The 55,649-nt window shown below is 71.3% G+C and carries 51 protein-coding genes and 3 pseudogenes (2 of these 54 cut by a window edge); 27 read left to right on the top strand and 27 right to left on the bottom strand.

Annotated elements, in window-relative coordinates:
- Window positions 1-748, top strand: partial view of a helix-turn-helix domain-containing protein gene (locus AB0M76_RS28525; protein WP_365955588.1) — the final stretch only. The gene continues 1,775 nt to the left of window position 1, outside the view; the window shows 748 of its 2,523 coding nt (coding positions 1,776-2,523); the start codon falls outside the window, past its left edge; the stop codon is at window positions 746-748.
- Here AB0M76_RS28525 and AB0M76_RS28520 read toward each other — a convergent pair.
- A complete protein-coding gene (locus tag AB0M76_RS28520) occupies window positions 735-2,879 on the bottom strand; it encodes a serine protease (RefSeq protein WP_365955587.1) in 2,145 nt (714 codons plus the stop codon). The genes AB0M76_RS28525 and AB0M76_RS28520 overlap by 14 nt on opposite strands.
- Window positions 2,880-3,139: 260 nt before the next feature.
- Here AB0M76_RS28520 and AB0M76_RS28515 point away from each other — a divergent pair, with 260 nt between their 5' ends.
- Window positions 3,140-3,469, top strand: coding sequence for a CU044_2847 family protein (locus tag AB0M76_RS28515; protein WP_365955586.1), 330 nt, complete (start codon window positions 3,140-3,142; stop codon window positions 3,467-3,469).
- 9 nt (window positions 3,470-3,478) lie between these two features.
- On the opposite strand, the gene AB0M76_RS28510 is transcribed toward AB0M76_RS28515, so the two are convergent.
- Entirely contained in the window at window positions 3,479-4,039 is a 561-nt protein-coding gene (locus AB0M76_RS28510; RefSeq protein WP_365955585.1) for a 2'-5' RNA ligase family protein, read from the bottom strand.
- Between the two features lie 11 nt (window positions 4,040-4,050).
- Window positions 4,051-6,915: a peroxidase family protein gene (locus AB0M76_RS28505; protein WP_365955584.1), complete on the bottom strand. Its 2,865-nt coding sequence runs from the start codon at window positions 6,913-6,915 to the stop codon at window positions 4,051-4,053.
- A gap of 352 nt (window positions 6,916-7,267) precedes the next feature.
- On the opposite strand from AB0M76_RS28505, the gene AB0M76_RS28500 reads away from it, so the two are divergent.
- The 5 genes from AB0M76_RS28500 (at window position 7,268) to AB0M76_RS28480 (ending at window position 13,367) form a co-directional block, all read left to right on the top strand.
- Window positions 7,268-8,974, top strand: a complete 1,707-nt coding sequence (locus tag AB0M76_RS28500) for a thiamine pyrophosphate-binding protein (RefSeq protein WP_365955583.1) — start codon at window positions 7,268-7,270, stop codon at window positions 8,972-8,974.
- Window positions 8,975-9,023: 49 nt separating this feature from the next.
- Entirely contained in the window at window positions 9,024-10,400 is a 1,377-nt protein-coding gene (locus AB0M76_RS28495) for a hypothetical protein (protein WP_365955582.1), read from the top strand.
- Between the two features lie 76 nt (window positions 10,401-10,476).
- Window positions 10,477-11,067 (top strand): TetR/AcrR family transcriptional regulator, encoded by a 591-nt coding sequence (locus AB0M76_RS28490; protein WP_365955581.1) that lies wholly within the window; start codon window positions 10,477-10,479, stop codon window positions 11,065-11,067.
- Window positions 11,067-11,894 (top strand): alpha/beta hydrolase, encoded by an 828-nt coding sequence (locus tag AB0M76_RS28485; RefSeq protein ID WP_365955580.1) that lies wholly within the window; start codon window positions 11,067-11,069, stop codon window positions 11,892-11,894. Before AB0M76_RS28490 ends, AB0M76_RS28485 begins: the two co-directional genes overlap by 1 nt.
- 219 nt (window positions 11,895-12,113) lie before the next feature.
- Window positions 12,114-13,367: a ricin-type beta-trefoil lectin domain protein gene (locus AB0M76_RS28480; RefSeq protein ID WP_365955579.1), complete on the top strand. Its 1,254-nt coding sequence runs from the start codon at window positions 12,114-12,116 to the stop codon at window positions 13,365-13,367.
- An 80-nt stretch (window positions 13,368-13,447) separates the two neighbouring features.
- On the opposite strand, the gene AB0M76_RS28475 is transcribed toward AB0M76_RS28480, so the two are convergent.
- Window positions 13,448-14,494 carry a saccharopine dehydrogenase NADP-binding domain-containing protein gene (locus AB0M76_RS28475; RefSeq protein WP_365955578.1) on the bottom strand — a complete coding sequence of 349 codons (1,047 nt, stop codon included), beginning with the start codon at window positions 14,492-14,494 and terminating at the stop codon, window positions 13,448-13,450.
- Window positions 14,495-14,598: 104 nt separating this feature from the next.
- Here AB0M76_RS28475 and AB0M76_RS28470 point away from each other — a divergent pair, with 104 nt between their 5' ends.
- Window positions 14,599-15,558, top strand: coding sequence for a helix-turn-helix domain-containing protein (locus AB0M76_RS28470; RefSeq protein WP_365955577.1), 960 nt, complete (start codon window positions 14,599-14,601; stop codon window positions 15,556-15,558).
- Window positions 15,559-15,568: 10 nt separating this feature from the next.
- On the opposite strand, the gene AB0M76_RS28465 is transcribed toward AB0M76_RS28470, so the two are convergent.
- The 5 genes from AB0M76_RS28465 to argG all read right to left on the bottom strand — a co-directional run bounded on the left by AB0M76_RS28465 (window position 15,569) and on the right by argG (window position 22,886).
- Window positions 15,569-16,996 (bottom strand): extracellular solute-binding protein, encoded by a 1,428-nt coding sequence (locus tag AB0M76_RS28465; protein ID WP_365955576.1) that lies wholly within the window; start codon window positions 16,994-16,996, stop codon window positions 15,569-15,571.
- On the bottom strand, window positions 16,993-19,707 hold the full coding sequence (locus AB0M76_RS28460) for a substrate-binding domain-containing protein (protein ID WP_365955575.1): 2,715 nt from the start codon (window positions 19,705-19,707) through the stop codon (window positions 16,993-16,995). The genes AB0M76_RS28465 and AB0M76_RS28460 overlap by 4 nt, the downstream gene beginning before the upstream one ends.
- A 4-nt stretch (window positions 19,708-19,711) precedes the next feature.
- A complete protein-coding gene (locus AB0M76_RS28455; protein WP_365955574.1) occupies window positions 19,712-20,035 on the bottom strand; it encodes a hypothetical protein in 324 nt (107 codons plus the stop codon).
- 119 nt (window positions 20,036-20,154) lie between these two features.
- Window positions 20,155-21,330: an epoxide hydrolase gene (locus AB0M76_RS28450; protein ID WP_365955573.1), complete on the bottom strand. Its 1,176-nt coding sequence runs from the start codon at window positions 21,328-21,330 to the stop codon at window positions 20,155-20,157.
- A gap of 107 nt (window positions 21,331-21,437) precedes the next feature.
- Window positions 21,438-22,886 (bottom strand): argininosuccinate synthase, encoded by a 1,449-nt coding sequence (gene argG / locus AB0M76_RS28445; RefSeq protein WP_365955572.1) that lies wholly within the window; start codon window positions 22,884-22,886, stop codon window positions 21,438-21,440.
- A gap of 452 nt (window positions 22,887-23,338) precedes the next feature.
- Here argG and AB0M76_RS28440 point away from each other — a divergent pair, with 452 nt between their 5' ends.
- On the top strand, window positions 23,339-24,655 hold the full coding sequence (locus tag AB0M76_RS28440) for an FAD-binding oxidoreductase (RefSeq protein WP_365955571.1): 1,317 nt from the start codon (window positions 23,339-23,341) through the stop codon (window positions 24,653-24,655).
- Window positions 24,656-24,692: 37 nt separating this feature from the next.
- On the opposite strand, the gene AB0M76_RS28435 is transcribed toward AB0M76_RS28440, so the two are convergent.
- A complete protein-coding gene (locus tag AB0M76_RS28435; protein WP_365955570.1) occupies window positions 24,693-25,583 on the bottom strand; it encodes a TauD/TfdA family dioxygenase in 891 nt (296 codons plus the stop codon).
- 226 nt (window positions 25,584-25,809) lie between these two features.
- Here AB0M76_RS28435 and AB0M76_RS28430 point away from each other — a divergent pair, with 226 nt between their 5' ends.
- Window positions 25,810-26,541 (top strand): WHG domain-containing protein, encoded by a 732-nt coding sequence (locus tag AB0M76_RS28430; protein WP_365955569.1) that lies wholly within the window; start codon window positions 25,810-25,812, stop codon window positions 26,539-26,541.
- Window positions 26,542-26,601: 60 nt separating this feature from the next.
- Here AB0M76_RS28430 and AB0M76_RS28425 read toward each other — a convergent pair whose 3' ends face one another.
- The 3 genes from AB0M76_RS28425 to AB0M76_RS28415 all read right to left on the bottom strand — a co-directional run bounded on the left by AB0M76_RS28425 (window position 26,602) and on the right by AB0M76_RS28415 (window position 28,648).
- On the bottom strand, window positions 26,602-27,540 hold the full coding sequence (locus tag AB0M76_RS28425) for a DMT family transporter (RefSeq protein WP_365955568.1): 939 nt from the start codon (window positions 27,538-27,540) through the stop codon (window positions 26,602-26,604).
- Window positions 27,541-27,603: 63 nt separating this feature from the next.
- On the bottom strand, window positions 27,604-28,338 hold the full coding sequence (locus AB0M76_RS28420) for a winged helix-turn-helix domain-containing protein (protein ID WP_365955567.1): 735 nt from the start codon (window positions 28,336-28,338) through the stop codon (window positions 27,604-27,606).
- 40 nt (window positions 28,339-28,378) lie between these two features.
- Complete coding sequence (locus tag AB0M76_RS28415) at window positions 28,379-28,648, bottom strand: DUF1905 domain-containing protein (RefSeq protein ID WP_365955566.1); 270 nt, start codon at window positions 28,646-28,648, stop codon at window positions 28,379-28,381.
- 236 nt (window positions 28,649-28,884) lie between these two features.
- Here AB0M76_RS28415 and nadE point away from each other — a divergent pair, with 236 nt between their 5' ends.
- From nadE to AB0M76_RS28400, 3 genes are all read left to right on the top strand, one after another.
- Window positions 28,885-29,715: an ammonia-dependent NAD(+) synthetase gene (gene nadE, locus AB0M76_RS28410; protein ID WP_365955565.1), complete on the top strand. Its 831-nt coding sequence runs from the start codon at window positions 28,885-28,887 to the stop codon at window positions 29,713-29,715.
- 32 nt (window positions 29,716-29,747) lie between these two features.
- Window positions 29,748-29,972, top strand: coding sequence for a hypothetical protein (locus tag AB0M76_RS28405; protein WP_365955564.1), 225 nt, complete (start codon window positions 29,748-29,750; stop codon window positions 29,970-29,972).
- 142 nt (window positions 29,973-30,114) lie between these two features.
- Window positions 30,115-31,314 (top strand): serine hydrolase domain-containing protein, encoded by a 1,200-nt coding sequence (locus AB0M76_RS28400; protein WP_365955563.1) that lies wholly within the window; start codon window positions 30,115-30,117, stop codon window positions 31,312-31,314.
- 22 nt (window positions 31,315-31,336) lie between these two features.
- Here AB0M76_RS28400 and AB0M76_RS28395 read toward each other — a convergent pair.
- Window positions 31,337-31,741, bottom strand: a pseudogene (locus tag AB0M76_RS28395) (cytosine permease); the annotation flags it as partial.
- A 4-nt stretch (window positions 31,742-31,745) separates the two neighbouring features.
- On the opposite strand from AB0M76_RS28395, the pseudogene AB0M76_RS28390 reads away from it, so the two are divergent.
- The 4 genes and pseudogenes from AB0M76_RS28390 to AB0M76_RS28375 form a co-directional block, all read left to right on the top strand.
- A pseudogene (locus AB0M76_RS28390) lies at window positions 31,746-31,889 on the top strand (TetR family transcriptional regulator); the annotation flags it as partial.
- A gap of 381 nt (window positions 31,890-32,270) precedes the next feature.
- A complete protein-coding gene (locus tag AB0M76_RS28385) occupies window positions 32,271-32,990 on the top strand; it encodes a hypothetical protein (protein ID WP_365955625.1) in 720 nt (239 codons plus the stop codon).
- Window positions 32,987-33,187 (top strand): annotated as a pseudogene (locus tag AB0M76_RS28380) (oleate hydratase); the annotation flags it as partial. The gene AB0M76_RS28385 and the pseudogene AB0M76_RS28380, both read left to right, overlap by 4 nt.
- Before the next feature lie 151 nt (window positions 33,188-33,338).
- Window positions 33,339-33,821 carry a hypothetical protein gene (locus AB0M76_RS28375; protein WP_365955562.1) on the top strand — a complete coding sequence of 161 codons (483 nt, stop codon included), beginning with the start codon at window positions 33,339-33,341 and terminating at the stop codon, window positions 33,819-33,821.
- A gap of 45 nt (window positions 33,822-33,866) precedes the next feature.
- Here the strand turns inward: AB0M76_RS28375 and AB0M76_RS28370 are convergent, their stop codons facing one another.
- Window positions 33,867-34,127, bottom strand: coding sequence for a hypothetical protein (locus tag AB0M76_RS28370; RefSeq protein ID WP_365955561.1), 261 nt, complete (start codon window positions 34,125-34,127; stop codon window positions 33,867-33,869).
- Between the two features lie 111 nt (window positions 34,128-34,238).
- The gene (locus AB0M76_RS28365) at window positions 34,239-34,682 is read right to left on the bottom strand and encodes a MarR family transcriptional regulator (protein WP_365955560.1); all 444 of its coding nucleotides are present in this window, start codon (window positions 34,680-34,682) and stop codon (window positions 34,239-34,241) included.
- A 128-nt stretch (window positions 34,683-34,810) separates the two neighbouring features.
- Here AB0M76_RS28365 and AB0M76_RS28360 point away from each other — a divergent pair, with 128 nt between their 5' ends.
- Together AB0M76_RS28360 and AB0M76_RS28355 are read left to right on the top strand one after the other, a co-directional pair.
- Window positions 34,811-35,812 carry an MFS transporter gene (locus AB0M76_RS28360; protein WP_365955559.1) on the top strand — a complete coding sequence of 334 codons (1,002 nt, stop codon included), beginning with the start codon at window positions 34,811-34,813 and terminating at the stop codon, window positions 35,810-35,812.
- The gene (locus AB0M76_RS28355) at window positions 35,779-36,393 is read left to right on the top strand and encodes a hypothetical protein (protein WP_365955558.1); all 615 of its coding nucleotides are present in this window, start codon (window positions 35,779-35,781) and stop codon (window positions 36,391-36,393) included. The genes AB0M76_RS28360 and AB0M76_RS28355 overlap by 34 nt, the downstream gene beginning before the upstream one ends.
- A 98-nt stretch (window positions 36,394-36,491) precedes the next feature.
- On the opposite strand, the gene AB0M76_RS28350 is transcribed toward AB0M76_RS28355, so the two are convergent.
- Together AB0M76_RS28350 and AB0M76_RS28345 are read right to left on the bottom strand one after the other, a co-directional pair.
- Complete coding sequence (locus AB0M76_RS28350) at window positions 36,492-37,025, bottom strand: hypothetical protein (protein ID WP_365955557.1); 534 nt, start codon at window positions 37,023-37,025, stop codon at window positions 36,492-36,494.
- 102 nt (window positions 37,026-37,127) lie between these two features.
- Entirely contained in the window at window positions 37,128-37,685 is a 558-nt protein-coding gene (locus tag AB0M76_RS28345) for a DUF4232 domain-containing protein (protein WP_365955556.1), read from the bottom strand.
- A 184-nt stretch (window positions 37,686-37,869) separates the two neighbouring features.
- Here AB0M76_RS28345 and AB0M76_RS28340 point away from each other — a divergent pair, with 184 nt between their 5' ends.
- Window positions 37,870-38,199, top strand: a complete 330-nt coding sequence (locus AB0M76_RS28340) for a hypothetical protein (RefSeq protein WP_365955555.1) — start codon at window positions 37,870-37,872, stop codon at window positions 38,197-38,199.
- Window positions 38,200-38,219: 20 nt separating this feature from the next.
- On the opposite strand, the gene AB0M76_RS28335 is transcribed toward AB0M76_RS28340, so the two are convergent.
- On the bottom strand, window positions 38,220-41,915 hold the full coding sequence (locus tag AB0M76_RS28335; protein WP_365955554.1) for a CHAT domain-containing tetratricopeptide repeat protein: 3,696 nt from the start codon (window positions 41,913-41,915) through the stop codon (window positions 38,220-38,222).
- Between the two features lie 93 nt (window positions 41,916-42,008).
- Here AB0M76_RS28335 and AB0M76_RS28330 point away from each other — a divergent pair, with 93 nt between their 5' ends.
- Together AB0M76_RS28330 and AB0M76_RS28325 are read left to right on the top strand one after the other, a co-directional pair.
- Window positions 42,009-42,404, top strand: coding sequence for a hypothetical protein (locus AB0M76_RS28330; RefSeq protein ID WP_365955553.1), 396 nt, complete (start codon window positions 42,009-42,011; stop codon window positions 42,402-42,404).
- A gap of 2 nt (window positions 42,405-42,406) precedes the next feature.
- Window positions 42,407-43,354 carry a hypothetical protein gene (locus AB0M76_RS28325; protein ID WP_365955552.1) on the top strand — a complete coding sequence of 316 codons (948 nt, stop codon included), beginning with the start codon at window positions 42,407-42,409 and terminating at the stop codon, window positions 43,352-43,354.
- 16 nt (window positions 43,355-43,370) lie between these two features.
- Here the strand turns inward: AB0M76_RS28325 and AB0M76_RS28320 are convergent, their stop codons facing one another.
- From AB0M76_RS28320 to AB0M76_RS28310, 3 genes are all read right to left on the bottom strand, one after another.
- Window positions 43,371-44,387, bottom strand: coding sequence for a zinc-binding alcohol dehydrogenase family protein (locus tag AB0M76_RS28320; RefSeq protein ID WP_365955551.1), 1,017 nt, complete (start codon window positions 44,385-44,387; stop codon window positions 43,371-43,373).
- Window positions 44,388-44,483: 96 nt separating this feature from the next.
- Entirely contained in the window at window positions 44,484-45,461 is a 978-nt protein-coding gene (locus AB0M76_RS28315; protein ID WP_365955550.1) for a hypothetical protein, read from the bottom strand.
- Window positions 45,458-46,756: a flavin-dependent oxidoreductase gene (locus AB0M76_RS28310; RefSeq protein WP_365955549.1), complete on the bottom strand. Its 1,299-nt coding sequence runs from the start codon at window positions 46,754-46,756 to the stop codon at window positions 45,458-45,460. Before AB0M76_RS28310 ends, AB0M76_RS28315 begins: the two co-directional genes overlap by 4 nt.
- A gap of 374 nt (window positions 46,757-47,130) precedes the next feature.
- On the opposite strand from AB0M76_RS28310, the gene AB0M76_RS28305 reads away from it, so the two are divergent.
- The 3 genes from AB0M76_RS28305 to AB0M76_RS28295 all read left to right on the top strand — a co-directional run bounded on the left by AB0M76_RS28305 (window position 47,131) and on the right by AB0M76_RS28295 (window position 49,109).
- Window positions 47,131-47,721, top strand: a complete 591-nt coding sequence (locus AB0M76_RS28305) for a hypothetical protein (RefSeq protein ID WP_365955548.1) — start codon at window positions 47,131-47,133, stop codon at window positions 47,719-47,721.
- Window positions 47,722-47,850: 129 nt separating this feature from the next.
- Window positions 47,851-48,279, top strand: coding sequence for a tyrosinase family oxidase copper chaperone (locus AB0M76_RS28300; protein WP_365955547.1), 429 nt, complete (start codon window positions 47,851-47,853; stop codon window positions 48,277-48,279).
- Window positions 48,276-49,109, top strand: coding sequence for a tyrosinase family protein (locus AB0M76_RS28295; protein ID WP_365955546.1), 834 nt, complete (start codon window positions 48,276-48,278; stop codon window positions 49,107-49,109). The genes AB0M76_RS28300 and AB0M76_RS28295 overlap by 4 nt, the downstream gene beginning before the upstream one ends.
- Before the next feature lie 69 nt (window positions 49,110-49,178).
- On the opposite strand, the gene AB0M76_RS28290 is transcribed toward AB0M76_RS28295, so the two are convergent.
- Together AB0M76_RS28290 and AB0M76_RS28285 are read right to left on the bottom strand one after the other, a co-directional pair.
- Window positions 49,179-50,990 carry a protein kinase gene (locus tag AB0M76_RS28290; RefSeq protein ID WP_365955545.1) on the bottom strand — a complete coding sequence of 604 codons (1,812 nt, stop codon included), beginning with the start codon at window positions 50,988-50,990 and terminating at the stop codon, window positions 49,179-49,181.
- Between the two features lie 123 nt (window positions 50,991-51,113).
- On the bottom strand, window positions 51,114-51,749 hold the full coding sequence (locus AB0M76_RS28285; RefSeq protein WP_365955544.1) for a TetR family transcriptional regulator: 636 nt from the start codon (window positions 51,747-51,749) through the stop codon (window positions 51,114-51,116).
- A 109-nt stretch (window positions 51,750-51,858) separates the two neighbouring features.
- Here AB0M76_RS28285 and AB0M76_RS28280 point away from each other — a divergent pair, with 109 nt between their 5' ends.
- Window positions 51,859-52,035: a hypothetical protein gene (locus AB0M76_RS28280; protein ID WP_266670535.1), complete on the top strand. Its 177-nt coding sequence runs from the start codon at window positions 51,859-51,861 to the stop codon at window positions 52,033-52,035.
- A 2-nt stretch (window positions 52,036-52,037) separates the two neighbouring features.
- Entirely contained in the window at window positions 52,038-52,304 is a 267-nt protein-coding gene (locus AB0M76_RS28275; protein ID WP_365955543.1) for a DUF4190 domain-containing protein, read from the top strand.
- A 74-nt stretch (window positions 52,305-52,378) separates the two neighbouring features.
- On the opposite strand, the gene AB0M76_RS28270 is transcribed toward AB0M76_RS28275, so the two are convergent.
- From AB0M76_RS28270 to AB0M76_RS28260, 3 genes are all read right to left on the bottom strand, one after another.
- The gene (locus tag AB0M76_RS28270; RefSeq protein WP_365955542.1) at window positions 52,379-53,338 is read right to left on the bottom strand and encodes an aldo/keto reductase; all 960 of its coding nucleotides are present in this window, start codon (window positions 53,336-53,338) and stop codon (window positions 52,379-52,381) included.
- A gap of 309 nt (window positions 53,339-53,647) precedes the next feature.
- Window positions 53,648-55,369, bottom strand: a complete 1,722-nt coding sequence (locus tag AB0M76_RS28265; protein ID WP_365955541.1) for an acyl-CoA dehydrogenase family protein — start codon at window positions 55,367-55,369, stop codon at window positions 53,648-53,650.
- 68 nt (window positions 55,370-55,437) lie between these two features.
- A protein-coding gene (locus AB0M76_RS28260) for a PadR family transcriptional regulator (protein WP_365955540.1) crosses the window boundary here: on the bottom strand, window positions 55,438-55,649 show its end. The gene runs 355 nt beyond the window's last position; the window shows 212 of its 567 coding nt (coding positions 356-567); the start codon falls outside the window, past its right edge; its stop codon occupies window positions 55,438-55,440.

Raw genomic sequence — 55,649 nt, 5'->3', positions numbered from 1 at the left:
CGGGCTGGTCTACGGGCTCATGACCGCGTTCCGGATCAAGGCGTTCGAGCCGTCCCGGGTGAGAATGCGGCTGCCCGGCCGCGGCCGGCGGGCCGGCGGCCCCTCCGCCCGCAGATTCGCCACGCTGTTCTCAGCCGGGCTGCTGGGCGGCTTCGTGATGGGCCTCGGGTGCGGGCTCGGCTCCAGCGCGGTACCGCAACTGATCAACGGCTACCTGGTGGTGAACCCGGCGGTGATCGAGGCGACGGTCGTCAACTCGCTCGTGTACGGGCTCACGTTCGGCTTGGCGGGAGGCCTGGTTCTCGGGCTCACGGCCACCCTGGAGACCCCGATCGACCTCGGCTCCGCCGCCACCCCGACGGACCTGCTGGCCATCAACCGCAGCATCGTGGTGCGCCAGACCCTGTTCCTGGCCCCCATGCTCACCCTGATGATCGCCCTCGGCGGGCGGCTGATCACCGCGCTCCTCCAGGGTCTGGCCGGCCCTCTCCTGTGGCCCATGGCCGACGGGCTCGCGCTCGGCGCGGTCGGCGGGCTGGCCGGCGCACTCTCGTACGCCCTGGCGTTCACCGCCTGGGGCCAGTGGGTACTCCTCACCCGCATCTGGCTGCCGCTGACCGGCCGCCTCCCCTGGGCCACGGTCGCGTTCCTCGACGACGCCTACCACCGCGGCGTGCTGCGCCAGGTCGGCGCCGTCTACCAGTTCCGCCATGCACGCCTCCAACGCCACCTCCTCACGTACGGCTGATCCCGTGCCCGATCTCCGCGGCGACCTCGGCGTGGGCGAGGTACTCCTCGATGCTGTGCGCCCGGCCGTTCGCGTTCTCCACGGCCATGTCGGTGAGCTTGCCCCAGGTCTCCCCCAGCGGACAGCCCAGGGCGACCGTGTCGGTGGGACACCAGGCATTGACCCAACGACGCACTCTGGCCGACAGGTTGGGGCCGGGAGGCAGCAGCCGGCTGTACACCGTGTCCAGACCCAGCGGGCTGCCGGTGCTGACGAGCAGTGAGACGTCCAGCCGCTCCGGAAGCCGGTGGACGAGGTCCATTCCGACGACCGTGCCGAGGCTGTGGGTGACCAGGACGATTTCACCGGAGGACGGCAGGGTGTCGAGCACGCTGGTCAGGACTGCGTCACGGACGGCTCGGTCGTCCAGGTACGCGTCGACGTCACGGAACCGGGTGGCGATGGCCAGCGCGTCCATGTCGGTCGTGGCGGCCAGCCAGCTCACCGCCTGGCGCAGACGTCCGGCCAGCAGGCTCCCGATGCTTTCGTCGGCCGTACCGCCGTCCTGCGGCATGCCGGCTTTCGCCGCCGCTTCCAGGATGAGCTGCTCGTACAGGCCCGTCGTCGACTCGGCGGCGAAGGCCTCCGCTGCCGAGTGGCCGTTCAGCTCCTCGAACGGGCCGGCGGCGGAGACGGCCTCGTGGCCTCCGGCGCTCTCCCTTCGTCTGATGGCCTCGATGATCCGGTCCGCGTAGAAGGGGAACCACACGTCCGCCGGGTCGACGGTGGGGAGACCGGCGCGGGTGAGTCCATGGTTGAGCCCTGCCGTCCAGCCACGGCGGAGCTCCTCGGGTTCGTGCTCGTGCTGGCTGCGGCCGTGGAGGAAGACCAGGTGCCGTCCGCCCGCGGAGGGAGTGCCGCGGGCGGGCAGACCGCTGCGGATCACTGCGGTGCCGATCGGGCCGGCCGCCTCGTGCGGGGAGCCCGCGGCGGGGAGCGGGGACGGGGCCTCCGCCACCGGGGCCGGGGCCGGGACCGGGGCGGAGACCGGAGCAGGGACCGGAGCGGAAACGGGAGCGGCGACGGGAGCGGCGACGGCGGGGCCTTGCTGGAGGCCGGACTCCGGCCCCATCTCTGCCAGCAGCGCACTCTGCTCGGGTTCCGGCTCCAGCGCGGCGAGGTGCTTGAGGATCGAGCTCACGCGCGCGCCCTCGTTCGCGATGTAGTCGATGGCGTCGTCGGGGTCGCCGGGGCGCGCGATGCCGCCGTTCTTGAGCAACCTGTTGCCTTGGGCATCCTCCCTCGCCACACCGCTGTGATGGAGGGCCACGACCTCCCACTGGTCGTTGAAGACCGGTGATCCCGAGTTTCCGCGCTCGGTGTCGGTCGTGTAGTGAAGGAACTCGGGCAGGCGGTCCTGGACCGTGTTGTCCCTGAAGGCGACCTCCTTGAACCGGCCCCCCGGGTGGCCGATGACGTTCACCCGTTCACCCAGAAGCACCTTGCCCTGCTGGATGCTCAGCCGGTTCCAGCCGAAGATCTCACCCGGGCGGCGCCCGTCGGCTGCCGCGGCGACCGCCACCAGCGCGAAGTCGAGGTGCTTGTCCATGACGAAGAAGGCCACAGGATCGAGAGCGAAGCGGACGGCCGCGTCGGGGGTGTTGTCGATGGTGTTCTGGACGCTGAACTCGACGAAGCAGCGCTGGCTGAACGCCTCGTGCAGCAGGACGTGCTGGTTGGTCATCAGCAGTCGGGGCGAAACCATGAAGCCGGTGCCGTGCGGCTGCTCGCGGCCCTCCGTGCGGATGGAGATCCGGGCGACGGTGGCGGCGGCGCGCGCGCCCCGTGGCAGGAAGCTCCACGGCTGGGACTCGTTGGCGATGTTGATGATGCGCTCGTTGGCGTCGGCCTCGGTGAGCGGCGCCGCGCGAACGCCGTCAACCACGGCCGAGGGCGGGACGCCACCTCTGTCGATGAGCCTGCCGGCCCGCGCGGCCACGTACTCGGCCGAGTCCGGGAACCGCGTCCCCTCGGCCTGACGCTCTTCCACGATACGGCGCGTGCTGCTCGCGTCGCGATAGCGCCGGCTCGCCGCAGCCTGCTGCCGCTCGAGCGCCTCGCGTGCTTCGTCCATCTCCGGCAGCTGAGACATGGGATCCGCCGTTCCGTCGTCGAACAGGTCACCTTCCAGGGAGCAGCCGTGGGACCGCGCCCGCAACAAGTGCGGGGCCACTTGAGTCGTCCCGTCGATGAAGCGATCCCGCCCCCGCCCCCATCCCGTACGGGGCGCGGACCGCGGGGCGTCTCATGCGTACGGTCCACCCCGGATGCGGCACGTGCCGGAACCTGGCCATGCTGGCCGAGACCCCACAGCAGGCAGTCCGCAGCCGCGCAGCAGGCGGAGGAGGAGTCTTGGCACATCTGGCTCGGATTCCGTTGGACGGCGGGGGCAGCCTTCTGGTCGAGGCCCCGGCCGGCTTGGCGGGACCGGTGAAGGCCGGTCTCCTCAGTGATGCCGTTCACGACCTGCCGGGCAGCCTGCAGGAGTCGCTGGAACCGATCACGGAGGCGGCGCGCGCCACCCTGGAGCAGCTGCGCAAGGCCCGCCCCGATGCGATCACCGTCGAGTTCGGCGTCGACCTCGCGGTCCAGGCCGGGGCCGTGATCACCAAGACCCGGGCCAACTGCCACTTGAAGGTGACGGTCCAGTGGACGAGCAAGGCCCCGTCCTCGACGAAGTGACCGGCATGTTCACCGGTCGGGCTCGGAGTGCCAGTGGACTGCGCCCGTGCCCAGGGCGATCGTGACGCGGGGCCGCATGGGCTCGTCGCCGCGGCGGGAGAGCAGCACGATCTCCTCGACCCGCGCCGGCATGCTGCCCAGCCGGGCAGCGCACTCCACCGCCAGACGCCGCGGCTCGTGGGTACGGCCCAGTGACAGGTGCGGTGTGAAGGTCGGGAATCGCCCGCCGCAGAGCGGGAACGGCTCCGTCAGGGCATCCTCGAGCGCCGTCCAGGGCGCGAGGCCGGCCGCGGCCGGGTCGAGCCACACGGTGGCGTAGGCGCGGTGCCGGAAGGTACGCACCCCGCTCAGCCGGATCTCGAAAGGGTCCGTTTCCGCGACGGCAGCTGCCAGCAGTGGGGCCGCCGCCGGAAAGTCGGCCTCGGGGACGAAGCCGAAGACCAGGTTCACATGGGGCGGCCAGCGGCGGATCTGGGGGTCGTGCACCGTACGGATGCTCTGGATGACGGGCCACAACCCGGCCGGGGGCAGCCACACCACGGCGGTCCATGGTGTGGGAGCCACCTCCATCAGTGCGCTGATCAGCCGCGGCCTCCGTCGGAGGGGCCGCGCACCGGGGCCGGGCGCCAGGGTGCGAATGCGCTCGCCGTGCGCGGCAGCAGGCCCGCCAGCTCGGGACAGTGCCGCAGGACGATGCTCGTCATGCCGTTGCGTTCGATCCAGTCCATGCCGAGCGGTGTGTAGACCTCGGGCCGGAAGTCGACCGTGAGGAAGCGGTCGCTCTGCAGCCGCCGGCTGGCCATCAGGATGAAGATGCGGAAGGCCGTGTCGCTGAAGCCGAAGCCCTGGGGCGGATTCTCGGCGAACAGCCCGACCATGGTGTCGATCTGGTCCACGTCACGGTAGACCTCCTTCAGCCGCGCGACCGTGTCCGGATCGGAGGAGAGGTCCTCGAAGCGGCGCAGGCGCGGCTTGTGCAGACCGGCCCGGAAGTCGTTGTACCGCGGCACACCGCGGCGCCGGGTGCGCACCAGGTCGACCACGGACAGGTCGATCACCTCGCCGTCCCTCTCGAACGCCTGGAGGGCACGGGGGTAGTTGTGCAGGGTGATCGCGCCGGGGTGGGCGATGCCGAGTGAGTACAGCGAGTTGGCCAGACCGGTCTTGCGGATGAGCGGCTCCGCCGCGGTGCCCTGCAGGTCGTTGAACCCGAGGGTGTCGAGCCTCCGGCCGAGCCGGTGGTCCACGATCTCGAAGTCGTCCGGCAGCAGCGGGTGCATGCGGTAGACGGTGACGAAGTCCTCGGTGAGGGAGTACGGCGCGGCGTGGTGGTCCGGCAGGGTCTTCGGGATGCCGGTCAGCGAGTGCGCCTCGAACAGCCACAGGCCCAGCTGCGTGAGCCAGTTCTTGGGCGGTCCCTGCCAGTTGGTCTTCAGACCGATGTCGATCGTCTCGGTGGCGAGGATCGCGGGGGTCCACTCGACCGTGTGGATCTTGGCGATGAGAGCGGAGACGACGAGCCGTGCCGTGTGGTAGATGCGGTCCTCGTCCAGCTGTGGGTACTCCTGCCGCAGCGCCTCGCACACGGCGTTGTGCTCCCGGGCGAAGAGGGTGTGCATGGCGCTGAGGCCGAGCCACCAGCTCTCCGCGAAGCCGGTGAGGGGGAAGCCGTTCGGGCTGAAGGGCAGGTGCCCGTCCTCCAGGCGCAGCTCGGCGCCGCCGTCCGGGTCGCGCAGGGACGTTCCGGCGTCCTTGGTCCCGCCGTAGACCTCCGAGCCGTCCCACCAGTGCGAGGCCGCATTGCCGAACAGGATGGGCGGCGCTTCGCCGTCGGCGGCGCCGAGGCTCTCGTTCTCGGCGAAGCGCATCACCGTCTCGGGCCGTCCGCCAGGGGTGTTGCTCCAGGTGACACCGGGCGGGAGCGGCACCTCGACGCTCTTCGTACCGGTCGGGTAGCGCTTGTGGTTGACCCAGTCGTGCACCTGGAACTGGATCCACGCGGCGGCCAGGATGTTCAGCGACCGTGCGGGGATGAACGCGTCGCGCTGGAGCAGCTCTCTGCTGACGGTCACCGGGTTGGGCGTGTCGAACAGGTCGGGCCGGTAGACGGGCGGGAGGTTGCGGCCGAAGGTCGATCCGACGGCCCCCATCTTCGGTGCGGACAGGTCGTTGTAGGTGCCGTCGTAGCTCCGCGCGACCCGCATCTGCTCATCGACGGGTGCGGGCACCGGCTGGGCCTTGGGCGGAGCCTCGTGGATCTCGGTGTCGATGAGGTTGTACCGGCGCAGCGCCTGCCGCAGCGTCACGAGGTTGAGCAGGCCGAGCCGGGTGGGCAGCCGATGCCAGGGGACGAACCGGTTGAGGGCCTCGAAAGCGGCGTCGAGCGGTACGCCCAGCACGGCATTGCGGTGCGGCTCGGTGGTGAGGAAGCGGTGGCCCAGGCGGTGGGCGCTGCTGGCCTCGTAGGCCACCTTGCGGGCACGGTTGAGGTTGCCCAGCGGCCGGAACTCCTCCGTCGTGTTCCACGGGTTGAACACCAGCTGGTCGACCCGAACCGCGGCAGCCCGCGCCTGGGCACTGTCGATGTCCTGGCGCGGGATCGTCAGCGTCGCCACCCGGACGACGGGCGCATCCGCCTCCGTCCACTCGGTCGCTCCGTCCTCGATGGGCGTCCGGCGGGAGTCCACGTAGCGCTGGACGTACAGCTCGAAGACGACGTCCGCCTTCTTCAGTCGCTGTGCGAGCTCGTGGTGCAGGTGGTCCGGGTCGGTACGGGAGGGGCTCGGGGCCGGTGCCGCGTGCGCGGCGGGCCGCAACTGGTAGCGCACGGGTCCCTGATCGCCCCACAGGATGGCGCCGCGGCTCCAGTACGTCTCCAGCGCCAGGCTGTGTACGGTACGGCTCGTTCCGGCGCGTACGTTGCGCCGCATGCGCGCGGCCGTGGACCAGCCGACCGCGAGGGGCAGGGTGAGGAACAGCCCGGATGCCTTGCGGAGCGTCGTATCGGCACCTGCCATGGCCTTTGCGAATTCGACGAACTCGCGTGCGTTGCGCGCATGGGAGACCGGGAAGCTGGTCATGAGGAGGTCGTGGGCCTCGTCCGGCCCCACCTCGATGCGCAATGCCGCTCCCCGCAGGTCGGGGGTGTAGTCGGGCATGCGGGCGCCGTTCGCATTGGACAGCCGGACGGTGACCGGGTATTCGGCCGCAGGACTCGCGAAGCCGGTCCGCAGGTCCTGGGGCAGGTCGTCGACGAACGCCAGCCGGGCGTTCTCCACGCCGAGGACGGCCTTCGCGTGGAACGCCCGCTCGATGCCCGCTGCGCCGCTGCGCTTCCTGGCCTTGAGCTGGACCCGCATGAGCTCACGGGCGAGCCGCTCGAAGACGAGCCGTTCCGCTTCGGGGTCGCCGCCCACGTAGCGCTCGTACTGCCCGATCTCGTGCATCTGTGCCCCTTCGCGAAGGCGCCGGCCTCGTCGTCCGGACGCGATGGCGCCAACGACGACGAGGCGACGTTGAACGGCTGCCCGTGACGGTGGCTGCGGGCATCTTCGTCACACGCAGCAACTTTGACCGACCCGTGGGGCTACGTCGCGCGGAGCAACGCAGACGGGTACATCGAGGTCGCCGCCCGACCGTCGTGCTGCGTTCCCGCCCACGAGCCTCTTCACCCGAATGGACCCGTGCGATCAGCCCGACCGGGTCCCCGCGGGGAGACTGATACGCAGGATGACGGCACAGCAGGCATCGGATCGTCGTCCTCGCCCGATGCGGCAGGGCATGGATGAGGGAGTGCCGATGAGAGTCTACGAGGCCATCGTCAAGGGGCTGGAAGGCATCGGGGTCCAGGCCGCATTCGGCGGTGCCGGCGAGAACGCCGCCGGTCTGATGCTTGCGCTGAAGCATTCCCGACAGATCCGACCGGTCATCACGCGGCACGAGCAGGCCGCGTCCTTCATGGCCTGCGGTTACGCGATGTACACGAATCAGCTGGGCTTCTGTTTCGCGACGGCCGGGCCCGGTGCGTTCAACCTCTTCTCCGGGCTGGCCGTGGCGATGTCCGACTCCTACCCGGTCCTCGCCGTCTCGGGATACGCGTCGATGAAATGGCAGGGATGGGGTTCGCTCAACGAGACCTCGGGCCTGAACCGCACGCCCGACTCCCGGGCCATGTTCGCGGCCACGACGAAGAAGTCCTTCCTGCTCACGGATGCCGCCGACACCTGCGACGTCCTCGAGGAAGCGGTCAACACCGCGTTCGAGGGGCGACCCGGGCCGGTACACATCCACGTACCCGAGAACCTCACCGAGCGCGGAATCGAGGTCACGGACTTCCGGCACATCCGGCTCGACGTCAAGCCGGTCGTGCCCGATCCGGCACGCGTGGAGGAGATCGCCTCGGTGCTGGCGGACGCCCTCACCGGGCGGAAGCGGATCGTGGCGCTCGTCGGCTTCGGCGCCGTCCGCAGCGGAGCGGGAGCGGAGGTCAAGCGGCTGATCGAACGGTTCCAGATTCCGCTGCTGACCACACTGGACGGCAAGGGCATCGTGTCCGAGGGGCACCCGCTCTCGGTGGGCGTCTTCGCCGACAGCGGCCACTCCAGTGCGTGGAAGGCCTTCCGCGAGGCGGACGTCGTGCTGTGCATCGGCAACTCCCTCAACCAGCACGCCACGTTCAACTACCGCGAAGACCTCTTCGAGAACAAGGTGCTCATCCATGTGAACATCTCCGAGGCCGAGTTCCACAAGGCCTACCGCCCTGACCACGCCCTGCTGTCCGACGCACGCCTGGCGGTGGCGGCCCTCGTCGAGGCCCTGGAGAAGAAGGTCGGCGAGGTCCCGAGGGCCGATGTCGACGGCCGGGACTACGAGGCCCGGCACATCACCCACCTGACGGGGCACATCCACCCCGGAGAGCTCGCCCAGGCGATCGGCCGGATGCTGCCCCCACAAGCTGTTCTGCTCGCCGACGCGGGCGCCCACCTGGCCTGGCTCGGCTACTACGTGGAGCTCGAAGAGGGGCAGCACTTCCGCAAGGCCGGTTCGTTCGGACCTATGGCCGGCCATGTCAACGGCGCCATCGGCCTGAAGGTCGCGCACCCGGAGCGGACGGTCGTCGTCGGCTGCGGCGACGGATGCTACTCGCTGTCCGGGTTCGAGCTGATGACCGCCGTCGAGAACGAGATCCCCGTCATCTGGGTCATCTTCGACGACCAGGAGTTCAAGCTGATCAAACTCTTCCAGCTCACCACCTACGGGGAGACGGGGCTGGTCGAGTTCCAGAACCCGGACTTCGCCGCCTACGCGCAGGCGTGCGGCGCCGACGGCTACCGCGTCGAGACGCTGGAGGAGTTCGAGAAGGCGTTCCGTGCGGCGCTGACCTCCGGCCGGCCCACCGTCATCGACGCCAGGATCACGCGGTGGGCCGTCCCGCACTACAGCCCCTCGCCCGACGGCGTCATCGCCGGTCTCGTCGAGACCATCGAAGCACGTCTGCGCGACTGACCGCCGGCCGGCTCGGCAGCCCTCGGGAAGGGGCAGGAGCATGACAGACTTGACGAACACAGACCGCCACACCGGGCTCGACGCCCTCATGAACCGCCCGCTGATCACGTCGATCTGGCGCCGCCGCACCCACCGGGTCAGCCGCGGAAGCTCCGTCGAAGCCGGCTCGATGAGCTGGTCCTCCACCGAGGCACGGGCACCGCTGACGGAGCTCGAGGAAGCGGTCCTCATCTCCATGACGGGGTGCACCGGCCTCACCATGCCGGACCGCCCCTTCGCCGATCCCCGCAACGGCAAGCCGATCATGGCCAAGCCGAACCTCAACATGGCCGGACGGACCGCGGGCAGCCCCGACAACGCCCAGGGCACCCACTTCTTCCTGATCAACGACACCGGCACCTACTTCCTGCGCAAGCTGCCTCCCCCCGCCGACGGCTCGCAGGCGACGTTCGACGCGGAGACCCTGTGCTCACGCGCCGCCGAGGCGAAGGTGCAGCTGCTCGACCACCGCATCGACGTGCCGGACGGGAAGCGCGACTTCCCCGCCTACCTCGACTCCAACCGGTTCCTCTCGAACCTGCCGGGCACCACCGTCCTGTTCCCGGTGGTGGACCTGTCGCGGCAGTACATCAACGGGATGATGTACCTGCTCACCCAGCCCGAGGGCGCACGACCGGCCATCGTCGACGACAGGAACCTCTACCGTTCGGCGGGCGTGAGCAAGTGGGTCAAGTCGGGGTTCCTGAACAAGGACATCAAACTCCCGCTGGGCGCGATCTGGGCGATGCGCACGCAGATCGAGGCCGACCTGCTGCTGCAGAACATCATGCTCACCGCCGACGCCATGGGGCTCGGGGCATGGATCCATGCCTCGCTCGCCCCGCCGATCATGCTGGGCGACCCGAAGTTCCGTCCCACGTACGGTCCGATGCTCGGCTTCGACTGGACCACGCCCCGGTGGCGGCCGGCCGACCTCCTGCGCTGGCAGGTGCCGCTGCCGCGCTACTCCACGCTGCGGGCGACCACCGTCGGCCTGCGCCACAACGGGGAGCACCTGATCAAGGCGATGTGCCCGCCGAACTACGCCACCATGAACGACGCCGTCGACGCCGTCGTGGCGGACAAGTTCGGCCCGCAGGGCATCTACGCCGACGAGGGCTTGTTCGAGCGCATCTACCGGGGCGAGTTCGGCTCCCAGTACCTGCGCGAGGCCAGCAACTACTCGGCCGATGTCATCGCCTGCACGCGCGACATCTGCACGTACATCTACGAGACCCACGGGCGGTTCCCCGCACACTGCGACACGATCCACGTCCCGGGGGTCTGGCTGCAGGCCCACCACGTCGAGACCGCCTACTACGAACGGTTCTTCCGCGACGGCCTGACCGAGGCCCACCAGCTGCACGATCGGCAATGGCACGGCTGAGTTCCTTGATCCAACCCCTTCGAGCCTGTGTATATTAGGCATCTGCCTAGAAGTCCTAGGCAAAAAAGGGGGGGTCATGGCAGCGCGCGCAGGCCTGACGACCGACCGCATCACCCGGGCCGCAGCCGAGCTCGCCGACGAGGCCGGCTTCGACAACCTCACCGTGTCGGCGCTCGCGCGCCACTTCGGGGTGAAGGACGCGAGCCTCTACTCGCACATCAAGAACGTCCAGGACCTGCGGGTGCGGGTGGCCATCCTCGCGACGGCCGAGCTGACCGACCGCATCGGCGCTGCGGTCGCGGGCCGCTCCGGGAAGGACGCACTCGCCGCGTTCGCCCACGCCTACCGTGAGTTCGCGCTGCAGCACCCCGGACGCTATGCGGCCACGCAGATCCAGCTCGAGCCCGGCCAGGTCGCCGACTCCCCCGGCCACCTGCGCAGCATCGACCTGACATACGGAATGCTGCGCGGCTACGACCTCACAGAACCCGACCTGACCGACGCGGTCCGGCTGCTGCGCAGCACCTTCCACGGCTACAGCAGCCTGGAGGCCACCGGCGGCTTCGGGCATTCCCGGGACGTCGCCGCCTCCTGGAACCGGACCATCGACGCCCTGGACGTGCTGCTCGTGCACTGGCCGGCGATGAACGAAGAGGAAACCACCTGATGAAATCGGCCATGCTGCAGGTCCCCGGAGCGAGCCTCTACCACGAGGTGCGCGGCAGCGGACCGGTACTGCTCATGCTCCCGGGCGGCGGCGGGGACGCCGCCGTCTTCGACGGGGTCGCCGGCACGCTCGCCGCGCACTACAGGGTCGTCACCATCGACCCGCGCGGCTACTCCCGCAGTCGGCTCGACGTCCCAGGCCCCGTGGACCAGCGGGTCGAGGTGCAGAGCGAGGACGCCTACCGCCTGCTCGAACACCTCACCCCGGCCGGCGAGGACGCGTACGTCTTCGGCAGCAGCTCGGGCGCGATCGTCGCCCTCGACCTTCTGGCCCGCCACCCTGAGCGGCTGCGCCTGGTCGTAGCGGACCAGCCGCCATGTGCCGCGTTGCTGCCGGACCCCGTGGAGCGGGGGTTCTTCGAGGAGGTGTACGAGGTGTTCCGGGCCGACGGCCTTGCGGCCGCGGCACGGCACTTCGTGGCCGGCATCGGCGGCACCCTGAAGCCGATGCCGGACCCGGCCGGACTGCCACCGCGCGCGGCCGAGATGATCGGCCGGCTGAACGCGAACTTCCCGGTCTTCATGGAGCACGAGCTGCGGCAGTTCACGTCCTACGTGCCTGACGAGGCCGCGCTCGCCGCCGTCTACGATCGGCTGGTGCTGGCCGCGGGACTCGAAACCCGCAGGCATCTGCCGTACCGTCCGGCCGCGGCGCTCGCGGACCGGCTCGGCGGCAAGGTGACCGAATTGCCGGGCGGGCACAGCGGCTACACCGACGCCCCGGAGGAGTTCGGACAGCGGCTGCTGGAGGTGCTGAGCAGCCGGTAGGGCGGCTCGCCCGTCGGCGACCCAAGCAGCAACTCCCCCGCCACATCGTGCCCTTGGCGCATTCCTTATCATCTGTTCGACTCCCGGACGGCCGATCCGTCGGCGCGTGCAACGGGAGGGATCACAATGAAAGGCAACGGGGATTTGAGTTTCAAAGCCAGATATCGCATACCTCTGATCGGGGCCTGCGCCGTCGCAGTCGTCGTGGGCGGACTGCAGATGTCTTCCACAGCCTTCGGCACCGAGGACACCGGCCCCGAGCCGGTGGCCGCAGAAACGGCAGCGCCCCCCGCGGTGGAGGACGCGCCCGACGCTCACACCGAAGACGCCGATTCCGTCGTCTCCGCCGGCGACAACACCGTCTTCAGCAACGGTGTCATGAGGCTCGACGCGGGCCGCGCGGCCGCGCCGGCGCGGGTGGCCGCGGCCGCTCCCCCGCAGGGTGAGGGGTGGAAGCTCTCCGGCGCGACGAAGTGGCTGGCGACCGGCTACACGATCAAGTTCTACGACCAGAAGTCCGCCGACTGGCTGGCCCCTTACGCCAAGGCGTCGGCGGCGGACCTCCAGCGCATCACGAACCTGCCCGTCACCGTCGACACCAGGCCCGTGGGCTGGGACTACGCCCGCCCGAAGGGCGAGGTCGTCATCGGGGTGCTGCACCGGCCCTGTCTACCGCCGGCGGGCGAGGGCAGCATGGGCAGCACCGGATGGAAGGTGGTCCACGACGGATCCGGCAGCGCGAATCTGAGCTGCGGCTTCACCAGCTCCTCCGTGGCGGAGACGGTGACCAGCGGTCACGCCTACATCGACGACGAGTTCTTCACCACGGCCGGCAAGCCCACCGCGTCCATGGGCGAGACCTATATGCGCAGCCACATCAGCCATGAGATCGGCCACACGCTGGGCCTGACCCACGCGAACCGCAGCCTGACCAAGGGCGACTGCGTCAAGGGCACCGATTCCGGCGAGTTCCCCGTCATGTGCACGCCTGCGTACGCGTACCAGGACAAGCGGGCGGGGACGTACGTCCAGCAGTTCGACGTACAGGGGCTCCGCCGTCTCGCAGCCGGCGCCGGTGCCGCGTTGTCCCCCCAGGGCAAGGTGGTCGGTCTGGCCGGCAAGTGCCTGGACGTCAAGGGAGGCAAGGCGGCCAACGGCACCCAGATCCAGGTCTACACGTGCAACAACAGCGCGGCGCAGTCCTGGATCCTGGGCAAGGACGGCACGTTCCGCGCCTTCGGCAAGTGCCTCGACAACGCGCGCAACGCGAGCACCAACGGCAACAAGATCTCCCTCTACGACTGCAACGGGACGCCGGCCCAGCGCTGGTCGGTCAACGCCAAGGGCCAGATCGTGCACACCGCGTCGGGCAAGGTCCTGGACGTCACCGGCGGCGCGACCGCCAACAGCACCCCGGTCCAGCTGTACACGGCCAACACCAACAAGCGGCAGGTCTGGGTGACTCCCAAGTAGCGCATCCGCAAGCCTGATCGTCCCCCGGGGTCCTGGTGCAGTCCGTGAGGCACCGCACCAGGACCCCGGCTGGCCACCGGTCAGTCGGCCTGACCGAGCTCGTACGAGAGGTGGCGCGGAGCCAGTGAGCGCAGGAACGCGTGCGCGTCGAAGATCTCCCCGGGCGCGACCACCCCGACCGTCCCGGCCTGTCCCGCGAGGATGCGGCTGACCGCTTCCACGACGAGAGGCGCGCTGACGGCGTAGATGTCCTGTCCGCGGGCCACCGCACGGCGCCGGGTGCCGCCCGCGCGGACGACGACGTCGACGAGGAAGGTCTGCGCCGACCGCCCTCGCTCGTCGACCGGCTTCGGAGGTTCGGCGTCCGGGGCCAGTACGTCCTTGACGGCCTCGAGCGTCATGCAGGTGTGGATGTCCGGGGCGGACAGGTGATGGGCAATGGTCACGCTGTCCGTGGTGGTGAACTCACCGATCACGGGCCGGTCCCCGACCGGAGCGGGAAACGTCCACCGGCCCGTGGGTGCCTCGTCGGTACGCAGCTCCAGGCGGCCCTTCGCATAGACGAGCCGCCGGCCCTCGCGCCGGCTCCGGGAGACCTGGCTGGACCCGCGCGTCCCGGCCGTGGGCTGCCAGCTGCTGAGGGCGAACGCGAGGTGCACCTCGTCGGCCGCCGGGGCGTCGCCCAGCGCGGCGGTGGCGAGCAGGTCGCCGAGGCCCCCGTAGAACGCCATCGCGGGCACGACCACGATGCCGGCGTCACGGGCCCGGTCCGCGAAGTGCGCGAACGTATCGGCGACCGCCTCCACCTCCCCCGCGACGTCCAGGTAGGCGATCCGTGCGCGCAGCGCCGCCTCGATGACCGGTGCGGCCGTCACGGCGAACGGACCGGCGCAGTTGATCACGGCTGCCGCGCCGTCCAGTGCTCGGTCGAGCGAGGCCGCATCGTCGGCCGAGGCCGGCCGGACATCGAGTCCGGGAAAGTCGTCGGCCAGTGCCCGGAGCTTGTCGGGGTCGCGGCCGGACAGGATCGGGGTGAGCCCCCGCTCCAGCAGTTCGGACACGACGAAGCGTCCGGTGTGCCCGTAGGCGCCGAACACCGTTACCGCCGCCGCTCGACTCGTTCCCATGAGGTTCCCCCGTCTCGTGCGCGAATGATCACCGGATGCCATCGTGCCTCCGGCAACCGGCGGCCGGGAGTGGCAGCAACGCCACGCCCCGTACACTTTCGGACATGAGCCTTGTCGCACTGGCCGTCACACCCGGGGTACCGCACTTCGAACTCGCCGCTGCCTGCGACGTGTTCGGTGTCGACCGGTCGGATCTCGTGGATCCCTGGTACGAGTTCACGGTGTGCGCCCCGGGCACCGTGCCCGTCGGCGACCGCTTCCGGCTCGAGCCCGACGCGGGACTCGACCGGCTCGTGCATGCGGACACCGTGATCGTCCCGGCGTGCGCCGATCTGGACGCGGACCCGCCCGCCGAACTGGTCGATGCCGTGCGCGCGGCACACGAGGCGGGTGCCCGGGTGGCCTCGCTGTGCACGGGCGCGTTCGTACTGGCCGCCGCGGGTCTGCTGGACGGGCGCCGCGCGACCACGCACTGGCTGCACGCCGGGGCGCTGGCCGAGAGATACCCCGAGGTGGAGGTCGATCCGGACGTGCTCTACGTCGACCACGGCACCGTGCTGACCTCGGCCGGCAAGGCCGCCGCGATGGACCTGTGCCTGCATCTGGTCCGCCTCGACCACGGCTCGGCCGTCGCCAACGAGGTCGCGCGCCGCCTCGTCGTCCCGCCCCATCGGGCCGGGGGCCAGGCCCAGTTCGTCACCACCCCGCTGCCCGAACGCCGCGACCACCCCCTCGGCGCACTGCTGGCGTGGGCGATGGAACGCCTCGACCAGCCGCTCACCGTGGAGGACCTGGCGCGCCGGGCGAATATGAGCTCACGCCACCTGGCCCGGGTCTTCACGGACGTCACCGGCACCACTCCCCTTCGCTGGCTGCTGACGCAACGCATCCACCGCGCCCAGGGACTCCTCGAAACCACCGACGACACCATCGGCGCGATCGCCGCAGCCACGGGCATGGGTACGGACGCCACCCTGCGGCGCCACTTCAACCGCACGGTCGGCGTGCCCCCGGACACCTACCGACGCACCTTCCGCAGCGCTCGCCCCGACAGGGCCGGCTGACCGTACCGAGTCACCCCCGGGGCAGAGCCTTCATCAGGTCTTTGTGCAGGTCTTGGGCGAGTTGCGCGTCGGGGGGCGGCTTGTCGCCCTGGAGCCGGGCCAGTTCGGCGGTGAACGTCTGGCTGAAGGCGCCGTAGAGCGGGGTGCGCGGCCGCTGGACGGCGTTCTCCAGCGCGGGCAGCAGGGTGCCGCGCGCGTACCCGGGGCGGCCGTTCGCATCGCGTGGCATGTGGTCGGTGCGTTCGCTCGTCGGGGCTGCGGTGGCCTGGCCGGGTGGCTTCGCCACCTTGCAGGGCAGTTTGTCGTCCACGTACGCGGAGATCCTGGTGGCCGCGAACCCCGCGTCGAGCAGGCAGCGTTCGTTCTCCCTGTTGGTGAGGAACTCGACGAGCTGCGTGGCGGCGATGCTCCGCTGCGACCCCGTGGCCACGGCCAGGTTCTGGCCGCCCAGCACCGCCCGGCCGGGCAACGGGGCCACGCCGAGCTTGTCTTCGGGCAGGGACTGGTGGAGCGTGCGGTAGGCGTACGGCCAGTGGCGGAGGAAGCCGGTCCGGCCGGCCGCGAAGTCGGTGAGCGTGTCCGCCTCGTCGGACTGCGCGGCGGCCGGCAGGGTGTAGGCCGCCTCGGTGCGGTTGCGCAGCTCGTCCAGCCCCGCCTTCAGTTCGTCCACGGAACCGGCGTAGCGGCCCTCCTTGTCGGTGAGGGTGAATCCGTCGGAGGCCGAAGCGGAGGCGAAGGCCTCGATGCCGTTGACGGTGAGTCCTTCGTACGACGCGTCGAGCTGCGAGGTCCAGCCCTTCTCGTAGGCCTCGGGCAGTCTCTTGCGCGCCGCGTCGAGGGCGCGGATCAGCTGCTGTACGACGGGCCAGCCGCCGGTGCCCTTGCTCAGGTCGGTCTCCGTGACGCCCGCGCTCCGCAGGTAGTCGCGGCGGTAGAACAGCAGCCCGACGTCACTGTTGAAGGGGACCGCATAGAGCTTGTCCCCCCAGCGGGCGGTGGCGGCGACGGACTTGATGACGTCGGAGTCGACCAGCTTTTCGGGGAGCTGCTGGACAAGACCCGCAGCGGCGAACTCCGGCACCCAGGTCACGTCGAGGTTGACCACGTCGTACTCGGCGCTGCCGGACTGCAGGGCGCCGAGCAGCTGGCTGCGCTGCTGGTCCGCCGAGCCGGGCAGCTCGACCAGGCGGGCCCGGTGGCCGGAGCCCTTGCCCTGCTGCTCCTTGTTCCACTCATCGATCAGTTGCTGCCGGATGCCGCCCTTGCCGGTCACATCGCGGCCGCTGGCCAGCACGATGTCGCCGGGCTGGTCGGCGGCGGCCGTGGCGCCGCTCTGCCCGCCGCCGGTTCCAGCGGCTCCGCCGGCGTCGCACCCTGCGGCGAGCAGCACGGCGAGGAGCAGTGCGGACGCGGCGCGCCCTGAGGGCCCGTGCCTCATCCTTGATCCCCCGTTCCGGTCCTCGCGACCTCGTCGCGCAGCCGCGCGACGAGATCGCTCTTGGTGTCCAGGCAGCGGCCGCCGCTCGCCTCGGAGACGTCCGCGTCCGGTTTGCCCTTGTCGCAGCCGGCGCTGTCCAGGGAGGCCATGACCACCGGGATCCTCCGCTCCGCCCGCACGGACTGGAGCAGAGCGCCGAGCCGGCCGCCCTCGGCCAGCCGGTTGTTGTCCTCGTCGTCCGTGATGTAGACGATCAGCTGCGGACCACGGCCGTCGCGCTGCCTCATGTAGTCCAGGGCCGCGACCAGCGCCTTGTCGGGATCGGCTTCCAGGTCCTTGACCTGGGCGTTGGCGGCGATGGCGCCCTGTGCCTCCGCACGCCGGTGCGTGCCGAACGACAGTACTTCGCTGTATGCGCGGGAGTTGCTCGGCTCGGTGGCAACCGCCCAGACGCCGTACTCGTCCTGCCCGCCGAGCCCGGCAAGGGACTGGGAGATGATGCCGGGGGCGCCGCCGGGGCCCTCCCAGAGGCTGCCCATGGACCCGGACGAGTCGAGCAGGAAGAGCACCCGGCCCGGCCCGTTGGCCTCCCGGTAGCCCTTCAGCGCCGCAGTCATCGCGGCCGGCAGGGCGGGGCCGGTGAGCGGGCCGGGGTCTTCCAGGGCCCCGAAGTTGCTGAAGACGACACCTTTGCCGGCGGACGGTTCGGTGCCGTTGCCAAGGGGCCGGCGAGCACCCGATGCACTGCGGAAGCCGTCATCGCCGAATACGGCGAGTCCGCCTCGGACAGCGGACGCCGAGGTCTTCGCTTCGTTCTTCGCGGCCGCCCCCTTGCCGGTCAGCCACGCGTGGAAGCGCTCCGCGGCGTTGTCCCGCGCGTCCTTGTCCCGTTCAGGTCCCAGCCAGCGCACTCGCACGAACGTCGGGCTGAGGCCCGGAACGTCGACGGGGTACTCGGCCATCCGGCGGACCCGGATCGTACTGTCGCAGCCCACTCCGGTTCTGAGCAGGAACTCCGGTATCAGCGCGGTGGTTCGCTTGTCCGCGTTGTCGTCGTCGGGCAGGGTGCACAGGAGGTCCCCGCCGGTGCGCGCGGGCGGTCCCGGCTGGGCCACGCCCTGTTCGGCGGCGGCCGGATTCTGCGCTCCTGCGCCGTAGAGGCCAACGGTCGCGAGCAAGGCGGCGTCGGTGTTCTCCGGGTCCGTACGCCGTATTTCGGACGTCGGCTGGCGCTTCCTGAGCGCGTCGGTCAAAGCCGCGAGCGCGCCCACCCGCTCGGCGACCGGCTCCGCCGCCGGGTCCTGCGGTACGGCGAGTACGACCGGCGAGTACGCGAAGGGCTCGGGATCTGCCTCCAGCGCGACATAGGTCCGCTCGCTGGACGCAGTGCGGGCCCGGTCGACGCTCGCGGACGAGCCCGGGATCCAGATGTCCGGCTGCGGGCCGATGTCGCGCTGCGGGTTGGTGTCGTCGGCCACCGGCCGCTGCCACGGGTCGGACTGCCGGTTGAACGCGGCGGCCGCCGCAGCGGCTCCGGCGCTGTAGACGGTGATGCCGGCGCGCCTGCACCCGCCGTCCGACGTGTTCTCCGCCGACGTCAGGTACGCCTCCGCGGCCTTGCGGACGGTGGGCTCGAGGTCGGGGTCGGTGAGCAGCCGGAGTTCGAGCGGCGGCTTGCAGGGGGCGCCGTCCCCTCCGTCGAGTGCGGCGATGCCGGTGGCGACGAGTCCGACGATCACCGCGGGCACGCCGATGGCTGCCGCGAGTCTGCGGCCGGTGAGGGGACGGAGCCTGCCGAGCCTGTCTGGTCTTCGGCCGGGGCCGGGGCCAGGGCCGGAGCCGGGGCCGGAGCCAGGCGGTTGCGGCGAAGTCGGCCCGCCGCCGGACCCGCCCGGGGCCGAGTCGAGTTCCTGCCACGGCGACGCGTCCGGCGAGCGGACGGGAGCGGCTGCGAGCAGCACGTCGGCGCCCGAGGCGGCCGCGCGGCTCTGCGGCTCCCACTTCTCGGCGGGCTCGCGCAGCGTCTCGTGGTGCTCGAACATGTGGGCCCACAGCTTTTGGGCCAGTTCGGCGAAGCCGACTTCGCCGCCCTGCCCGGAAAGGCCCTCGCGCAGGAAGCTCACGAGTTGGGCGGTGTACGGCGTCGGCGAGCTACCGTCGCCCGCGTCGATGCGGTTGTTGGCCTGGACGCTCATCAGCAGCGAGGTCCGCTGCCGCTGGGCGGTGCCGAGCGCGTTCCATGCCGCCGAGGCGTTACCCGCGTAGCAGCAGTCGAGGATGACGACCACCTGCTCCGCCCGGGCGCGGGACAGCACGGTGAGAACGCCCTTCCAGGGCGTGGCTCCGCGGAACACGGACTCGTCGCCCGGGACGATCGTCGCCCTCCGCATCAGCAGCCAGAGCTCGTCCCCCGTACTGGGCACGGCGCCGTGGCCGGAGAAGTAGAGCAGGAGCAGCCCCTCGGCCGCGTCGACCGCGGCGTCCAGCTGCTGGTCGAACTCGTCCACGGTGTGCGGTCGGGTGACGGTGATCCCGCCCTCGGCGAACACACCGCCCTCGCGGAGCGCCTGTTCCAGTCCGGCGAGGTTGTGCTCGACCGCACCGAGGTCACCCGACACTCCGAAGGGGTGCTCGGGCTGCTTGAAGTCGTACTCGGGGACTCCGACGAGCAGCGCCCGGTTCACTTTCCCTCGCGGGTCGAAGCGCGCCACCGGACTACCTCCCGTCGCTCTCCGGCGCGACCTCGACCTCCGGGGGTTCGCCGCGTTCCACGGATCGGCGGTTCTCCCGCCACGCGCGGACCCCGCTCTTCACCTGCTCGAACACTTCGTCGAATAATTTGGAGGCGGCTGCTCCGATCAGCACCAGCGTGATCTCCATCCCGGTTCCCATCGGGCTGCCGGGCCCGTCCTCCGTCCCGGCGCGCACGTGGATCTCCAGCACGCCGTCGTTCCTGTGCCTTTCGAGCTTCTGCTCCCGCTCGAGCCACGCCTTCAGCGCCCCGATGTCGCTCTCGCTCGCACCCTGTGTCAGGCGCACGCGGATAGCCTTATTCGCCATAGCCTCCCCCTCAGCCACAACTCAGCATCATGACATGCGAGTTGTACAGAGGGGCACCCTTTGGTCACGAACGGGATCACGCCACGGCGCCGGCGCCTTCAGCCGCCCGTCGCCGCCCGATAAGGGCGGAAGAACTCACGCAGTTCCGCTGCGTAGAGCTCGGGCTCCTCGAACGGTGCGAAGTGCCCGCCGCGTGCGGGCTCGGTCACGCGCACCAGGTTCGTCGTACGCTCCAGCCATGCGCGCGGTGGGCGGACGACGTCGCCGTGGAAGAGCGAGAAGCCGGACGGCACCTCGACCCGGCGGGCGTGCTGCGCGGGCGGGATCGCGGCGTTCGCCCGGTACATGCGCATCGACGAGCCGATCGTCCCCGTCAGCCAGTAGAGCGTGACGTTCGTGAGGATCTCGTCCTTCGTGAAGCTCTGCTCGATGTCGCCGTCGCAGTCGCTCCACGCCCGGAGCTTCTCGACGATCCACGCGGCGAGCCCGGCCGGCGAGTCCGTGAGCCCGAACGCGGCGGTCTGCGGCTTCGTACGCTGCAATGCGGCGTACGCGCCTTCGGTCGCGCCCCAGGCTGCGGCGCCCTCGAGCCAGGCACGCTCCTCGGGCGCGAGGTCCGCCGGGTCGCCGGTGAAGAGGGGCAGCCCCGCGTCGGTGCGGTGGACGGCCACGACCCGGTCGGGGTGGTCGAGCGCGAGGTAGCGGCTCACGTGGCTGCCCATGTCCCCGCCGGCCGCGCCGAACCGCGCGTAGCCGAGCACGCCCATGAGCTCGGCCCACAGGCCGGCGACGGCGATGGAGTCGAGGGGCGGGCCGGTGGGGCGGTCGGAGTACCCGTAGCCCGGCATGTCGGGCACGACCACGTCGAACGCGTCGGCGGGATCGGCGCCGTGGGCGCCCGGGTCGGTGAGGAGCGGGATGACCTTCGCGTAGCGCCAGAACGAGTCCGGCCAGCCGTGGCTGAGTACGAGCGGCAGCACGGGGCCGGCCGGCGCGGTGGCCCGGACGTGCACGAAGTGGATCCCGAGGCCGCCGAGCGGGACGCGGAAGTGGGGGAAGCGGGCCAGCGCCGCCTCCTGCACCGGCCAGTCGAACCCGTCCGCCCAGTAGGCGACGAGCTCGCGCAGGTAGCGGAGGTCGGTTCCGAACGACCAGCCGACGTCCTCGGGCGCATCAGGCCAGCGCGTCGCGCGCAGTCGCGCGCGGAGGTCCTCGAGCGCCGCGGGGGCGGTCTTCGGGGTGAACGGCTCGGGGCGGGGAGCGACGTCCGGCATGCAGTGCATCCTAGTGCCGCACCGAACGAGCCGCCCCCGACGCGGCGTCGGGGGCGGCTCGTTCGGCACAGCAGGTCAATCGGCCGATCGGCGGGCCGGTCAGCCGGTCAGTCGGTGCCGGACTCCATCGCGGCGCGGTCCAGCAGCTCGTCCTCGGCAGAGACCTCGCCGCGGGAGGCGATGGCCTCGGCGCCGCCCTCGGGCATGGCCCCGATCAGCCCGGTCGCCGCCGCCTGCGCGGCGCCGACCAGCTCGGGGTGGGCGGTGCCGACGATGCCGAGGCCGGCGTACTGCTCGAGCCTGGCGCGCGAGTCGGCGATGTCGAGGTTGCGCATGGTGAGCTGGCCGATCCGGTCCACCGGGCCGAACGCCGAGTCCTCGGTGCGCTCCATCGACAGCTTGTCCGGGTGGTAGCTGAAGGCGGGGCCGGTGGTGTTCAGGATCGAGTAGTCCTCACCGCGCCGCAGCCGCAACGTCACCTCGCCGGTGACCGCCGAGCCGACCCAGCGCTGCAGCGACTCGCGGACCATCAGGGCCTGCGGGTCCAGCCAGCGGCCCTCGTACATCAGCCGGCCGAGGCGCCGTCCCTCGTTGTGGTAGTGGGCGAGGGTGTCCTCGTTGTGGATCGCGTTGACGAGGCGCTCGTACGCTGCGTGCAGGAGCGCCATGCCGGGCGCCTCGTAGATGCCGCGGCTCTTCGCCTCGATGATCCGGTTCTCGATCTGGTCGGACATGCCCATGCCGTGGCGGCCGCCGATGGCGTTGGCCTCCATCACCAGGTCGACCGGGGAGTGGAACTCCTTGCCGTTGATCGTCACCGGGCGGCCCTGGTCGAAGCCGATCGTCACGTCCTCGGCGGCGATCTCGACCGACGGGTCCCAGAACCGCACGCCCATGATCGGCTGCACGGTCTCCACGCCGGTGTCGAGGTGCTCCAGCGTCTTGGCCTCGTGGGTGGCGCCCCAGATGTTGGCGTCGGTCGAGTACGCCTTCTCGGCGCTGTCGCGGTACGGCAGCCCGTGGGCGACCAGCCACTCCGACATCTCCTTGCGGCCGCCGAGCTCGTGGACGAAGTCCGCGTCGAGCCACGGCTTGTAGATGCGCAGGTGGGGATTGGCGAGCAGGCCGTAGCGGTAGAACCGCTCGATGTCGTTGCCCTTGAACGTCGAGCCGTCGCCCCAGATCTGGACGTCGTCCTCGAGCATCGCCCGGACCAGCAGGGTGCCGGTGACGGCGCGGCCGAGCGGCGTGGTGTTGAAGTAGGCGCGGCCGCCCGAGCGGATGTGGAACGCGCCGCACGCGAGCGCGGCCAGGCCCTCCTCCACCAGCGCCGCCCGGCAGTCGACCAGGCGCGCGATCTCGGCACCGTAGGCCTTCGCACGGCCGGGCACCGACGCGATGTCGGGCTCGTCGTACTGGCCGATGTCGGCCGTGTAGGTGCACGGGACGGCACCCTTGTCGCGCATCCACGCGACCGCGACGGAAGTGTCGAGGCCGCCCGAGAAGGCGATGCCGACGCGCTCGCCGGCGGGAAGGGAGGTGAGAACCTTAGACATGGGAAGAGTATGCACTTAAACGCATGTCTATGCAAACGCGCCCCGGTCCTCCGCCCGCCGATCGGCCATCCGGCCCGGGTAACCGGCTCCTTCGTGCGGGTGCACTCCCGCTCCACCGGAGCGGCGCAGGCCATGCGGCGGGCGGGCCGGGAGCATGATCGCCGCGAGATCGCGAGCACGGCGGAGCCCGGACGGCCACCGCGTACTGCTCCCGTACGAGGAGAGGAACTGCACGATGGCGGGACGCCGGGATGTTCTGCGGTGGGGAGCCGGGGCGGCGGCGGTCGCCCTGGCCGGCGGTCTGACCGGCGCGCACGGTGCCGCAGCCGCTGCCGTCACGCATGTGCCGCGCCGGCCGGGCGGCGTCGCCGGCGGGTCCCCACCGGAGTCAGGGGCCTGGCGGCAGCTGCGCCGTAGCCTCAGCCCGGCGGCCGGTCTGTACCAGCCGGGCAGTGAAGGCTTCGGCCTTCGGCCTGCTGGCGGCGCCGGACAACCTGCGCTACGCCCATGTGCTCCCGGCGGGCATCGTGGCCTGCGCGACGGCGGGCGACGTACAGGCGGCGGTCCGCTGGGCGGGGGCGCACGGCGTACCCCTCGCGCCGCGCTCGGGCGGCCACAACTACGCCGGGTACTCCACCACCCGGGGCCTGCTCATCAGCCTGCGCCGGATGAACGGCGTGGGCGTCCGCGGCACCCGGCTGCTGCTGGGCGGAGGCGCCACCAACTCGGACGTGTACGCGGCCAGGTCGGCGAACCTGTACTTCCCCGGTGGCCGGTGCGGCGGTGTGGGCGTTGCCGGACTGGCTCTGGGAGGCGGTCTCGGCTTCAACGACCGCAAGTGGGGCATGACCTGCGACCGGCTGGCGGAGACCCGCGTGGTGCTGGCCGACGGCACCCTGGTGCGCGCCGCGGACGACGAGAACGCGGACCTGTACTGGGCCTGCCGCGGCGGAGCCGGCGGCAACTTCGGCATCAACACCGGCTTCGTCTTCGATGCCACCGACGTCGGTGACCGGATCGCCACGGTCTTCGACCTCTCCTTCGGTCTGGAGGCCGGGGTCAGGCTGGTCGCGGCGGTGCAGGAGATCCTCGCCGACGACGACGCGGGCGACTTCGACGTGCGCATCGGCTTCAAGAACGCCGGCGACGGACAGGCCGCCTCCGTCGTCCTGCTGGGCCAGTTGCTGGGCGACGAGACGATGCTGCGAAGGATCTTCGCCCCGGTACTGGCACTGCTGCCCACGCGTGAGTTCATCGAGCAGCGCCGGTTCTGGGCGGCGCAGGACTACCTGCTGGAAAAGCCCGGGGCGCCGGACGACTACGCGTCCAAATCCCTCGTGCCGGACCGGTGGCTCAGCCCGGGGACGGTCGAGTCGGTGGTCGAGTGGGTGCGCGACTGGCAGCCGGGCGCGCCCGGCAACGCCGGCTACGTCACCCTCTTCGCGATGGGTGGCGCCAGCGGCCTCCCGGAGCCGGGCGAGACCGCCTACCCGCACCGCGGCGCCACGTTCGTCGTCGACATCGGCACCCACTGGAAGCCGGACACCACACACGACGGCGTCCGGCAGCAGCTGGCCCGGACCCGCGCCCTGCACCGTACGCTCTCCCGCGACCTGGAGACCCGCGCCGCGTACGTCAACTTCCCCGACCCGGACCTGCGCGACTGGCAGTCGGCGTACTACGGCGACAACTACGCCCGCCTGCTCCAGGTCAAACGCCGGTACGACCCCAGCGGGCTGTTCCAGTACGCCCAGGCGATCGGTACGTAGCCGGCCGGCGCGAGGCGGCCCGCTCGCCGCGCGGTGCTCAGGCGGTGTGCTCGGAGGGATGCTGCCTGAGCATGACGCGTACGAGGCACCGCCGGCGGGCGGGGTCGGCGTGGTCCTCGTAGAACGTACGGCCGTGCAGGACGCGCCGGTCGTCGATCACGAGGCAGTCGCCGTCCTCGAGCAGCGCGGTGACGCGGAGCTCCGGACGGGCCAGCACGCGGCCCAGGGCGTCAAGGGCGGCGCGCCTGTCGGGCGGAAGAGGTTCCCCGGCCAGGTCCGCGCCGGTCTCGAGCCGCTTGACGTTGCACCGGACCCGGATCCGGCCGTCCGCCTGCTCGAACACCGGCGCCCACACCACGGGAGACTCCCCCGGGGGCGTGACATGACGACGGTCGAAGGCGAACGGGGTGCTGAGCCGGTCCAGCAGATCGGGGAACTCCGCGCGGACCAAGCGGTAGAGCGTCCAGCCGTCCGCCAGCACCGACGCGCCGCCCTGCCGGGCCCTGCGGTGGGTGAAGAGGGCGATGACGTCGGGTTCCTGGCCGAAGGGCCGCACGGCCCGGTCGTTGTGAAGGTGCAGGTAGCCGCGCGACTTCGACGTGTAGGCGTCCTCGTGGAACCGGCGGTCGTCGGTGTGCGCCGACACGCCCTCGTCCCTGACCAGCCACCCGAGGGCCGTGTCCGCGCCCCGGCCCTGCGGGAGCGGCTCCCCGGGGTGCCGGAGCATCGAAACGCCGAACTCCTGGGCTTGTCCCGTGCTCATCGTGGCGAGGGGCGTGCCCGTGACCAGGGCGAAGCCGGGGCCGTCGAGCAGCGCGTCCCACACCCGGCGGGCGAGCGCCTCGTGGTCGCACACGTAGGGGAGACGGAAGTCCCGGGAGGAGGCGAAGCTCTCGCGCACCCAGCCGTCCATGACACCTCGGGACATGAGCACCATCCTCCTGCCGGCCGCGCCAACTCCCGCGCGGAGCTTAGGAGTCGGGGACAATCGCCGGGAGGACCGCCTGCCGCGCGCAGCGTTGCCGGAGACGGGGGAGGAACGCGGGAACGGAGGATCGGATGCGCAGGCGCCTGGGCCACGACGGCCCGCTCGTATCGGCGATGGGCCTGGGCTGCGGAGCAGTAGCGTGGTGGCCGACAGGTACGGTTTGGCCATGGATCTTTCCACGAGCGCTACCGATGAGAACTCCACGCAGTCGGCGGTCATCAAGGCCACCGCGCGCCAACTGCTGGTGAAACCGGGCGCCGCAGGGCTGTCCCTGGATGCCGTTGCCGAGGGCAGCGGTCTTGCCGTCGGCGACGTGGCAGGCGTGTTCCCGCATCGGGACGACCTGCTGACCGCACTGGTCATCGACGCCTACAACGACTCCGCCGCCGCGATGGAGCAGGCCGACCAGGCCGCAGGCGCCGCCGGTGCGACGGCCGGCGCGCGTCTCCTCGCGGTGACCCGCGCACTGCGGAAGTGGTCCTTCGACCACTCCGCCGAATTCACGCTGATCTACGGCTCCCCCGTCCCGGGTTACCACGCCCCGCAGGACACCGTCCCGGCCGCCTCGCGCACCCCCGCCGTGCTGGCCGGCATCGTACGTTCCGCGCTGGCGGCCGGTGAACTCACCCCGCCCCGGCGGACGGTGCCCGGGCCCCCGCTGCTCCGGCCGGAGGCCGTGGAGCTTTTCGGCGGTGTGCCCGAGGCCCCGTTCTCTGACCTCATCGAGCGCGGCATCGTGCTGTGGAGCAATCTGATCGGGCTGCTGGTGTTCCAGGTCTTCAGCCGCACCCACGACAGCGTCCGGGACGAGTCCGCGTACTTCGACTTCGCCATCGCCGTGGCAGCCGAAGGCATAGGCCTGACGGTCCCTCTGGAGGAGAACACCCCCGCCAACTAGCTAGGCCGCGTCAGGCAACGTTCGCCCCGTCGCACGCGTTGTCCTGCGCCGTCCCGGACGTCACCGGGTGCCGGAAGTCTGCACACTGGCCGCGGCGTCCGCCGGGGTACGCGGCCGGTAGCGGGACACCGCCACGCCGGCCAGGCACAGCACCCCACCGAGCAGGGTCAGCCAGGCGGGGACCTCGCCCAGGAGGGCCCAGCTCAGCAGTACGACGATGGCCGGGACGGCATAGGTCGTCGCGCCCAGCTTCCCGGCGGGCATGCGCGCCAGGGCGTAGGTCCACGTGGTGAAGGCGAGGGCGGTCGGCACGACGCCCAGGTAGACCATGTTGAGGGTCGCGGACACCGGCGCCCTCGGCAGTTCCGCGACCAGCTGCCCCGCGAACGGCAGGCAGGCCACGGTTCCGGTCAGGCAGCTGTAGGCGGTGATCTGCAGGGGCGTCCCGAAGGACAGCGCGGGCTTCTGCGCGATGACGCCGCTGGCGTAGGCCACCGCCGCGAGCAGGCACAGAACGACCCCGAGCACCGAGGTCGAGCCGTCGCCGCCGGACGACATGGACAGGCCGACGACCACCGCCCCGACGAAGGAGACGGCCATGCCGGCCAGCAGCCGCGGCGGCAGCGCCTCGCCGAGCAGGCGGGCCGCGAGCAGGGCCATGAGGATGGGCCCGGTGTTCACGAGCAGGGCGGCCGTACCCGCGTCGACCAGCCTTTCGCCCCAGTTCAGCGCGACCGTGTAGCCGCAGAACCACACCAGTCCGGAGATCAGGATTCCGCGCCGGGCTCCGCGCGGCGGCAGGCCTTGGCGGCGGATCAGGAGCAGGGCGGCGAGCACCAGCGAGGCGGCCAGCAGCCTGCCGAGGGCCAGGGCCCCGGGTGAGTACGCGTCGCCCGCGCTGCGGATGGACACGAAGGCCGACGCCCAGGCGAACACGGTGAACGAGACGGCGGCGATCGTGAGGACGGCGGGCGGAATCGAGCGCAGGTGGAACGTCATGAGCCCCACCCTACGAGCACAACACTTCGGCGTCCACCGAAATATTGCGCGGAACGTTTCGGTTCAGCTCCAGGCCTCCGGGCCGATCCCCAGCAGGTCGCCGAAGGCCCGTTCCCCGGCCTCGGTCACCTCCAGCCCCCGCCCGCCGGCCTCCGGCCGCACCACCCACTCCTCGCCGAGCGCCCGCGCGCACAGCCTCGCCCCGGCCAGGCCTCCCAGGTGGCGGCGCCGCTCGGTCCAGTCCAGGCAGGAACTCGCCAGCGGTCTGCGCCCCTCGCGGACGAGGCTGACGCCGGCCCCGGCACACCACTCGTGCCCGGCCTCCGTCAGCTCGAAGACCCCTTCCGTACGGAGCAGCCCGCGCCGTTCCATGGCGTCGGTCACCGCCATCCCGAGCCGCCCGGCGAAATGGTCGTAGCACGTGCGGGCGCGGGCGAGCGGGTCAGGCGCAGCCACGACCGGCACCGCGTGCGCCGCATCCCGGTCCGGGATCGCGTACGAGGCCAGCTCGTCGACGAGACGGGCCGTCGCGGCGTCGGCGATCCGCACGTAGCTGTGGCGGCCCTGCCGCTCGGTGACGCAGATGCCCGCATCGAGCAGGCGTGTCAGATGGCCGCTCACGGTCGACGGCGCGACCGCGGTGATCCGGGCCAGCTCACCCGCGGTCCAGGCACGTCCCTCGAGCAGCGTCATACAGATGGCGGCGCGGGTTTCGTCGGCCAAGGCTGCGGCGAAGGCGGCCAGGCGCGCCGCGGGGGCGACACCGTCCGCCGGCGTCCCGGCATGCAAGGCATTCATGCTCCCAGGATGCCCCAAGCATTCGGTGAACAGCGAATGATCAGGCGTTGATCCGCTCCAGCAGTCGGACCGTGACGGGGTCGCCCTCCTCCTTTCCGATCGCCCTGCGGGTCTCGGCGGTCACCGGCAGCTTGTGCCTGCCGTCGCCCAGGGCCATGAAGGAGCTCCGGAACGGGTGCCCGTCGATCGTCCCGCGGACCTTGACCAGGCCTCGCGTGCCGAAGAACTCGGCCGACCCGGGCCAGATGACATAGGTCCAGCCGCCCTTCTCCGGGCTCTTCTGCAGGGTGGCGGTGAACTGATGGTCCATGGCGGATCGCCTCCGGCGTCACGGGGAGGGCGCTGATGCCTCCTGTCCCCGGTAGACAGCGGCGGGCGCCGGAACTCATCGCGGATGCCCGTGATCCTTTCGCCGGTCGTGCGTTCGGCCCCCGGCCCCTACGATCCGGCGGCCGAGGCGGCAGCCGACTGACGGCGGGCCGGACGCTTCGACTAGGGTCGGCGGGACAGCGCACGACGATCAACCATCGACCACGAGGAGCAGCCGTGAGCCGGCCGGCGTCCACCGTTCTGCAGCAGGAGATCGCCCGGGAACTCCAGGTGCCGGAGACTTTCGACGCACACGGGGAGATCGAGCGCCGGGTGGCCTTCCTGGCGGAGCGGCTCACCTCCACCGGCCTGCGCTCCCTGGTGCTCGGGATCAGCGGCGGCGTGGACTCCACCACGGCCGGACGGCTCTGCCAGCTCGCCGTGGAGCGGGCCCGGGAGAGCGGCCACGACGCGACGTTCTACGCGATGCGGCTGCCGTACGGGGTCCAGGCCGACGAGCAGGACGCGCAGCTCGCCCTCGGCTTCATCAAGGCGGACCGGGTGCTGACGGTGGACGTCAAGCCCGCCAGCGACGCCGCGCTGGAGGCCGCCGTCGCCGGTGGCACCGTCTTCCGGGACGCCCACCACCAGGACTTCGTGCAGGGCAACATCAAGGCCCGCCAGCGCATGATCGCCCAGTACGCGGTGGCCGGCGCCCACGACGGCCTGGTCGTCGGCAGCGACCACGCGGCGGAGGCCGTCTCCGGCTTCTTCACCAAGTTCGGCGACGGCGCGGCCGACCTGGTCCCCCTGACCGGCCTGACCAAGCGCCGGGTACGCGCCGTGGCCGACGTCCTGGGAGCCCCCGTAGAGCTGGTCTGGAAGACCCCCACGGCGGACCTGGAGACCCTGGACCCGGGCAAGGCCGACGAGGACGCCCTCGGTGTCACGTACGACGACATCGACGACTTCCTGGAGGGCAAGCCGGTCGACGAGCGCGCCTTCGACACGATCGTCGGCCGCTACCGCCAGACCGAGCACAAGCGCCAGCTCCCGATCGCGCCGTAACGAAACGCCTGGCCGGGACAGAGGGGGCAGCTGTGCCGCGAAGGGTCTGGCGCTGGGTGGTGGCGGGCTGGGTCGCCGTCGTACTGACCGGCGGCGCGTACACGCTGTACCTCGACGACGCGACGAGCCCCACGCAGGGGCCGAAGCGGTGGGAACGCGCCCCGTCACCGAGTGACGCGCCGGTCCCCTGCCCCACCACCCAGAGCGGCGAGGTGGCTCCCACCGCGGCCTCGTGCAGCTACTGGCAACGGAGCTAAGCGGCCTCGGGGCGAACGTCGCCTGACGCGGCACTAGGGAAGGCGGAGGTCGCGCGCTGGGGTACGGCGCTCCTACGATGGTGGGAGCACCTCGGGGGCTCGGGGACCGTCGTCCGATCGACCCTGGGCAAGGTGACCGATCATGGGCAGGTACCGCCCGCTCCGAGGGCGCCGGACCCACCGGACGGCCGTACCCGCCGCGGTGGTGGTTCTCCTGGCCTCCCTGTGTGCGGGCACCGGCCCCGACCGGCCGGCCGCCGGCTCCGTACGCGAGAACTTCGATCCCGCCACCGTGCAGAAGCTGGACGCGGCGATCGCGAAGATTATGAAGCAGACGGCCATGCCGGGCCTCAACATCGGCCTGTGGATACCCGGCCGCGGCGTGTACGCGAAGTCCTTCGGCGTCGCGGACAAGAAGACCGGCACGCCCATGAAGTCCGACCTCTACTCGAGGATCGGCAGCGTCACCAAGACCTTTACCGTCACCGGCGTCCTCCAGCTCGTCGACCAGGGCAAGGTCGGACTCGACGACCCCATCTCCCGGTACGTCTCCGGCGTCCCCGGTGGGGACGCCGTCACCCTGCGCCAGCTGGCCGAAATGCGCAGCGGCCTCTTCGACTACACCAAGGACGAGAAGTGGCTGACGAAGCTGCGCGCCGACCCGCACCGCACGTACACCCGGCGGCAGCTCCTGGACGTCGCCTTCCGCCATCCCCCGAACTTCAAGCCCGGCGCCAAGTGGGAGTACAGCAACACCAACACCATCCTGCTCGGGATGCTGGTCGAGAAGGTCAGCGGGCAGAGCCTCGGGGACTACCTCCGGGATCACGTGACAGCGCCGCTGAAGCTGAACGACACCTCGCTGCCCACCGACAGCGCCATGCCCGACCCGCACGCCCACGGGTACACCGACTTCACGCCGAAGGGCACCGTCGCCGACGCCACCAACTGGAATCCCTCCTGGGCCTGGGCCGCCGGCGCAATGATCTCCGACCTCGACGACCTTCACACCTGGGCGCCGGCGCTGGCCGACGGCCGGCTGCTGACCAAGAAGACGCAGGCCGAACGGCTCCGGACGCTCCCGGTCGGGGTCGTCCCCGGCGCCTCGTACGGCCTCGGCATCCTGAACTTCAACGGCTGGCTCGGCCACAACGGGGAGCTGCCCGGCTACGAGACCATCGCCGTCCAGCTGCCCGCCGAGAAGGCCACCCTGGTCGTGCTCGTCAACAGCGACATGGACTACCAGGGCAAGAACCTGTCCAGCATGATCGGGAACGCGGTCACCTCCATCGTGACCCCCGACCATCTCTGGCCCGCGCCGGTGACCGCCCCGCCGAAGTAGTCCCCGGACGGCCTGGGCATGCTCACTCGCCCGCCGCCCTCGCGGCGCGCACCGTGGCGGAGTTGCGCATCGTGACGGCGTAGAGGGAGGCGGCCACGACCATGCCGACGGGCAGGGAGAGGTCCACACCGCCCAGGAGGCTCGCGATCGGGCCCGTGTAGAGGGTGTTGCCGGAGAGGGCGGCCGTCGCGACGCCCGCGCAGTGCGCGAGGGCGCCCGCCCAGTTGACCCCGCCGGTGTACCAGAACGGGCTCCGAGGAGTCTCGTCGCAGAGTGCGAGGCCGTCGTAGCGGCCCCGGCGCAGCACGATGTCCGTGGCGTAGACGGCCATGAGGGGGCCGATCAGGACGACGATCAGCTGGAGGGCGTTGCTGACGGTGTCGAGGAGGCCGGACGCCAGCGGCCCGTACAGCGTCAGGGCGACCGCGACGGAGTGCGTAACCCTGCGCCGGATCGCCCATGAGCTGGCGGTGAGACCGGGCCTGATCAGCCATTACTTCCCCACGGTGGAGGATCTGGTGGCGGAGGCGTTCGGCAGTGCGGTCGGCGCCGAACCGGACGTCCTGCTGCCGGCCGCGCTGCCCGCGGGCAGCTCCCCCAGGCGGCGCGGCATCTGGCCCGGTACTTTGCACGCGACCGCCCTGGAGGCCCTCCGCGCCATCACGGTGAACGCCGCCTACGCGGCGGCGGAGGAGCACGAGGCCGGCCGGCTCACCGTCGGCCGGCGCGCGATCTCACCGTCCTCGCCGACAACCCGCTCACCACCCCTGCCATCGACCTCCCCGAGTTCCCGGTCCTGTTCACCGTCCTCGACGGCCGCCCCACCCACCGCGACCCGGGTGTGTGAGGCATCCCGCAGGGCCGTCGTCCCTCCGCTACGGGACCTCGCGCGGGGGGCGGGCGCGTGCCCGTGTGACCATGGCCCCTTTGGCACATCCGCACCTCATGGGGGGACCATGCGCACCCGTACCACCACCGTCTCGACCGGCATCGCCGCCACACTCGCGGCGTTGCTCGTCCTGGCCGGCTGCACCTCGCCCGGTGGGAGCCCGAAGGAGAAGCCGAGCAGCGCGGTCGCCACCGCTCCTGCTCCCGCCGCGCCGGGCAACGGTTCCGGCTACGAGGGGCCCCGGCCCCAGGACCAGAACCTCCTGGCCTGGACCGGCGACCCCAACGATGCCGGGCACGTCACCGCCCAGTCCGCCGCCGGGGTAGGCGGACGGGTCACCCTCGTACGGATCGTGCTGCGCGAGCAGATCACCTGGTCCAACATCTGGCTGGGGCTGGCCGGCATCGATCCGAGCGCCCAGCTCTCCCAGTCCTACCTCGGTGTCTACGACGCCACCGGGGCGCTGCGCGCGTCCACCGCGGACATCTCGCCGCAGCTGATGACCGACGCGATCGCCAAGCCTCTGCCGCTGGCCAAGCCGTTCACCGCCGCCCCCGGTACGTACTTCGTCGCCCTCCTCCTCAACGGCAACTGGGCCGCCAACGCCCTCACCCTCAAATCCACGGGCGCCGGGATCTCGGTCAACGCAGGCCTGACCCCGCCGAACCTCCGCTACAGCACGGTCCTGACCGGCCAGACCTCCCTGCCGGCCACGCTGAATCTCGCCGAGCAGTCCACGAGCACGATCAACACCGGCTGGGCCAGCCAGTGGTACGGAGTTTCCTGAACCTCGCCTTCATCGGCCAGTACGCGGAGGTCCCCGACGACGTGGTGTTCACCGTCGAGTACTCCGTACGCACCGCCTGGACCGGTGGTGGCCACCCTGCTCGGCCTCGACAGGCAGCCACCACCGGTCCACAAGGGGCAGCACAGCACCGCCCCGAGGTCCTCGTCGAGGCCCTCGAGACACTCCACCGGCGGTGACCCGCTCTTTGCCCGGCCCCGGCTCTCCGGGACCGGGCCGGAGGGCCGACGGACGGCGCCCCCCGCCGCAGCGGGTGCGGGGTACGCCCGGATGGGGGAAGCTGGGGACGGGTGCAGCACCTACGGCAGACGGATGACCCGAGGAGGTCCCGTGGACGTTTCAGGAGACGGCGGGCTCGCTGCTGCACGCCGAGCCCGGGTGCGGACGGCCACGCTGCTGTGCGCGGCTGCGGCCCTCGTGGTGGGCGCCGTGCCCGCCTCCGCGCAGACCCGGGCCGCCCCGGAACCGGATCCCGAACCGGTCGTGGTCGTGGACTGCTTCTCCGAGGCCCAGGTACGCCCCGAGGAGTACCTGCTGGCCTGCGGCGATGGAAACAACCGCCTCGTCCGGCTGAACTGGGACACCTGGGGTCCGCGGAAGGCGACGGCCACCGGCACCGACATGGTGAACGACTGCAAGCCCTATTGCGCGGCCGGCCGTTTTCACGCGTACCCGGTCACGGTGACCCTGAGCAAGCCGGAACCCTGGCCCGGACACCCCGACATCCAGCGCTTCACGACCATCCGGCTCTTCTACCCCCACACCGCGCCGTCCCCCGCCCCCAAGGACGTCACGTACAAGCTCGTGTACTGAACGGGCAGCGGTGCAGCGAGCCGTGCCACGGCAACCGGCGGGACGCTATCCGCCGAGGCGGGCACTGATCAGGTAGTCGGCCTCCTCTAACAGCCGTGCCCGCCGCTCCTCTTCCTGGGCACGCTCGAGCTCTCCCCGCAGCGCCAGTTCGGTGCGCAGGACCGTCGCCCGCGGTACGGGGATCCGCTGACCGGGTTTCTCGGTGAACGGCTGCAGCTCCTCAGCCGACACCTGGGCGTCCTCCGACGAGCCGCGACGGAGCGAAAGGAACACCCGGGCCAGCCAGTCGGCCGGGATCTGGACCATGAGATCAGTCATATCCGGGAAACGACAGGCCGCCCCCGCCGTGACTCCCCCTCCCCCGGCCGGCTCAGTGGGCAGGGGTCGGACAGCGGCCGGCCCGCGGTCACTTGGCGGTCACTTCGCCCAAGGCTCATGGCATGCAACGGCGATAGCCGACATCCAGGCGACGGCCGCCTCGCGCTGCTGCGGCGTCAGTCCCGCCTCGAGCGCGGCCTCCCGTCGCTGGACGGCCGGCAGTGCGGCCTCGTAGCGGGTCTCGCCGCGATCGGTGAGGTGCAGCTGGTGCGTCCTGCGGTCGGTGGGGTGGGGAGAGCGGGTGATCAGGCCGTCGCGTTCCAGCGCCGCGAGCATCTCGTTGGCGGCCTGGCGGGTGCTCCCGACCGAGCGGGCCAGCTGGGCCACCGACACGCCCGGCGACTCCTTGACCATCATCAGGGTCGCGAACTGCGGCACGGTGAGGCCGAATTCCTCCAGCTCGGCCCCGATCGCCGCCCGCATGCCGAGCCACGTGTGGCGGACCAGGAAACTCAGCACTCGGTCGTGGCTCTTCTCGCCCACGAGGTGACCTCCAAACTCTTGATTGACAGGAACTTGACGAGTTTGCCACGATGGCCAGAACGTCAAGTACCTGTCGATTCTAGGCGCACGGCAGCGCCGGAACCCTCTTGATCCGAAGGTAGTCACGTATGTCATCCGCCACGCCACCGACGCCGTCCACGCCACAGCGCAGCCGCCAACGGCTCATCCTGGGCGTTCTCGTCTTCGCGCAGGTCCTCATCTGGCTCGACGGCACCATCCTGTCCACCGCCTTCGAGACGCTCACGGACCCCGTCCGCGGCCTGGGTGCCACACCCGGCCAACTCCAGTGGGCCACGGGCGCGTACACCCTGGCCTTCGCCGGCCTGATGTTCACCGGGGGTGCGCTCGGAGACCGGTTCGGGCACCGCAACACCCTGCTCGCGGGCATGACCGTGTTCGGCGCCGCCTCCGCCTTCGCCGCGTACGCGTCCACGCCCGGCCAACTCATCGCAGCCCGGGCCGTGATGGGCGCTGGGGCCGCGTTACTCGTACCGGCCACCATGGCGGTCGTCAGCTGGACCTTCGAGCCCGAGCAGCGGCCGGCCGCCTACGGCACGCTGTCGTCCTTCGCCGGAGTCGGGATCGCCGCGGGGCCGATCCTGGCCGGGGGACTGCTCGCGAAGTTCTGGTGGGGCTCGGTGTTCCTCGTCAACGTGCCGGTGGTCCTCCTCGGCCTCGGCTTCATCGCCCGGTACGTGCCGAACTCCCGTAGCCCGCAGGTCCGCCGCCTCGACCCGGCCGGACTCCTGTTGTCGACCGGCGGCCTGGGCCTGCTCGCGTACGGCCTGATCCGCGCCGGCCAGGAGGCGTCCTTCACGGAGCCGCGCGTCTGGGGATGCACCGCCGCGGGCATCGCGCTGATCGCGGCGTTCGTCGTCACCGAGCTGCGGATCGCCCACCCCAGCTTCGATCCCCGGCTGCTGATGCAGCGCCGCTTCGCCGCGGGGAACGTCACCCTGATGATGGTCTTCCTGACGATGACCGCGGGCTCGTTCTACCTCGCGTCTACCTGCAGGGCGCGCGCCGGTACTCGGCGTGGGACGCCTCGCTCCTCGGCCTCCCGGCAGCGCTCGGCGTGGTCGTCGGCTCGCCGATCGCCGTCCGGCTGACCCGCCTGACGTCGGTGCGGCTCGTCGGTGCGATCGCGCTGACCGTCGCGAGCCTGGCGATGGGGTCGTTGGCCCTGTTCGACGCGACCACACCGATCGCGTGGTACCCGGTGGTCATGCTGGTCCAGGGCACCGCGATCGGCATGGTGATCGCTCCCGTCACGGGCGCGGTTCTGGGTTCCCTGCCGCTGGAACGGGCCGGAGCGGGCAGCGCGGTCAACAGCACCCTGCGCCAGACCGGCAGCGTGCTGGGCATCGCGGCCGGCGGCACGATCACCTCGATCGCGTACCGGCACTCGATCGAGGGCTCGCTGACCGGCCTTCCGGATCCGGTCCGGCAACAGGCCCGGGTCTCGGCCGAGCTGGCCCGGCACGTGGCGTCCGCCACGCACGACCCCGCCCTCGCCAAGGCGGCCGACGCCGCGTTCATCCACGCCATGCACGTCGGCGCCCTGTGGACGGCGGGATTCGCCCTGATCGGCGTGGTGGTCCTGGTACTCGGCTTCCGCCCGGCCCGCCGCACACCCCCGCCCGCCCCGGCCCACCCGATGCCCCTCGCGACGCGTTCCACGGCGTCCTGACCCCCGCGCAGCCCAAGAGCCGCAGCTCCAGCCGCAGCCGCCGCGGAACCCGTGGGTTCCGCGGCGGCTGCGTGGAGGACGGCCGGCATACGGCTCGGTCAGCTCTTCTTGATCTCGTCGATGCAGAGCACGAACTGCTTGCCCGAGCTGCGGCGGGAACCCCTCATCTGCTCCTGATAGCCGATGTCCGACTTGCCCTGGCACTGTTTCGTGTCGAGCGTGTCGGGTATCACCTTCACCACCTTGAACTCCGCGTTGGCGCCACCGCACTTCACCACCTGCAGGTCAGGGGTCACCGTGCTCCCCTTGTTCGTCAGGCAGTCCCCGACCTCCGCCTTGTCCGCGTCGTCGCGGCTCGCGAAGTAGCCGACCGCAACCATGATGACGACGACCACGCCGGCGATGATCTTGAGGATCTTCATGATCCCCATGCCTCCGCGCCGGGCCGGCGGTGCCGGAGGGGCCGCGAACTGCTGCGGGTGCGGGTACTGCTGGGGCGCCACTCCGTAAGGGGGCTGGGCCTGCTGCTGCGGGTATCCGTATCCCGGCTGGGGCGGGTACCCCTGCGGCTGCTGTCCGTTCGGGACAGGCTGGCCGTACGGGCCGGGGCCCTGCTGAGGCGGATAGGTCATATGGGAATCCCCCGTGAGCGTGTGCATCGTACGTAATTTGACGTGCGCACGCTATATCAACCTGCCGTCACCAGCCGCATTGCGCCCAGGGCAACGGCTCTGTCAGGAACCCGCCGCGCGGAAGGCCGTGGCGCGGACACTGTTGCCGCACAGCGCGAAGTTGCCGCCGTCGTCCGGCGCCAGCTGGTACCTGCCGCCCGCGACACCCACCACCATCGACGGTGCGACGCTGGGATCGGCTCCGGAGTCGCAGTAGCCGTCCGCCTCACCGAGAACCGGTGTGAAGGTGAGCCGCGCCGAGGCCTGGGCTCCGGGCGCCAGCTGCACCGGCCGCGCCTTCCCCTGGCGGGTGACCTGAAGGGGCCTGTTCTTGTCCGGCGAGCCCTGCCCCGCGAGAGCCACGGTGGGGAAGCCGTTCAGTACGCACGGCTTCGAACCGTGGTTGCTCACGGTGATCAGTACATGGGTGAAGTCGGTTGGCTGCGCGCTGTCCGCAACGATCTGGCTGCTCGTGCACGGGGCCGCCGGGGCGAGACGCAGGGCGTCCGCGGCCGCCGCTGTGCCGAAGCCGGCGCCTGCCAAGAGGCCTCCGGCCATGGCGCCCGCCACGAGCAGCACGGACGAGACCTTGATCGCGCCACTTCGCGTTGCGCATTTCATGGGTTGTCCTCCACGCTTCCACGACACGGCCCACAGTTCGGGCCGGCCTCCTCCCAGCGTCCCACCCACCCGCACCATCGGCGCGGCACGGGCCCTATCGCCCCCGATCGACACGCCGGTCCGGGCGGGGGACGATGGAAAGGACGGACACACCGCTTTTCCCTTGGCTCTCTCGGGAGGAAGCATGTTGAACCGACGCATACGTCTGCTGGTGCTCACCCCTGTGATGGCCGGCGCATTCATCGCCGCACCTGCCGCCCTCGCGTGGGGCGCAGCGGCCGCCGCCCCCACGGCCACCTGCTCCATCTCCGGCGTCTTCGACAACGGCAAGGTGCACCTGTCCGGCGGCGGCTTCACACCGGGACCCGCGTTCCTGTCCTCGCCGACCGCCGCAGGCGGGTCCTTCACGATCGGAGCCGACGGCGGGTTCCAGATGCTGAACGTGGAGAACGCCCAGTACAGCATCTCGCAAGGCAACGAGCGCACCGATTGCAGCGGCTTCAACGGCGGTTAGGGGACCGGAGCCGTTCCAGATCACGCCCCGGCGTGGAGATGCGCGGCCCACAGCAGAGGGGTGCCCCTCCGGTCGTAGCCGGGCGGCAGGTCGTCACCGTCCCGTAGTTGTCGTACGGCCTCGTGCAGTGCACGGGCGGCCCGGTCCGGGTCGACGGCTGCCGAGCCGGCCCCCAGGCCGTCGTAGAAGGCCCGGGCGATACGGACGGCGGTCTGGTCGTCGATCTCCCACAGGGTGCCGATGACGTGGGGGAATCCGGCGAGTTGGAACGCCGAGGTGAGGTGGATGGCCTCGTCGAGCAGGTCGACGGTGTCGACGGCCGCGGTACGGCAGGCGGAGAGGTAGGCCAGCCTGACGTGGTCGAGGGCGACGGGGGCCAGGCTCTTGACGGTGAGCGGGTCGTCCTCGTGGTCGTGGAGCAGCAGCCGGCTCTGCGAGGGGTCGGCGGGATCGCTGCTTCCATGACAGGCGAAGTGGGCGATCGCGCAGTGGGGCAGCCGCGCCAGTACGCGAGCCTTCGTCGGGGTGGTGGCCGGTGCCGGGTCCGCCTGCCCCCCGCCGTGGTCCCTCTCTCTGAGGACCACGGGATCGGGAAAGCGGGCCTCCAGCATGGCGACTTCGGCGTCGACGAACCGCAACCGGCCCTGCCCGGGCAGTCCGGGCGTGGTCGGCATGGCGACGACCAGCGCTCGGCCGGCCGCGGTGGGGTCGTTCCCCTCGCGCCGGCTGCGTTCGCGGGCGTAGCGCAGCGCGCGCACGGTCGGGGTGTAGGAGGAGACGACCCGGTCCATCACGGTGCGCCGGTGCGGGTCGTCCGGCGTGTCGGTGTGATGGCCGGCGGCGTGGAGGGGCAGCAGTCCGAGCAGTCCGCCCGGCACCCACCACACGCGTGGCATGACGTCACCTGCCCGTTCCGTCGTGGGAGGGGGACCTTGGTGTCCCAGGGCGTCCAGCACGGGGCCGGCGGCGGCGTTCCAGAGCCATTCGAGGACGTCGACGAGCACGGACTGCGCCTGTTCCCGCTCCTCCGGGTCCGCTCCTGCCACCGCCGTGTGCTGTGCCTGCCGGAAGGCGTTGACCCGATCGACCACGGTGGTGTACTCGAGCTGAGGCAAAGGGAGGCTGGTGATGCTCTCGGCCGTGAGCAACAGTGCGTCGCTGCGGTAGCTGCTGACGTTGAACACCACGATCGCCCCCTGGGACGCCTCGGCCCTGAGTTCGTCGACGGTGGGCGGGATGGCGAAAGAGGCGAAGCCCTCCAGGGTGCGGATCTCCGCCAGGACGGCAGTGAACTCCTCTGCCAGCCGGTGCCTGTTCTGCACGGCGAGGTCCTGCCGCGGCCGGTGTGGTGCCCCGTCGCCGTCGTCTTCGATGGCGACCTGCGTATCGGCCGGCGTATCGGCCGGCTGATCCATTCGGTCGCGCAACTCGGCGAACCTCTGGGCCAGTTCAGGTTGGCGCTCGCGAAGGTCGGTCAGATCGCTGCGGATCTCCAGTGCCTGGCCGAGCAGTACCGCGCGGCCCACCTCCAGCAGCCCCAAGGCGCGCTCCGCCCGCCCGTCGGCGGTCCCGCCCGGGGCCGCGAGCACGAGCGCGGCGGCCGTGGCGGTCATACCCGCCGTATTGCCGATGACATGCTGCTGGTCCTGGCGCTCCAGCCGGCGCGGGGCCAGCCGAGGCATCAGGCGCACCGCCGCATCCGCCGTGTCGGCCGCTCGCTCCGCATCACCGGACTGCGCCAGGAGCCGAGCCGCGGACAGCCCTGCGTCGACCCGGATGGACACGGTTGCCGATGGCGTTGTCGACGCCGCCGACCAGGTGGCCACCGCCGCCTCCCGGTCCGCCGCATCTCCGTCCTGCTGAAACCGGGTCAGCAGCGCATCTCCGAGGTTGTTCAGATATACGGCGCGCTCGGGGTGGTCTGCGGGAGTGGTCCGCACCGCCTGCCGGCCCACGTCGACCGCGGCGTCCAGGTCCGACCGGACGCCGGTCCCGCTGAAGCGGGTCCTGAGCGCGGGGCCGAGGTTGGACAGGTACCGCGCACGGTGGGGGTGGTCGGCGGGGACGGCCTCGACCGCCTCCCGAAGGCGGACGATCGCGGCGTCCAGGTCCGCGACGGCGCCGGTCCGTGCGAACCGGACCTGTAGCGCTGCCCCGAGGTTCGACAGGAACATCGCGCGATGGTGATGATGCGCAGGTGCCGCGTCCACCGCCCGCCGGCCCATCTCGATGGCGGCGTCCAGGTCCCCGATGTCGCGGTTCCGCGCGAACCTGGCCCGCAGCATGTTCCCGAGGTTGGACAGGTACCGTACGCGCTCGGGATGGCCGGCGGGCACGGCCTCGACCGCCTCCCGAAGGCGGTCGATTGCGGCGTTCAGGTCCGCCAGCGCGCCGATCCGCTCGAACCGGACCCGTAGCGCTCCCCCGAGGTTCGACAGGAACATCGCCCGGTCCGGATGCCCGGGTGCCGCGGCCTCCACCGCCTGCGACCCCACCTCGATGGCGGAGTCCACGTCCGCGGGGAGGCCGACCCGCGCGAAGCGGTCCTGCAGCGAGATCCCGAGGTTCGACAGGATCATCAGGCGATGGCGGTGGCCGGCAGGCAGTGCGTCCAGTGCCTCCCATCCCGCTTTGATCGCGGCTTCCAGGTCCCCGATGGCGCCGGTCCGCTCGTAACGGAGCCTCAGTGCGTTGGCCAGGTTGGACAGGGCCACGGCCCGTGACTCGCTTCCGTGGCGGGTGGCCGTCCCAACCGCCTGCCGCCCCGTCTCGACTGCGGCTTCCAGGTCCTCGATGTCGCCGGCCTGCTCGAACCTGGCCCGCAGCACGTTCCCGAGGTTGGACAGGACACGGGCGCGGTCGGGGTGGTCGACAGGCATCACGTGCACCGCTTCCCGGTGCAGGGAGATGGCGCTCTCCAGATCCGCCATCGTCCGGGTTCGCTGGAACCGGGCGCACAGCGCGTTTCCGAGACCGGTCAGCACCAGCGTGCGGTAGAGGCGGTCATCCGGAGCCAGCTGCACCGCCTCCCGGAGCAGGGGGATGGCGCTCTCCAGATCGGCGACTGCTCCGGCCTGCTCGTACCGGGCGCGCAATGCGTCTCCGAGATTGAAGAGGTACATGGCGCGGCCGCGTTCCTCGAAGGCCGACGCCAGCGCCTCCCGGAACCGGTCGATCGCGGCGTCCAGGTCTTCCGGGGGGCCACCCCGTTGGACCACGAGGCGCAGCACGTTCCCCAGGGCGGTCAGGTGGACGGCACGGTGCGGATGTGCGACGGGGATGGCCTCCACGATGCGTTGCCACAGGTTCACCAAGCCGGAGAGCTCTGCCTGGTCGTCCGACCTCCACGCGTCCTCGAGCAGGGGCATGGCAGACGCTGCCGCGTTCTCCGCGAGGAGGGGCAACAACGGCTCCGGCAGATCACCGACGCCGGCCAGGAAACACGCGGTGAACGCCATCACGGCATCCCGCAGGTCCGGTTGGGCCTGGTCTGCCGGTACGGGTACGGCCAGGTGGCGGAACCAGGAGAACCAGCCGAGCAGATGGTAGACGGGGAGGCCGTCCCCGCCCGGCAGCAGCTCCGCAAGCAACTGCGCTTCCCGGAGAGCGCCGGCTTCCAACACCGGTGCCAGGTCCTGGGATTCCACAACCCGCTGGAGACGCACTTCCATTGCAGCCAGTCGTACGGCGCGCTCAGGGCCCCCCGGATCGCTCATGCCCGGTGATGCTAGTCCCACGACCCGTGGAGCGGCGGGTAGTTCCTCGGATACGCTCCGCGACAGCGGGACACCGAGCCGCCGGGGGAGAGCATGACCGAGGCCGACGAGACGGCACGCCGACTGGGGATCGTATGCGCGAACGCGGATCGCATCCGCGGGCGTCTGCGCCGCGGTCCGACCGGAAACGACGCCGTCCTGCAAGAGGTGCTCACCGCGGTGCAGGACGGGCGGGAGACGGCCCGCCCGGTCGACGACCTGCATGCGGTCCTGCAGTCCCTGGGTGACAACCAGGGCCTGTACGCATACGGAGGGACCGGGAGCACGACGGAGCGCCGGGTCCATGCCGCGGGTGTGCACCGCGACCGCTCCGGCGAGTCGGTGTACCTGTGCCCCACCGACCGGTGTGCGCGCTACGGGTGGCCGGGCCACGGACCGGCGCCGGTCTGCGCGATCAGCGGCGAACAGCTGCGCCTGGACCGGCTCTAGCGGTGGGGACCCTGCTGGGAGAATTGGGCAAGAAGCTCGCCGAGCGGTGGCTGTCCCTGCTGGTGCTGCCCGGCGCCCTCTACCTCGCGGTCGCCGTCGCGGCCCGGACGCTCGGCCAGGCCCATCCCTTCGCCGTGGACCGCCTCACCGGCCAGATCAGCGCGTGGGCCGGTGCACCGGTCGCGCGCACCGTCGGAGGCCAGGTGGTGGTGCTGGCGGCGGTACTGGGCGGCGCCGCGGCCGTCGGGGTCCTCGCACAGGCTCTGGGCTCCGCTGCCGAACGGCTCCACCTCGCCACGGACTGGTACACCTGGCCGGCTCCGGCCCGCGGGCTCGCGCACTGGATCACCGTCCGCCGTCAGCACCGCTGGCGGACGGCGGCCGAAGCCTGGCACCGGCACCGGCAGGAAGCCGCAGCCGCCCGCACCCGCGGGGAGCGTGTGGACCCCGCCGGACGGCATGCCGCCCGGGCGGCGATGCTCCGGATATCCCCCGAGCGTCCGGACCGCCCCACGTGGAGCGGCGACCGCATCCATGCCGCTTCCGTGCGCGTGGACCGCGACCACCACCTCGATCTGGCCGCCCTGTGGCCCCACTTGTGGCTGGTCCTGCCGGACACCACCCGGGCCGAGATCACCGCCGCGCGCCAGGCCCTGACCCGTGCCACCACGCTGTCCGCCTGGGCGCTCCTCTACCTGCCCCTCGCCCTGTGGTGGTGGCCCGCGGCCGTGATCGCGGCCGCTCTCGCCGTCACGGCCCGGCAGCGCACCCGTACCGCTGCCGAGGGCTACGCCACCCTGCTCGAAGCCGCCGTGCGCCTGCACGCCCGGGACCTGGCCGGCCCACTCGGGATGGACCCGCCCGGTCCTCTCACCCCTGAGGTCGGGGGCGCGCTGGGCCTCCGCTTGGCACCCAGCCCGCCGCCGCCACCGTACGACGGGGCACCGTGAGAGGTGAGAGCAACGGTCAGACCGTTTCCCTGTCCTTGACGGCTTCCGACGCTCCGGAGGCCCGTTCGTCTCCGCCGGCGGGCACGAACACGAGCCGGGTGCCGGACCGCAGCGGGGATTCCCAGGCGGCTTCCACCTCGGCCATCGGCACGGCGACCGCCTCGGTGGCCGGCACCAGGTCGGGCAGGCGGTCGAGCAGCTCGCGCAGGGCGGCATCGCGGCGGGCGCCCGAGATCGAGCCGAGTCCGCTCCCGCAGACGCTCACGTCCCCCTTGCGCAACCACGCGGACGGCACGGTCATGTCGGCCCCGGCCGCGGAGCCGACCTGCACCCACCGCAGGGTTCGGGTGAGATCGGAGCGGTGGCGGAGGATTCCGTCGAGCGCCAGCTCGGCAGGCCGCTCCCACAGATAGTCGAGCACGATGTCCACATCGGCGGCCGCCGCGCCGAAGGCGGCCGCGATGTCCTCGTCGGAGCCCTCGAGAGCCACCGTACGGTGGGCGCCCAGGGCTGCCGCAGCCTGCAGTGCCAGCGGGTCGCGCCCGGCCGCCACGACGGAGCCCGCGCCTTGGTCCAGGGCCAGCTGGATCGCGGCCCGCCCGGCGTTGCCCGTGGCACCGAGTACGAGTACCGAATCGCCCCTGCGCAGCCGGCTCCGCTCACGCAGCGCGATCCATGCGGAGGACGCGGGGTTCATGACGGCGGCGACGGTGACCGGGTCGAGCCCCTCCGGTACGGGCATGAGCGCGGCGGCCGGTACGGCGACGCGCTCGGCCATCGTCCCGTGCGGGGGCTCCAGCCCCGAGATGTAGACGAGTTCACCGGCCGCGGTCCGGCCCACCCCGTCGAACCCGGGGATCAGCGGCAGTGCGTCGCCACCCGTGTAGTGGCCGCCCGAGGCGAACGAGCGCACCAGCGGGTACAGCGCGGCCGCCAGTACCTCGACGACCACCTCGCCGGCCGCGGGGGTGGGCTCGGGCACGGACTCGTACCGGGGCGGCTGCCCCAGGGCGTGGACCACGGCTGCGTACATGAACTGGCCCCCAAATGGGTGATTAAGCGGCACGGCGGACAGCCCGATTGTGACGGCTCCCTGCCGGACGCGCCCGCTGCGCCACGCGGCAGAGGTTCACCGGCCCGCCGTGACGAGGCGGTGCGCCCCGGCCGAGTGGACGAAGTCCGTGAGGGAGACGGTGTAGTCGCCCTCGCCGGGGCGGTAGGCGGTGCAGTACCGCGTGGGGTACCAGCCGGGGATCCGCCAGGCGGCCGGCTGGGGAACGGCCTCGCAGGTGCGGTGGCCGGCCGAGGTGCGGTGCCGTTGGAGGAAGTCGCGCGTGAGCATGGGCTCCATGAAGATCAGGTCGCCCGCGTACGCCCCGTAGATGAAGGTCTGGCCGCTGAGCGTGCCGGTGGACGGGGGGCGGCTGTCCAGGTGCGCGCCCATGGCGCCTTCCGCGGTCTGCGGGCTGCTCGCGGGGTAGCCCGCCGGCAGGTACGCGGCCGGGACGGGCTTGCCGGCCGTGGCCAGTTGGCCGCAGGCGATGAGCAGGGCGCAGCCCCCGGTCTTGATGCCCGACCGGACCTCGCGGGGGACGAGGTAGAAGTGCACGTCGAAGTGGGCGACGTCGTAGCGGCCGTGCGGGTTGTGACCGTGCGGGTTCCAGTTGAACAGCACCCACTGGAAGGGCAGGCCGGCCGAGGCGGCCGGGGCGGCCGGCAGCGCGAGTTCCAGACTGTGGCCGCCGACGCACTCGTGGGTGTCGTCGAGGCTCCCGTCGGCGTCCGCGTCGTAGCAGTGCTTGCCGTCGGTGGGGGTGCTGGGCAGGGCGGTGACGGCCGGGGCGGTCAGGGAGACTCCCAGGGTTCTGGGGATCCCGCCCTGGTACTCGCCGTACGTACGGACCGTGCCGCGGCCCAGGCGGGCGGCGGGACCGTACGTGGAGCACACGGCGCCGCCGGCGTTGTCACCGCAGTCGGGCAGGCGCGCGGCTGAGCCGGAGGGCGCCGGCGGGGCCGCGGGCCGCCCGGTGGCGGACAGGAGGGCCGCCAGCAGCGCGGCGGAGGCGAGCGCGGCGGCGGAGGTGGACCGCAGACGGGAGTTGTTCATACGGCGACGCTCCAGGAGGAACGGGCATTGAGCGCGGTGGCGTCCACGCCGGTGACCTGGCGCGTACAGGACTTGATGCCGTCCAGCCTGTCTTCCGGCAGGACGTGGCGAATGTCGAGGAAGCCGTTCGGGGCAAGGGCCTCCACCTGGCGGAGGACCGGGTCGGGTTCCAGCCGGCGGTGCGCCGCGAGGAGGAGAGTGGTCTGCGGGCGGCGGTCCGCCTCGTAGCGTGCCAGGGCCTCGTCCACGTCGTGGTGGGCGAGCGCGTACGCCAGGACGCGGGCATCGACGACGGCCTGCGAGGCGCCGTTGGAGCCGGTCGGGTACAAAGGGTGGGCGGCGTCGCCGAGCAGGACGACACGGCCGTCCGTCCACGCCGGCAGCGGGTCGCGGTCGATCATCGGGTACCGGCCGATGCGGGGCGCCCCGGCGATGATGCCGTGGAGGTCGAGGAAGTCGCTGCGCCAGCCGTCAAGGTGCACGAGCACCTCCTCCGGCGGTACCGCACGGTCCCAGTCGGCCCCGCCTCGCGCGTCCTCGTCGCCCAGGCCGTCGTCGGTGCGGCTCTCCACCACCCAGTTGAGCAGGCACCGCCCGCTCCCGTCGGGCCGGGACACGGGATAGGCCACGGCCTTCACCCGCGCGTTGCAGCCGGCGATGACCATCGTGCGCCCGTCGAGGAAGGGCGGGCCTTCGGTCACCCCGCGCCACATGGATATCCCGTTGCCGAGCGGCGGACCCTCGCCCGGGTACATGGTCGCGCGCACGGCGGAATTGATCCCGTCCGCGCCGATGAGCAGGTCGCAGGAGAACGGGCCCGGCCGGCCCTCCACGTACGCCTGCACGGTGGGCCGTCCCTGCTCCCGGCCCTGCTCGTACCGCACGAGGCGCTCTCCGGTGACCAGCGCCTCGCGGCCGAGCCGGTCCCGGACCGCCGACAGCAGGATGTCCTGCAGGTCCGCCCGGTGCACCGAGTACTGCGGCCAGTTGTAGCCGGCGGCGCGCCCGCGCGGCTCCGACCAGATCAGGCCGCCGTAGCGGTGGTGGTACTCCAGCCGGGCGGTCGCCACCGCGGTGTCGCCGAGCGCCTTCGCGAGACCGAGTTCGGTCAGCTCGCGCACGGCGGCGGGCTGCAGATTGATTCCCGCGCCGACCGCGCGCAGGTTCGGACACGCTTCCAGGATGAGCACATCGTCCAGGCCCGCCGCATGAAGGCTCAAGGCCGTTGTCAGTCCGCCAATTCCGGCACCGGCGATCACGATGCGCGGAGAATTCTTTCGGCCGTACGGAGACATGCCCTCTACCTCCTGGGAAAGACGCCTTCCGTTGAAAGTGCGGTACTTCACCGATGAGTACAACCACGGTTGCAAGAGGTCAAGATGCCCAGGTCAGGCATCTCCGTTCACCCGATCAGACTACGGCCAAGTGCCGCCTGATGGGTGACATGGCTTTAATCAGGTGTCGGCAAGAGAAAGGCTGCGACATGCATCAAGTGACGTTCGAACCGTGCGACGTCCAGCGCCTCCAGCATGCTGTTGACTACGCCCTCCACGCCTCCAAAAAATCACTGGACGCTCTCCTGCCACCCTGGATACCGGGTGATCTCAAACGGGAAATAAAGAGCGGATGCGTTGTTTCGCATTGCGCAACGCTACTGTTCCCGGAAACAGTGGAATCCGCTCTCGAGTACTTCGAGGAGAACGGCTGGCCCGCATCGACCACCATACCGAGCGTGCTGGTGAAGCGCCGTCTGGTGGAGCGTCACTGGCTCCCGGACGATGCGGACATACGGGTGACGCGGCTGCGCGTCACGAGCGGCCTGGCGCCCGAGGTCGAGGTCTTCCTCTTCCCGCGGTGCAGCCCCGGCTACACGGACGACGTGGGGACGCAGGAGCGCGTCCACGGTTTCGAGAACCACGTCGGCCTGTTCATGGACAGGCCCGACGCGAGCGCGCTCGCCCGCCTGGCGGACCGCCTCGAGACCACCGGCCGAATGGTGTACGAGGGTTCGGCGCACAACCCCCACGAGAACACCACCATGCTGTACTTCGCCCCCAGCGCGTCCGTGGCCACGTCCCGGCGCCGCTTCCCGCGATGGGAGCTGCAGTGCGCAGGCGATCTGACGGCTTTCGCCGACCGGCGCCCGGTCCGGAGGCAGGCGCTGTCCAGCGCCTACGCAGCGCTCAGGGCGAACCACGTGGACGGCGGCACGACACGGTCCGCCCGACGGCCCGTTCCGGTGGCGGTACGGGAAGGCTGACCGTCCGGATCTGGACTCCCCGCCTCCGTGTGCTGATCCGTAGGGGGCGGGGAGTCCTTCGCGCTGCCGGGAAATAGATGCGCGGGGCACTGATCAGGCGCTCGCGGCCTTCTGATACCTCTTCAGGCCATGAAAAGGATCACCCGCCGACAGGCCTTGGGCACTGCTGCCGGCGCAGTCACCGCTGCCGGACTGACCGCCGCCGTCATGTACGCCGCCGCCACGTCCTCGCCGGCCGGCGAGCCGAAGGACGGCGAAGCGGCCTCGTCACCCGGACCCATCCCGACCGGTAGCATCGACGAGGTGTACGAGGGCCGCCGCATCCAGATCACGTTCGGCGCAGGCGACCACCAGGGCGGCCACCACTCCCCCGCTCTGCCGACCGTCCGAATAGACGGCAACGAGCTGCACGTGATGCGCAATGCCGACGGCAGCTGGGTCAGCGTCGTCAACCACTACCAGACCTTTCCCGACCCCGTCGCGGTCGTCCGCGCCGCCGTGCGGGACCTCCAGGGCGCCGCCCTAGCTTCGTTCGGCCCCACGGGGGGCACGGCATGATCGTCCGCAAGAACCAGGCCAAGCTCACCCCGGAGGAGAAGCGCGCCTTCACCGGTGCGCTGCTCGAGCTCAAGCGGAACGGCACCTACGACCGCTTCGTCAATGCCCACAACACCTTCCTCATGACCGACAGCGACTTCGCCGACCGGGTCGGCCACCGCTCCCCCTCCTTCCTTCCCTGGCACCGCCGCTTCCTGCTGGACTTCGAAGCCGAACTGCAGAAGGTGGATCCGAAGGTCTCGCTCCCCTACTGGGACTGGACGGCGGACCGCACCCCTGCCTCCTCCCTCTGGGCCGCGGACTTCCTGGGCGGTACCGGCCGGGACCGCGACGGCCAGGTATTCGACGGCCCGTTCGCGTACGCGGCAGGGAAGTGGCCCATCACCGTGGGGGTGGACAAGCGCCCGTACCTGCGGCGCACCCTGGGCGCCGCAGTGCCCGAGCTGCCGACCAAGGCCGAGGTGAACACCGTACTCGCCATGCCCGTGTACGACACGGCCCCCTGGAACAGCGCCTCGGACGGCTTCCGCAACCATCTGGAGGGCTGGCGCGGCGCCGGCCTGCACAACCGGGTCCACGTGTGGATCGGCGGCCAGATGGCCAGCGCGGCCTCTCCCAACGACCCGGTGTTCTGGATGCACCACGCGTTCATCGACATGCTGTGGGCCGAGTGGCAGCGCCGGAACCCGAAGTCCGCCTATCTGCCCGGCGCGGGCACGCCGGACGTCGTGGACCTGCACAAGCCGATGCGGCCGTGGAACAACGTGACCCCGGCCGACATGCTGGACCACCGGAAGTTCTACACGTTCGACACCGAGTCCGCCCACTGACCGCAGCAGCGCGCCGGCCCGGTCCGGGGTCGGCGCGCGGTCCCTTTCGGAAGCCTTACGGAACGGTCCTTACGGAAGCCGCCACTGCTGAGCCTTGCTGCCGACACAGGCGACCACCGTCAGCTGGTTGCCGGCGCCGTTGTCCGTCAGGCAGCCGCCCTGGAACGCGATGTCCTTGATGTAGTAGGCGCCCGCGGTGGGGGCCTTCTCCAGGTTCCACCACCCGTCTCCGGCGAACGGGCCGGCGAGCTCGACGCGCACGGTGTCGTTGAACTGCGTGAGCGCCCGCGCCATCGAGATGCCCGACGGGCCGCACGTCTTGAAGCTGTCGTAGTTCCTCTTCTCGTGGAGCCAGCCGAATGCGGTGGTGCCGCCCATGATCACCTTGGCGTTTCCCTGCGGGGCGGAGCCGCTGAAGCCGATCTTGAGCCCGTCGCCGACGTTGGTGATGGCGCCCCAGCCGGCTCCGCCGCAGCCCTGCGGCGGGTTGGACCCGCCGTTGCCCGACCCTCCCGGAGTCGAGCCGCCGCCTCCGGGCGTGCCCCCGCCCCCGGCGGCGCCGCCGCTCGGCCCCGAGCCGGGCTGGCTCCCGCCGTTGCCGGATCCGCCTGCGGCCGGCTGGGGGTTGGGGACCGGCGCCGCGCCGCCGACGCCGCCCGCGGCGGCGGCCCCGCCGCCGCCCTGCGCGCCCGCGTTCTCGCCCGGCGGCGGGGGCGAGGCATCGGGCGTACCGGCTGCCGCGCTCCCCGAGGGGGACGCGCCGGGGCTCTGGCTCCCGCTGCCGGACGCCGGCGCGGACGCGGAGGCGGAGGGGTGCCGCCCCGGCCCGTTCGCATCGGTCTGCCGCGCCCCGGGGTCGATGTAGAAGACGGTGACGGCCACCGAGACCGTGATCGTCACACTGAACCCGATGGCAAGCGGCGCGGAGACGGACGCGGGGATGCGCAGCCGATCCCGCCACGACCGCCGCAGCTCGGCGCCGGCCCCCGCAGCCGGGGCGGTCCCCGCGACGACCGGTCCCGCCGGTGCGTCGAGCTCGCCGAGCGGCCTTCCGGCCGCCGCGCGCCGCGCCGCCGCAGCCATCACCGAGGCGTCGGCGTACCGCTCCTCGGGCCGCTTGGCCAGCGCCCTGGCGACGAAGGCGCGTACCGGTCCGGGGAATTCGGCCGGAAGGTCCGGGACCGGCTCCCTGATGTGCTTGAGCGCGATCTCGACGACCGATTCACCGGTGAACGGCGGTTCTCCGGTGAGTAGTTCGAAGCAGACCACGCCCATGGAGTACAGGTCGGACGCGGCGATGGCCCCGAGCCCCTCCGCCTGCTCGGGAGCCATGTACAGCGCCGTCCCGAGGACCGCGTGCGAGTCGGTGATCCCGGTGCTGGCCGCGCTGGAACGGGCGATGCCGAAGTCGGTGACCGTCACCCGGCCGTCCTCGCCCAGCATCAGGTTCGACGGCTTGATGTCGCGGTGCGTGACACCCTGCAGGTGCGCGGCGTGCAGTGCGTCGAGGGCCTGCCCGGCGATGTCGAGCGCCTGCTCGACGGGGAGGGGCCCGGACTGCGCGCGGACCTCGTTCAGCGTCCGCCCCTCGACGAGGTCCATGACGATGTACGCGACCTGCTCACCGGATTCGATCCGGCTCTCGCCGTAGTCGTGCACGTCGACGATGCCCGGGTGGCTGAGCGAGGCGAGGACCGTGGCCTCGCGCCGGAACCGCGCTGCGAACGAGGGGTCGTCGAGCAGTGCGGGAAGCAGGACCTTGACGGCGACCTGACGTCTGAGCACGTCGTCGTCGGCGCGCCAGACCTCGCCCATGCCACCGCCGCCGATCCGCTCGGCCAGTGTGTATCGGTCCCCGAGGACCGTCCCCCGCCCCCACATATCTGCCCCTCGCCGTCCCGGTTCGCTGGTGGTCAGCCAAAGTCCGTCCGGGTGAGGATACTTGGGCGCTCGCGAGCATCCACGCCCCCCTCGGGCATCGTGATCAATCGTGATCGGACGACGCTATCGAAGTCGTTCGGGGGTCCAGTTCAGTCGTCCCGTGTGGATCAGACGGAGTTGGCGACGGGCGGTGCGCGTGACCGCGGCCCACTCCTCGCCCTCCGGGCCGGCGGCCAGGTAGGCGGAAACGGTCATCACCATGTGGTCGACGTACAGCCTCGCCAGCATGAGCAGGTCGTCCGCGCTCCAGCCCGCACTCAGCGGATCGGCGCCGAGGCGCTCGGCCACCTCGTCGGCGAACGCGTCGAGCTGGCCCGCCACCGCCTCCCGCACCCTGCGCACGCCGCCGTGCCGTTCCCGCACGATGAAGCGGATGTGCCCGGGATACTCCCGTACGAGTTCGGCCATCAGGCCCACGGTCGTGTCGATCCGCTGCTCCGCGTCACCGGAGGCGGTGAGGGTTGAGCGGACGGTGCCGTGCAGGCTCTGCAGCGCCTCGTCCACCAGCGCGATGCCCAGCTCCTCGGTGTCGCGGAAGTGCCGGTAGAAGGCCGTCGGGGTGACCCCCGCGACGCGGGTCACCTCCCGCAGGCCGAGGCTGCCCAGGCCCTGCTCCTCCAGCAGTGACAGGGCCGCGTCCAGCAAGGCCCTGCGAGTTTTGTTCCGTTGGGCCTGGCGTGCCCCGATGGTCTCACTCATGACGAAAAGTCAACCCCGATTCCCTGAATTCGCGCGCTTGCATTTAGACTGAGCAGTCAGTGCACAACTGTCTCCTATTCTTTGGAGTGAGCACGATGGAGGAAGCACGATGCTCTTCCTGATAGCGGCCCTCATGCTGATGGGGGTCGCCCTGGGAACCGTGGCCCATGTGCCCGTCGACATATCCCTCGCCGCCACCGCCGCGATCGCCTGCTGGTTGCTGGTCTTCGCAGTGCGCGAGCGAACCGCCCGGCGCCACCGACCGGCCGGCCGACAGGAAGGATGATCATGAATACCCCCGGTACCGCGCTCCCCGCTCCCGTCGGCCGTCAGGCCGACGGGATGGCGGTGGCCTCGTTCGTGTTCGGCCTGGTCGGTCTCCTCGCGATGAACCTGTTCCTCGGGCCGACCGCGATCGTCCTCGCCGCCCTCGCCGTGCACCGCGGTACGAGCCGTCCCGGACGCGCCCGGCTCGGCCTTGCCCTGGGCGTCGCCGACCTCGTCGTCCTCGCCTGGGTGGTCAGCGCGGACCAGACCTGGTCGTGGAGCATCTGACCGTCACACCCTGAGACCCGCCGGACCCGCCGGACCTGCCGGACCTGCCGGACCCGCCGACCCGCCCGGCCCCGCTACGGCAGCGGGGCTCCGCGGGCGGCGATCCACAGCTCGTACCACTCCTCGTGCGTGAGATCGGGTTCGCGCAGCGCGGCGTCGCGGCAGGCCCGGATACGCTCCGGGCGGCCGCTGCCCACGACGGGGGCGACGCGGGCGGGATGCCGCTGCAGCCACCACAGGAGAATCGTCTCCGGCGTCGTGCCCTTCGCATCGGCCAGTGACCGCACGAGGCGTGCCGTTGCGTGCTCCTCGGGGCTCTCCTGCCGACCGGTGAACCGGCCCTGCGCCAGCGCGCCCCAGGCCTGGAGGCGGAGTCCGTTCTCCTGGCAGTACTCGAGCGTCCCGGCCGGGAAGCCGTTCCCCGCTGCCGCGGCCGTGTTGACGAGGACGCCGTCCTCGAGCCAGTCCCGCCGGTCCAGGCTCATCTCCAACTGGTTGGCGACCAGCGGGAACTCCAGATGCCGCTGGAGGGCGGCTGTCTGCGCGGCGTTCATGTTCGAGACGCCGAACCGGCGGACCAGTCCCTGGTCGCGCAGCGAGGTGAGGGCCGCCGCGATGTCCTCCGGGGCGGCCAGCGGGTCGGGCCGGTGCAGGAGCAGGACGTCGACGACGTCGGTGCGAAGGCGGCCGAGGCTCTCCTCGACGCGCCGCACGATGGAGGGGCCGCGCAGGTCGTACATGCCGGGGAGGCCGCCGTCCGCCAGCCGGATCCCGCACTTCGTCTGCAGCACGATCCGCTCGCGCAGGCCCGGGGTGCGGGCCAGGACCTCTCCGAAGACGGCTTCCGCCTTGCCGCGCCGGTAGATGTCGGCATGGTCGAAGGTGTCGATTCCGCTGTCCAGCGCCGCCGCGATCGCCGCCTCGGCCGCATCGACGTCGGCGGGGCCGTACGCATCGGTGTCCCAGCTGCCGCCGAGCGCCATGCATCCGTACAGCAGCCGGGTGCCGTCCTTCTCCGGTGGTGTGATCGCCATCCCGCCACCCTACGAGGTCGCGGCCCCACCCCGTATCCGGGCTCCGCGCATGGGCGTCCGGGCCGCCGGCTTCGTGGCGGGCCGGGGGCGCGGGGCTTCCACGGGCTTCTTCTGCGGCGGAGGTGTCCTGGGCGGGTAAGAGGGCGGCACCTTCGGTCCGCTCGCACGGATCGGCTTCGTAGTCACACCACCACGCTACGGGCCGGGCCGCGTTCCCGGGCCGGGGTCCGCCACCGGAAGGAAGCAGCACGGCCCGCCACCGCGCGGGGGACGCGGTGGCGGGCCGGAGTGGCTGCTGCGCTGCCGTCGTTACGGAGCCATCTCGTACGTCCCGGACAGTGCCTCGACACGGTCCCAGACCCGGGCCGAGCGGGCTGCATCGATGACCGGACGCCGGACCGCACCCATGGCCCAGCTCTGCTGCTCCTCGGTGGCCGAGTCCTTTCCGTGCAGCTCGACGGCGTGCGCCGAGAAGTCGCGTACGAGGACCGCGAACAGCTCGTCCAGGACGTCCTCGTCCAGGCCGGTCAGCTGCGCCTGCTCCAGGATCAGCTGGCCGTGGACGACGAGCGCGAAGAGCTGGCCGACGGCGAGCAGGAGGTCCAGGTCGCGGCTCTGCTGCTCGTCGGGGGCGGCGGTGGTGACGAACGTGCACAGCGCGTCCGCCTGCTCGCGGAAGCGGGCGACGTTGGGCAGGGCCGCGTACGCGTCGAAGGCGGGGCGCCAGTCGTGGAAGCGTACGGAGCCCAGGCCGCGGGCCGGGCCCTGCCGGAAGAGGAAGTCGTCGTCGGCCGCGTCGAGGCGGGTCGGGACGGGCGCGTACTGCGCCGGGTCCAGCAGGTGGTTGCGCATGAACTTCAGGATCAGCGCGAGGTTGACGTGGACCGTGCCCTCGAGCTTCGGCAGCCCGCGGATCTCGACGGCAGCCTGGGCGAAGTAGTTGTCCTTCTCGAAGCCCTTGGCGGCGATGACGTCCCACATCAGGTCGATGACCTTCTCGCCCTCCGTGGTCACCTTCATCTTCGTCATCGGGTTGAAGAGGAGGTAGCGGCGGTCCTCGGGGCCCGCCGTGCGGAAGTAGTCGACGGCGCGGTCGCTGAACAGCTTCATCCCGACGAGACGGACGTACGCGTCGGTCAGCTCGCGGCGCACGTGCGGGAAGGCGGTGACGGGGCGGCCGTAGAGGATGCGGTTCTGCGCGTGCGTGACGGCCTCGTACATCGCATGCTCGCAGATGCCGATCGAGGCGGTGCAGAGGTTGAACTTGCCGACGTTGACGGTGTTGAGGGCGGCGTCGAAGGCGGCGCGGCCGGTGTGCAGGACGTCGTCCGGGCCGACCGGGTAGTCCTCGAGGCGGAACTCGCTGACGTACTTGGAGGAGTCGACGACGTTCTTCACCAGGTGGTAGGCCGGGTGGCGACTGTCGGCGGCGAAGAAGACGTACCCGTCCGGGCCCTCGACGTCGGTGCGGCGGCCGAAGACGGAGACGAGAGCAGCTGCGTTGCCGTTGCCGATGTAGTACTTGGAGCCGGTGGCCCGGAATCCGCCGTTGCCGTCGGGCTCCAGCAGCATGTCGGTGGAGTAGATGTCGGCGCCGTGCGCCTTCTCCGACAGGCCGAAGGCGAACACCTCCCCCTGGGCGAGGAGTTCGGCGGCGCGGGCTCGGGCGGCGGTGTTGTCGCTCTGCCAGACGGGGCCGAGGCCGAGGATGGTCACCTGCCACGCGTACCAGTAGTCGAGGCCGTAGAACCCGAAGATCTCGTTGAGGGCGGCGATCCGGGCGGTGTCCCAGCGCTTGTCGGCGTGGCCGCCGGCGGCGGAGGTCGGGGTGAGGAACGTCGCGAACAAGCCTTCCTTGGCGGAGAAGGCGAGGAAGTCCGCCAGCCAGGCGCGGGAACGGTAGTCCTCGATCAGCCGACGCTTGCCGCGCTCCTCGAACCAGTCGACGGTGGCGCGCAGCAGCCTGCGGGTCTCGGGGTCGAAGTGCTGCGGGTCGTAGGTGCGCGGGTTGAACAGCAGGTCGTCGGCCATGGAGGTCCGCCTTCCGAGGGGTCGGGTCGAGGGTGAAGGGTGCTGGTTCGGGATGCGGGGGCGACGGCTCAGCTGCGCGGGCGGGGCGCTGCGAGCCGGTGGACGGTGGCGAGCACGTCGTCGAGCCAGGCGATCGTCATCCGTTCGTACGCGATGCCGCCGCGGAGCACGACGTGCTGCAGTTCCTGGCCGGCGTCGGGCGATGCGGGCGCCTCGGGCCCGGTGAAGTCGCGCAGTTCCCCGGCGAGGTAGTGGGCGAGCCGGTCGCGGTGCACCTGGC

The sequence above is a fragment of the Streptomyces sp. NPDC051364 genome (assembly GCF_040682115.1).
In the GTDB taxonomy this organism is placed as follows: domain Bacteria; phylum Actinomycetota; class Actinomycetes; order Streptomycetales; family Streptomycetaceae; genus Streptomyces.
Note: the sequence above shows the minus strand (reverse complement) of the source record. Positions and strands in the feature narration are given on the sequence as shown.

Excerpts from the sequence above, each read along its gene's own strand:
- AB0M76_RS28465 (WP_365955576.1), bottom strand. The coding sequence starts at position 16,996 with ATGAGGCACGGGCCCTCAGGGCGCGCCGCGTCCGCACTGCTCCTCGCC.
- AB0M76_RS28370 (WP_365955561.1), bottom strand. The coding sequence starts at position 34,127 with ATGGTCCAGATCCCGGCCGACTGGCTGGCCCGGGTGTTCCTTTCGCTC.
- AB0M76_RS28295 (WP_365955546.1), top strand. The coding sequence starts at position 48,276 with ATGATCGTCCGCAAGAACCAGGCCAAGCTCACCCCGGAGGAGAAGCGC.
- AB0M76_RS28510 (WP_365955585.1), bottom strand. The coding sequence starts at position 4,039 with ATGGAGGTGGCTCCCACACCATGGACCGCCGTGGTGTGGCTGCCCCCG.
- AB0M76_RS28315 (WP_365955550.1), bottom strand. The coding sequence starts at position 45,461 with ATGAACAACTCCCGTCTGCGGTCCACCTCCGCCGCCGCGCTCGCCTCC.
- AB0M76_RS28420 (WP_365955567.1), bottom strand. The coding sequence starts at position 28,338 with ATGAATGCCTTGCATGCCGGGACGCCGGCGGACGGTGTCGCCCCCGCG.
- AB0M76_RS28360 (WP_365955559.1), top strand. The coding sequence starts at position 34,811 with ATGTCATCCGCCACGCCACCGACGCCGTCCACGCCACAGCGCAGCCGC.
- AB0M76_RS28320 (WP_365955551.1), bottom strand. The coding sequence starts at position 44,387 with ATGTACGCAGCCGTGGTCCACGCCCTGGGGCAGCCGCCCCGGTACGAG.
- AB0M76_RS28475 (WP_365955578.1), bottom strand. The coding sequence starts at position 14,494 with ATGGGAACGAGTCGAGCGGCGGCGGTAACGGTGTTCGGCGCCTACGGG.
- AB0M76_RS28270 (WP_365955542.1), bottom strand. The coding sequence starts at position 53,338 with ATGGCGATCACACCACCGGAGAAGGACGGCACCCGGCTGCTGTACGGA.
- argG (WP_365955572.1), bottom strand. The coding sequence starts at position 22,886 with ATGTCTAAGGTTCTCACCTCCCTTCCCGCCGGCGAGCGCGTCGGCATC.
- AB0M76_RS28290 (WP_365955545.1), bottom strand. The coding sequence starts at position 50,990 with ATGTGGGGGCGGGGGACGGTCCTCGGGGACCGATACACACTGGCCGAG.
- AB0M76_RS28450 (WP_365955573.1), bottom strand. The coding sequence starts at position 21,330 with ATGCCGGACGTCGCTCCCCGCCCCGAGCCGTTCACCCCGAAGACCGCC.
- AB0M76_RS28335 (WP_365955554.1), bottom strand. The coding sequence starts at position 41,915 with ATGAGCGATCCGGGGGGCCCTGAGCGCGCCGTACGACTGGCTGCAATG.
- AB0M76_RS28330 (WP_365955553.1), top strand. The coding sequence starts at position 42,009 with ATGACCGAGGCCGACGAGACGGCACGCCGACTGGGGATCGTATGCGCG.
- AB0M76_RS28285 (WP_365955544.1), bottom strand. The coding sequence starts at position 51,749 with ATGAGTGAGACCATCGGGGCACGCCAGGCCCAACGGAACAAAACTCGC.
- AB0M76_RS28485 (WP_365955580.1), top strand. The coding sequence starts at position 11,067 with ATGAAATCGGCCATGCTGCAGGTCCCCGGAGCGAGCCTCTACCACGAG.
- AB0M76_RS28275 (WP_365955543.1), top strand. The coding sequence starts at position 52,038 with ATGAATACCCCCGGTACCGCGCTCCCCGCTCCCGTCGGCCGTCAGGCC.
- AB0M76_RS28480 (WP_365955579.1), top strand. The coding sequence starts at position 12,114 with ATGTCTTCCACAGCCTTCGGCACCGAGGACACCGGCCCCGAGCCGGTG.
- AB0M76_RS28345 (WP_365955556.1), bottom strand. The coding sequence starts at position 37,685 with ATGAAATGCGCAACGCGAAGTGGCGCGATCAAGGTCTCGTCCGTGCTG.
- AB0M76_RS28310 (WP_365955549.1), bottom strand. The coding sequence starts at position 46,756 with ATGTCTCCGTACGGCCGAAAGAATTCTCCGCGCATCGTGATCGCCGGT.
- AB0M76_RS28385 (WP_365955625.1), top strand. The coding sequence starts at position 32,271 with ATGCGCACCCGTACCACCACCGTCTCGACCGGCATCGCCGCCACACTC.
- AB0M76_RS28280 (WP_266670535.1), top strand. The coding sequence starts at position 51,859 with ATGCTCTTCCTGATAGCGGCCCTCATGCTGATGGGGGTCGCCCTGGGA.
- AB0M76_RS28505 (WP_365955584.1), bottom strand. The coding sequence starts at position 6,915 with ATGCACGAGATCGGGCAGTACGAGCGCTACGTGGGCGGCGACCCCGAA.
- AB0M76_RS28265 (WP_365955541.1), bottom strand. The coding sequence starts at position 55,369 with ATGGCCGACGACCTGCTGTTCAACCCGCGCACCTACGACCCGCAGCAC.
- AB0M76_RS28520 (WP_365955587.1), bottom strand. The coding sequence starts at position 2,879 with ATGTCTCAGCTGCCGGAGATGGACGAAGCACGCGAGGCGCTCGAGCGG.
- AB0M76_RS28470 (WP_365955577.1), top strand. The coding sequence starts at position 14,599 with ATGAGCCTTGTCGCACTGGCCGTCACACCCGGGGTACCGCACTTCGAA.
- AB0M76_RS28490 (WP_365955581.1), top strand. The coding sequence starts at position 10,477 with ATGGCAGCGCGCGCAGGCCTGACGACCGACCGCATCACCCGGGCCGCA.
- AB0M76_RS28430 (WP_365955569.1), top strand. The coding sequence starts at position 25,810 with ATGGATCTTTCCACGAGCGCTACCGATGAGAACTCCACGCAGTCGGCG.
- AB0M76_RS28500 (WP_365955583.1), top strand. The coding sequence starts at position 7,268 with ATGAGAGTCTACGAGGCCATCGTCAAGGGGCTGGAAGGCATCGGGGTC.
- AB0M76_RS28340 (WP_365955555.1), top strand. The coding sequence starts at position 37,870 with ATGTTGAACCGACGCATACGTCTGCTGGTGCTCACCCCTGTGATGGCC.
- AB0M76_RS28415 (WP_365955566.1), bottom strand. The coding sequence starts at position 28,648 with ATGGACCATCAGTTCACCGCCACCCTGCAGAAGAGCCCGGAGAAGGGC.
- AB0M76_RS28300 (WP_365955547.1), top strand. The coding sequence starts at position 47,851 with ATGAAAAGGATCACCCGCCGACAGGCCTTGGGCACTGCTGCCGGCGCA.
- AB0M76_RS28425 (WP_365955568.1), bottom strand. The coding sequence starts at position 27,540 with ATGACGTTCCACCTGCGCTCGATTCCGCCCGCCGTCCTCACGATCGCC.
- AB0M76_RS28350 (WP_365955557.1), bottom strand. The coding sequence starts at position 37,025 with ATGACCTATCCGCCTCAGCAGGGCCCCGGCCCGTACGGCCAGCCTGTC.
- AB0M76_RS28400 (WP_365955563.1), top strand. The coding sequence starts at position 30,115 with ATGGGCAGGTACCGCCCGCTCCGAGGGCGCCGGACCCACCGGACGGCC.
- AB0M76_RS28435 (WP_365955570.1), bottom strand. The coding sequence starts at position 25,583 with ATGTCCCGAGGTGTCATGGACGGCTGGGTGCGCGAGAGCTTCGCCTCC.